This is a genomic window from Flavobacterium sp. W21_SRS_FM6 (assembly GCF_052119645.1).
In the GTDB taxonomy this organism is placed as follows: Bacteria; Pseudomonadota; Gammaproteobacteria; order Enterobacterales; family Alteromonadaceae; genus Paraglaciecola.
This window is the reverse complement of the sequence record NZ_JBGQOM010000010.1, coordinates 115,343-173,013: the sequence shown is the minus strand read 5'-3', so window position 1 is coordinate 173,013 and position 57,671 is coordinate 115,343. Positions and strand designations below refer to the sequence as shown.

General features: G+C 42.3%; 55 protein-coding genes (2 of these 55 running past the window's edge). 27 read left to right on the top strand and 28 right to left on the bottom strand.

What is annotated here, in order from left to right:
- The 6 genes from lpdA to ampD form a co-directional block, all read right to left on the bottom strand.
- On the bottom strand, positions 1-1,328 hold the 5' portion of the coding sequence (gene lpdA / locus ACEN2L_RS16510; protein WP_306021528.1) for a dihydrolipoyl dehydrogenase. Its footprint begins 94 nt before the window's first position; 1,328 of the gene's 1,422 nt are visible here — the first part of the coding sequence; the start codon lies at positions 1,326-1,328; its stop codon lies off the left edge, out of view.
- A 118-nt stretch (positions 1,329-1,446) separates the two neighbouring features.
- A complete protein-coding gene (gene aceF, locus ACEN2L_RS16505; protein ID WP_441745256.1) occupies positions 1,447-3,420 on the bottom strand; it encodes a dihydrolipoyllysine-residue acetyltransferase in 1,974 nt (657 codons plus the stop codon).
- A gap of 20 nt (positions 3,421-3,440) precedes the next feature.
- Positions 3,441-6,113, bottom strand: a complete 2,673-nt coding sequence (gene aceE, locus ACEN2L_RS16500; protein ID WP_441745255.1) for a pyruvate dehydrogenase (acetyl-transferring), homodimeric type — start codon at positions 6,111-6,113, stop codon at positions 3,441-3,443.
- Positions 6,114-6,223: 110 nt separating this feature from the next.
- Positions 6,224-6,976 carry a pyruvate dehydrogenase complex transcriptional repressor PdhR gene (gene pdhR / locus ACEN2L_RS16495; RefSeq protein WP_306021531.1) on the bottom strand — a complete coding sequence of 251 codons (753 nt, stop codon included), beginning with the start codon at positions 6,974-6,976 and terminating at the stop codon, positions 6,224-6,226.
- Positions 6,977-7,182: 206 nt separating this feature from the next.
- Complete coding sequence (ampE, locus tag ACEN2L_RS16490; protein ID WP_441745254.1) at positions 7,183-8,004, bottom strand: beta-lactamase regulator AmpE; 822 nt, start codon at positions 8,002-8,004, stop codon at positions 7,183-7,185.
- A 52-nt stretch (positions 8,005-8,056) separates the two neighbouring features.
- Positions 8,057-8,611 (bottom strand): 1,6-anhydro-N-acetylmuramyl-L-alanine amidase AmpD, encoded by a 555-nt coding sequence (ampD, locus tag ACEN2L_RS16485; protein WP_441745262.1) that lies wholly within the window; start codon positions 8,609-8,611, stop codon positions 8,057-8,059.
- Positions 8,612-8,707: 96 nt separating this feature from the next.
- Between ampD and ACEN2L_RS16480 the strand changes: the two genes are divergently transcribed.
- The 11 genes from ACEN2L_RS16480 to ACEN2L_RS16430 all read left to right on the top strand — a co-directional run bounded on the left by ACEN2L_RS16480 (position 8,708) and on the right by ACEN2L_RS16430 (position 17,469).
- The gene (locus ACEN2L_RS16480; RefSeq protein ID WP_441745253.1) at positions 8,708-9,217 is read left to right on the top strand and encodes a retropepsin-like aspartic protease family protein; all 510 of its coding nucleotides are present in this window, start codon (positions 8,708-8,710) and stop codon (positions 9,215-9,217) included.
- A gap of 122 nt (positions 9,218-9,339) precedes the next feature.
- Complete coding sequence (gene nadC, locus ACEN2L_RS16475) at positions 9,340-10,188, top strand: carboxylating nicotinate-nucleotide diphosphorylase (protein ID WP_441745252.1); 849 nt, start codon at positions 9,340-9,342, stop codon at positions 10,186-10,188.
- Between the two features lie 169 nt (positions 10,189-10,357).
- Entirely contained in the window at positions 10,358-10,786 is a 429-nt protein-coding gene (locus tag ACEN2L_RS16470; protein WP_441745251.1) for a pilin, read from the top strand.
- Between the two features lie 81 nt (positions 10,787-10,867).
- Positions 10,868-12,079 carry a type II secretion system F family protein gene (locus ACEN2L_RS16465; protein WP_441745250.1) on the top strand — a complete coding sequence of 404 codons (1,212 nt, stop codon included), beginning with the start codon at positions 10,868-10,870 and terminating at the stop codon, positions 12,077-12,079.
- 197 nt (positions 12,080-12,276) lie between these two features.
- Positions 12,277-13,137: a prepilin peptidase gene (locus tag ACEN2L_RS16460; RefSeq protein ID WP_441745249.1), complete on the top strand. Its 861-nt coding sequence runs from the start codon at positions 12,277-12,279 to the stop codon at positions 13,135-13,137.
- On the top strand, positions 13,134-13,739 hold the full coding sequence (gene coaE / locus ACEN2L_RS16455; protein WP_441745248.1) for a dephospho-CoA kinase: 606 nt from the start codon (positions 13,134-13,136) through the stop codon (positions 13,737-13,739). Before ACEN2L_RS16460 ends, coaE begins: the two co-directional genes overlap by 4 nt.
- Positions 13,740-13,880: 141 nt before the next feature.
- Positions 13,881-14,633, top strand: coding sequence for a cell division protein ZapD (zapD, locus tag ACEN2L_RS16450; RefSeq protein WP_306020381.1), 753 nt, complete (start codon positions 13,881-13,883; stop codon positions 14,631-14,633).
- A gap of 3 nt (positions 14,634-14,636) precedes the next feature.
- Positions 14,637-14,864 carry a DNA gyrase inhibitor YacG gene (gene yacG, locus ACEN2L_RS16445; RefSeq protein ID WP_441745247.1) on the top strand — a complete coding sequence of 76 codons (228 nt, stop codon included), beginning with the start codon at positions 14,637-14,639 and terminating at the stop codon, positions 14,862-14,864.
- A gap of 156 nt (positions 14,865-15,020) precedes the next feature.
- Entirely contained in the window at positions 15,021-15,761 is a 741-nt protein-coding gene (locus ACEN2L_RS16440; RefSeq protein ID WP_306020383.1) for a glutathione peroxidase, read from the top strand.
- 138 nt (positions 15,762-15,899) lie between these two features.
- Positions 15,900-16,931 carry an alpha/beta hydrolase gene (locus tag ACEN2L_RS16435; protein ID WP_441745246.1) on the top strand — a complete coding sequence of 344 codons (1,032 nt, stop codon included), beginning with the start codon at positions 15,900-15,902 and terminating at the stop codon, positions 16,929-16,931.
- Position 16,932: 1 nt separating this feature from the next.
- Positions 16,933-17,469 (top strand): DUF1697 domain-containing protein, encoded by a 537-nt coding sequence (locus tag ACEN2L_RS16430; protein WP_441745245.1) that lies wholly within the window; start codon positions 16,933-16,935, stop codon positions 17,467-17,469.
- 27 nt (positions 17,470-17,496) lie between these two features.
- On the opposite strand, the gene ACEN2L_RS16425 is transcribed toward ACEN2L_RS16430, so the two are convergent.
- Both ACEN2L_RS16425 and ACEN2L_RS16420 read right to left on the bottom strand, forming a co-directional pair.
- A complete protein-coding gene (locus tag ACEN2L_RS16425) occupies positions 17,497-18,399 on the bottom strand; it encodes a diguanylate cyclase (RefSeq protein ID WP_441745244.1) in 903 nt (300 codons plus the stop codon).
- Positions 18,392-19,213 carry an alpha/beta fold hydrolase gene (locus ACEN2L_RS16420; protein WP_441745243.1) on the bottom strand — a complete coding sequence of 274 codons (822 nt, stop codon included), beginning with the start codon at positions 19,211-19,213 and terminating at the stop codon, positions 18,392-18,394. The genes ACEN2L_RS16425 and ACEN2L_RS16420 overlap by 8 nt, the downstream gene beginning before the upstream one ends.
- A 142-nt stretch (positions 19,214-19,355) precedes the next feature.
- Between ACEN2L_RS16420 and trxC the strand changes: the two genes are divergently transcribed.
- A complete protein-coding gene (trxC, locus tag ACEN2L_RS16415) occupies positions 19,356-19,775 on the top strand; it encodes a thioredoxin TrxC (protein WP_441745242.1) in 420 nt (139 codons plus the stop codon).
- 16 nt (positions 19,776-19,791) lie between these two features.
- Here the strand turns inward: trxC and ACEN2L_RS16410 are convergent, their stop codons facing one another.
- The 6 genes from ACEN2L_RS16410 to ACEN2L_RS16385 all read right to left on the bottom strand — a co-directional run bounded on the left by ACEN2L_RS16410 (position 19,792) and on the right by ACEN2L_RS16385 (position 26,105).
- Entirely contained in the window at positions 19,792-20,466 is a 675-nt protein-coding gene (locus ACEN2L_RS16410; protein ID WP_441745241.1) for a YceH family protein, read from the bottom strand.
- A gap of 89 nt (positions 20,467-20,555) precedes the next feature.
- Positions 20,556-21,740, bottom strand: coding sequence for a HupE/UreJ family protein (locus ACEN2L_RS16405; RefSeq protein WP_441745240.1), 1,185 nt, complete (start codon positions 21,738-21,740; stop codon positions 20,556-20,558).
- A gap of 66 nt (positions 21,741-21,806) precedes the next feature.
- Positions 21,807-22,922, bottom strand: coding sequence for a tetratricopeptide repeat protein (locus ACEN2L_RS16400; protein WP_441745239.1), 1,116 nt, complete (start codon positions 22,920-22,922; stop codon positions 21,807-21,809).
- A gap of 92 nt (positions 22,923-23,014) precedes the next feature.
- Positions 23,015-23,518 carry an Ig-like domain-containing protein gene (locus ACEN2L_RS16395; RefSeq protein WP_441745238.1) on the bottom strand — a complete coding sequence of 168 codons (504 nt, stop codon included), beginning with the start codon at positions 23,516-23,518 and terminating at the stop codon, positions 23,015-23,017.
- A 7-nt stretch (positions 23,519-23,525) separates the two neighbouring features.
- On the bottom strand, positions 23,526-25,118 hold the full coding sequence (locus tag ACEN2L_RS16390; RefSeq protein WP_441745237.1) for a DUF4331 domain-containing protein: 1,593 nt from the start codon (positions 25,116-25,118) through the stop codon (positions 23,526-23,528).
- A 117-nt stretch (positions 25,119-25,235) separates the two neighbouring features.
- Complete coding sequence (locus tag ACEN2L_RS16385; protein WP_441745236.1) at positions 25,236-26,105, bottom strand: LysR family transcriptional regulator; 870 nt, start codon at positions 26,103-26,105, stop codon at positions 25,236-25,238.
- A 92-nt stretch (positions 26,106-26,197) separates the two neighbouring features.
- On the opposite strand from ACEN2L_RS16385, the gene ACEN2L_RS16380 reads away from it, so the two are divergent.
- Entirely contained in the window at positions 26,198-26,698 is a 501-nt protein-coding gene (locus ACEN2L_RS16380) for a lactoylglutathione lyase family protein (RefSeq protein ID WP_306022070.1), read from the top strand.
- A gap of 54 nt (positions 26,699-26,752) precedes the next feature.
- Here ACEN2L_RS16380 and ACEN2L_RS16375 read toward each other — a convergent pair whose 3' ends face one another.
- From ACEN2L_RS16375 to ACEN2L_RS16360, 4 genes are all read right to left on the bottom strand, one after another.
- Positions 26,753-27,454 (bottom strand): anti-sigma factor, encoded by a 702-nt coding sequence (locus tag ACEN2L_RS16375; protein ID WP_441745235.1) that lies wholly within the window; start codon positions 27,452-27,454, stop codon positions 26,753-26,755.
- Positions 27,451-27,981, bottom strand: coding sequence for a sigma-70 family RNA polymerase sigma factor (locus ACEN2L_RS16370; protein ID WP_441745234.1), 531 nt, complete (start codon positions 27,979-27,981; stop codon positions 27,451-27,453). The genes ACEN2L_RS16375 and ACEN2L_RS16370 overlap by 4 nt, the downstream gene beginning before the upstream one ends.
- A gap of 216 nt (positions 27,982-28,197) precedes the next feature.
- Positions 28,198-29,517, bottom strand: coding sequence for an ABC1 kinase family protein (locus ACEN2L_RS16365; protein ID WP_441745233.1), 1,320 nt, complete (start codon positions 29,515-29,517; stop codon positions 28,198-28,200).
- Positions 29,518-29,608: 91 nt separating this feature from the next.
- Positions 29,609-30,994, bottom strand: a complete 1,386-nt coding sequence (locus ACEN2L_RS16360) for a M28 family metallopeptidase (protein ID WP_441745232.1) — start codon at positions 30,992-30,994, stop codon at positions 29,609-29,611.
- A 101-nt stretch (positions 30,995-31,095) separates the two neighbouring features.
- Here ACEN2L_RS16360 and ACEN2L_RS16355 point away from each other — a divergent pair, with 101 nt between their 5' ends.
- Together ACEN2L_RS16355 and ACEN2L_RS16350 are read left to right on the top strand one after the other, a co-directional pair.
- The gene (locus ACEN2L_RS16355) at positions 31,096-32,007 is read left to right on the top strand and encodes a histone deacetylase family protein (RefSeq protein WP_441745231.1); all 912 of its coding nucleotides are present in this window, start codon (positions 31,096-31,098) and stop codon (positions 32,005-32,007) included.
- Positions 32,008-32,208: 201 nt separating this feature from the next.
- Positions 32,209-32,469 carry a hypothetical protein gene (locus ACEN2L_RS16350; RefSeq protein WP_441745230.1) on the top strand — a complete coding sequence of 87 codons (261 nt, stop codon included), beginning with the start codon at positions 32,209-32,211 and terminating at the stop codon, positions 32,467-32,469.
- Positions 32,470-32,607: 138 nt separating this feature from the next.
- Here ACEN2L_RS16350 and ACEN2L_RS16345 read toward each other — a convergent pair whose 3' ends face one another.
- Together ACEN2L_RS16345 and ACEN2L_RS16340 are read right to left on the bottom strand one after the other, a co-directional pair.
- A complete protein-coding gene (locus ACEN2L_RS16345) occupies positions 32,608-32,829 on the bottom strand; it encodes a penicillin-binding protein (RefSeq protein WP_306021625.1) in 222 nt (73 codons plus the stop codon).
- Positions 32,830-33,309: 480 nt separating this feature from the next.
- Positions 33,310-34,320 (bottom strand): zinc-binding alcohol dehydrogenase family protein, encoded by a 1,011-nt coding sequence (locus ACEN2L_RS16340; RefSeq protein WP_441745229.1) that lies wholly within the window; start codon positions 34,318-34,320, stop codon positions 33,310-33,312.
- A gap of 231 nt (positions 34,321-34,551) precedes the next feature.
- Here ACEN2L_RS16340 and ACEN2L_RS16335 point away from each other — a divergent pair, with 231 nt between their 5' ends.
- From ACEN2L_RS16335 to ACEN2L_RS16325, 3 genes are all read left to right on the top strand, one after another.
- On the top strand, positions 34,552-34,926 hold the full coding sequence (locus tag ACEN2L_RS16335; RefSeq protein ID WP_306021627.1) for an MbcA/ParS/Xre antitoxin family protein: 375 nt from the start codon (positions 34,552-34,554) through the stop codon (positions 34,924-34,926).
- A 6-nt stretch (positions 34,927-34,932) separates the two neighbouring features.
- Positions 34,933-35,694 (top strand): RES family NAD+ phosphorylase, encoded by a 762-nt coding sequence (locus tag ACEN2L_RS16330; RefSeq protein WP_441745228.1) that lies wholly within the window; start codon positions 34,933-34,935, stop codon positions 35,692-35,694.
- A gap of 88 nt (positions 35,695-35,782) precedes the next feature.
- Positions 35,783-36,685: a WYL domain-containing protein gene (locus ACEN2L_RS16325; protein WP_441745227.1), complete on the top strand. Its 903-nt coding sequence runs from the start codon at positions 35,783-35,785 to the stop codon at positions 36,683-36,685.
- Positions 36,686-36,704: 19 nt separating this feature from the next.
- On the opposite strand, the gene ACEN2L_RS16320 is transcribed toward ACEN2L_RS16325, so the two are convergent.
- Positions 36,705-37,262: an AAA family ATPase gene (locus ACEN2L_RS16320; RefSeq protein ID WP_441745226.1), complete on the bottom strand. Its 558-nt coding sequence runs from the start codon at positions 37,260-37,262 to the stop codon at positions 36,705-36,707.
- Between the two features lie 70 nt (positions 37,263-37,332).
- On the bottom strand, positions 37,333-37,512 hold the full coding sequence (locus ACEN2L_RS16315) for a DUF6435 family protein (protein ID WP_306021631.1): 180 nt from the start codon (positions 37,510-37,512) through the stop codon (positions 37,333-37,335).
- Positions 37,513-37,836: 324 nt separating this feature from the next.
- Here ACEN2L_RS16315 and ACEN2L_RS16310 point away from each other — a divergent pair, with 324 nt between their 5' ends.
- On the top strand, positions 37,837-38,640 hold the full coding sequence (locus ACEN2L_RS16310; protein WP_441745225.1) for a hypothetical protein: 804 nt from the start codon (positions 37,837-37,839) through the stop codon (positions 38,638-38,640).
- A gap of 68 nt (positions 38,641-38,708) precedes the next feature.
- Here ACEN2L_RS16310 and ACEN2L_RS16305 read toward each other — a convergent pair whose 3' ends face one another.
- Entirely contained in the window at positions 38,709-40,853 is a 2,145-nt protein-coding gene (locus ACEN2L_RS16305; protein ID WP_441745224.1) for a hypothetical protein, read from the bottom strand.
- 394 nt (positions 40,854-41,247) lie between these two features.
- Between ACEN2L_RS16305 and ACEN2L_RS16300 the strand changes: the two genes are divergently transcribed.
- Genes ACEN2L_RS16300 through ACEN2L_RS16285 form a run of 4 tightly spaced genes read left to right on the top strand, consistent with a single transcriptional unit; the run spans position 41,248 to position 47,696 of the window.
- Entirely contained in the window at positions 41,248-44,955 is a 3,708-nt protein-coding gene (locus ACEN2L_RS16300) for an ATP-binding protein (protein WP_441745223.1), read from the top strand.
- Positions 44,952-45,587 (top strand): condensin complex protein MksE, encoded by a 636-nt coding sequence (locus ACEN2L_RS16295; RefSeq protein ID WP_441745222.1) that lies wholly within the window; start codon positions 44,952-44,954, stop codon positions 45,585-45,587. The genes ACEN2L_RS16300 and ACEN2L_RS16295 overlap by 4 nt, the downstream gene beginning before the upstream one ends.
- A 34-nt stretch (positions 45,588-45,621) precedes the next feature.
- Positions 45,622-46,842, top strand: coding sequence for a hypothetical protein (locus ACEN2L_RS16290; protein ID WP_441745220.1), 1,221 nt, complete (start codon positions 45,622-45,624; stop codon positions 46,840-46,842).
- Between the two features lie 5 nt (positions 46,843-46,847).
- Positions 46,848-47,696, top strand: coding sequence for a DUF7281 domain-containing protein (locus ACEN2L_RS16285; protein ID WP_441745218.1), 849 nt, complete (start codon positions 46,848-46,850; stop codon positions 47,694-47,696).
- A gap of 8 nt (positions 47,697-47,704) precedes the next feature.
- Here the strand turns inward: ACEN2L_RS16285 and ACEN2L_RS16280 are convergent, their stop codons facing one another.
- Positions 47,705-48,454: a LysE family translocator gene (locus ACEN2L_RS16280; protein ID WP_441745216.1), complete on the bottom strand. Its 750-nt coding sequence runs from the start codon at positions 48,452-48,454 to the stop codon at positions 47,705-47,707.
- A gap of 24 nt (positions 48,455-48,478) precedes the next feature.
- On the opposite strand from ACEN2L_RS16280, the gene ACEN2L_RS16275 reads away from it, so the two are divergent.
- Positions 48,479-50,245 (top strand): monovalent cation:proton antiporter-2 (CPA2) family protein, encoded by a 1,767-nt coding sequence (locus tag ACEN2L_RS16275; protein ID WP_441745214.1) that lies wholly within the window; start codon positions 48,479-48,481, stop codon positions 50,243-50,245.
- Between the two features lie 7 nt (positions 50,246-50,252).
- Here ACEN2L_RS16275 and ACEN2L_RS16270 read toward each other — a convergent pair whose 3' ends face one another.
- Genes ACEN2L_RS16270 through ACEN2L_RS16255 form a run of 4 tightly spaced genes read right to left on the bottom strand, consistent with a single transcriptional unit; the run spans position 50,253 to position 54,980 of the window.
- Positions 50,253-51,818 carry a TIGR03016 family PEP-CTERM system-associated outer membrane protein gene (locus ACEN2L_RS16270; protein WP_441745212.1) on the bottom strand — a complete coding sequence of 522 codons (1,566 nt, stop codon included), beginning with the start codon at positions 51,816-51,818 and terminating at the stop codon, positions 50,253-50,255.
- Positions 51,819-51,850: 32 nt separating this feature from the next.
- Complete coding sequence (locus ACEN2L_RS16265; protein WP_441745210.1) at positions 51,851-52,747, bottom strand: XrtA-associated tyrosine autokinase; 897 nt, start codon at positions 52,745-52,747, stop codon at positions 51,851-51,853.
- Positions 52,744-54,324 (bottom strand): XrtA system polysaccharide chain length determinant, encoded by a 1,581-nt coding sequence (locus ACEN2L_RS16260; RefSeq protein WP_441745208.1) that lies wholly within the window; start codon positions 54,322-54,324, stop codon positions 52,744-52,746. Before ACEN2L_RS16260 ends, ACEN2L_RS16265 begins: the two co-directional genes overlap by 4 nt.
- 20 nt (positions 54,325-54,344) lie before the next feature.
- Complete coding sequence (locus ACEN2L_RS16255) at positions 54,345-54,980, bottom strand: XrtA/PEP-CTERM system exopolysaccharide export protein (RefSeq protein WP_441745207.1); 636 nt, start codon at positions 54,978-54,980, stop codon at positions 54,345-54,347.
- A gap of 173 nt (positions 54,981-55,153) precedes the next feature.
- On the opposite strand from ACEN2L_RS16255, the gene ACEN2L_RS16250 reads away from it, so the two are divergent.
- The 3 genes in view from ACEN2L_RS16250 to ACEN2L_RS16240 are tightly spaced (at most 35 nt apart) and all read left to right on the top strand, a layout consistent with a single transcriptional unit that may run on beyond the window.
- Complete coding sequence (locus ACEN2L_RS16250) at positions 55,154-56,566, top strand: TIGR03013 family XrtA/PEP-CTERM system glycosyltransferase (protein WP_441745205.1); 1,413 nt, start codon at positions 55,154-55,156, stop codon at positions 56,564-56,566.
- A gap of 35 nt (positions 56,567-56,601) precedes the next feature.
- On the top strand, positions 56,602-57,465 hold the full coding sequence (locus ACEN2L_RS16245; protein WP_441745203.1) for an XrtA system polysaccharide deacetylase: 864 nt from the start codon (positions 56,602-56,604) through the stop codon (positions 57,463-57,465).
- A gap of 26 nt (positions 57,466-57,491) precedes the next feature.
- On the top strand, positions 57,492-57,671 hold the 5' end (the start) of the coding sequence (locus tag ACEN2L_RS16240; protein WP_441745201.1) for a FemAB family XrtA/PEP-CTERM system-associated protein. It continues 813 nt past the right edge of the window; only the first 180 of its 993 coding nucleotides appear in the window; the start codon lies at positions 57,492-57,494; the stop codon falls past the right edge of the window.

Sequence of the window (57,671 nt, the reverse complement as noted above, 5' to 3'; positions counted from 1 at the left end):
GCATGAATGGTTAATGCGATATCTTCTGCATCAGCGCCCATTTCGATCGCTAAACCTATTTCACCTAACATCTCACCCGCGTTAATACCAACAATGGCACCACCAACGATACGGTGAGTATCTTTATCGAAAATAAGCTTAGTCATGCCTTCAGTGCGGCCAGAAGCAATTGCTCGGCCAGAAGCAGCCCAAGGGAAGGTCGCACTTTCAACCTTTAAACCTTGCTCTTTGGCTTCTTTTTCAGTGACACCTACCCATGCCATTTCAGGATCGGTGTAAGCAACTGAAGGAATGCATTTAGGATCAAAGTAATGCTTGAGGCCTGAAATAACTTCAGCAGCAACATGACCTTCATGCACCGCTTTGTGAGCAAGCATTGGCTGACCAATTAAATCACCAATTGCAAAAATATGGTTTACGTTAGTACGTAACTGCTTGTCTACACTAATAAAACCGCGGTCGTCAACAGCAACGCCGGCTTTATCGGCATCCAGTAATTTACCATTTGGACGACGACCAACAGCAACCAATACTTTGTCGTAGCGTACTGCTTCGCTAGGGGCCTGCTTACCTTCAAAGCTCACATATAAACCATCATCTTTGGCTTCTACACCCGTGACCTTGGTTTCTAACATGACATTGAATTTGTCTTTAACAAATTTTTGGTAAACCTTAACGACGTCTTTATCTGCGGCAGGTACAAGTTGATCTAAAAATTCAACAACATCAATTTGAGAACCCAAAGCACGGTATACCGTACCCATTTCTAAACCAATGATACCACCACCCAACACTAACATTTTTTCAGGGATGTCAGCCATTTCAAGGGCGCCGGTCGAGTCAATTACGCGAGGATCATCTTTAGGGATAAACGGTAAGCTAACCGGTTCAGAACCTGCTGCAATGATGGCGTTGTCAAACGTAATGACTGTTTTACCGTCTTTACCTTCTACTTCTAAAGTATTACTACCAGTAAACTTTCCATAACCTTGCACGTGTTTCACTTTGCGCATTTTTGACATACCAGATAGACCTTTGGTCAACTGGCTTACTACGCTGTCTTTCCAACCGCGTACTTTATCTAAATCGATTTTTGGCTCACCAAATACTACACCGTGGGAGGCCATTTCTTTGGCATCGTCGATAACTTTTGCTACGTGAAGTAGGGCTTTTGAAGGGATACAACCTACGTTTAAACAAACACCACCTAGTGTCTCTCGGGCGTCGACGATTACAGCTTCAATTCCTAAATCAGCAGCACGAAATGCCGCAGAATATCCACCAGGACCTGCGCCTAATACTACTAACTGGGTTTTAATTTCGCTCATTGTGACCTCAATCTCTTTAAAATTTTTTATTTGCTTTGTATGGGCGACGAAATTCTACCTAGTCGCCCGTGAGTTAGCAAAGAAAAGGCGTGAAAACACGCCATTTCTTTTATATTTGTTATAACAACATTTGACGAATATCACCCAGCACATTGCTCAAGTGAACGACAAATCTTGCGCCAACGGCACCATCAATAACGCGATGGTCATAAGACAATGATAAAGGCAGCATCAAACGTGGTTCGAAGTCCTTACCATTCCACTTAGGTTTCATCTCACTCTTAGATACTCCTAAAATGGCAACATCTGGCGCATTCACAATTGGAGTAAATGCCGTACCACCAATTCCACCTAAACTTGAAATCGTAAAACAACTGCCTTGCATATCAGCGGCTTTGAGTTTTCCGTCTCGCGCTTTAATACTGATTTCAGTTAACTCACGAGATAACTCATAGATGCCTTTTTTATCAACATCGCGCACCACTGGAACCACTAATCCGCCGGGCGTTTCTACCGCAATACCAATATGGTAATACTTTTTCTGAATTAAGCTTTCACCTGATTCGGATAAAGACGTATTAAATACAGGGTAGGCTTTCATTGCATCGGCTACGGCTTTCATCATAAACACCAAAGGCGTTATTTTTACCCCTAACTTACGTTTCTCAGCGACGGCATTTTGCTCTTTACGGAAGTCTTCAAGTGCTGTGATATCTGCCTCATCAAACTGAGTAACGTGAGGGATCGTGACCCAGTTTCTGTGTAAATTAGGACCAGAAATCTTCTGAATGCGGGTTAATGGTACTTCTTCGATTTCCCCAAACTTACTAAAGTCAACTTTAGGCGCTGCAAGAACTTGTAAACCGCCTGAACCGCCGGCAGACACTGAGTTATTGGTTGCTTTGGGACGAGATAATTCATATTTAACAAAGGATTGAACGTCTTCTTTAAGAACCCGCTTTTTAGGGCCGGTACCGCTAACCTGAATTAAATCTACGCCAAACTCACGCGCTAAACGACGCACTGATGGTGATGCATGCACTTTACCGCCTTTACCCATATCACCAGCAGAAGGATGGTGAGGTACAGGGGGCGCTTTCGGCGCAGATGATGCAGGAGCAACAGCAGGTTTAGCTGGGGCCGCATCAGCCTTAGCCGCAGGGGCCGGAGCAGGACTACTACCTGCAACCTCTAGCAATAATACTAAGCTGCCCTGCGATACTTTGTCGCCCACTTTCACTTTCACTTCTTTGACCGTACCCGCTTTAGGCGCAGGTACGTCCATGGTTGCTTTGTCGGTTTCTAAGGTAATTAAGCCTGTTTCAGCGTCAATTTTGTCGCCAGCTTTCACCAATACTTCGATAACATCGACGTCTGTGTCACCACCGATATCAGGAACGCTAACTTCGATGACTTCATTCGCTGAACTTGTTTGTGCCGGAGCTGCTTCTGCTTTTGGCGCTTCGGCCTCAGCTGCGGGTGTGGCCGGTGCACTGCCTGCTACTTCAAGCAAAAGCACTAAGCTGCCTTGAGACACCTTGTCGCCAACCTTAATTTTAAGTTCTTTAACCACACCAGCTTTTGGCGCAGGCACATCCATGGTTGCTTTATCGGTTTCAAGGGTAATTAAACCTGTTTCTGCATCGATTTTGTCACCGACAGAAACCAGTACTTCAATTACGTCCACGTCGGTGTCGCCACCAATGTCTGGTACGGTTACTTCAATAACTTCAGCCTCAGCAGAACCTTGCGAAGCGGGAGCACTAGCAGGCTCTTCCTTAGCTTCACTTTTGCTTGGTTCAACCGCATCTTTCGTCGGGGCAGGTTCTGATTTTTGAGAGCTGGCTTGTGCAGCCGCAGCAGTCATCTTCATGATCAATGAATCCTGACTGACTTTGTCTCCCACTTTCACCAAGATATCACTTATCTTGCCACCAAAAGGAGCAGGGATATCCATGCTGGCTTTGTCACTTTCAACGGTGATAAGTGATGCTTCTGCGTCTACGTCGTCACCAACAGCGACACATATTTCTATTACTTCAACTTCATCGCCACCGACATCTGGTACCAATACATCTCTTAACTCTGACATTTTGATCGTCTCCAATTCGGTTATGCGTAAAGCGGGTTAATCTTGTTGCCGTCAATGGCAAATTCTTTCAAAGCGTCAACCAAGACTTTTTTGTCGAGGTCACCGGCTTTCACAAGCTCACGTATTGATGCGATAGCAATGAAGGCAGGATCCACTTCAAAGTGACGACGCAAGTTTTCGCGACTGTCCGAACGGCCGTAACCGTCAGTACCTAACACTTTATATTGGCCTGGTACAAATGCTCTAATCTGATCGGTGTAAGCTTTTACATAATCAGTCGCCGCAATCGTTGGACCTTTACTGCCTTTGTTCAATACTTGTGTCACGTAAGGAACGCGCTCTGTCCCTTCTGGATTCAGCATGTTGTAATGCTCACAATCTAAGCCGTCACGGCCTAATTCGTTGAACGAGGTCACGCTGTAAACTTCAGAACTAATACCAAATTTCTCGTCAAGTAAAGTCGCCGCAGCGCGTACTTGTTGCAAAATGGTGCCAGAACCCAAGAGTTTGACAGACAGTTTATTTTTGCTATTGCCCACTGAATCCAGTAGATAAATACCTTTAACGATACCCTCTGCTGAGCCTTCAGGCATAGCAGGTTGTACGTAGTTTTCATTCATGACTGTAAGGTAATAAAAGACGTTTTCTTGCTCTTCAAACATACGGCGCATACCGTCTTGCACAATAACCGCCACCTCATACCCATACGTTGGATCATATGTAATGCAATTAGGAATGAGCGATGCTTGAGTATGTGACTGACCATCTTGGTGCTGAAGACCTTCACCATTGAGTGTGGTTCGCCCTGCAGTACCACCAATTAAAAAACCTCTGGTTTGGCTGTCACCAGCGGCCCATGCCATATCGCCGACTCGTTGGAAACCAAACATTGAGTAGTAGATATACACCGGTATCATGGGTAAATCATTGGTTGAATAGGATGTACCTGCAGCCACCCAAGATGCCATAGCACCGAGCTCGTTGATGCCTTCTTGTAATACTTGACCCTTAGTATCTTCACGATAATAAGCAACTTGGTCAGCATCTTGTGGCACGTATTTTTGCCCTTGGTTAGCGTAAATACCCACCTGACGGAATAGACCTTCCATACCAAATGTACGAGCTTCGTCAGGGATAATAGGTACAACTCGTGACCCAACTTTTTTGTCTTTCAACATCACAGTAAGTACACGTACAAAGGCCATGGTCGTAGAAATTTCACGATCACCTGAGCCTTTGGTAATGGCATCAAAGGCAGACAATGGTGGAGCTGGAAGGTTTTCAGCGCTTTTTGCTAAACGACGTGGCATATAGCCATGCAAGGCTTCACGACGACTGCGCATATACTTCATTTCTGCGCTGTCTTCGTCAAACTTGTAATAAGGAAATTCTGACAACTCTTCGTTATTTAATGGAATATTAAAACGATCGCGAATGTGTTGTATCGCTTCCATATCCATTTTCTTCACGTTATGTGCAATGTTTTTACCTTCGCCTGCAGAGCCCATGCCGTAACCTTTAACCGTTTTGGCAAGAATAACTTGTGGACGGCCCTTGGTTTCAGTTGCGCGTTTATAAGCGGCATAAACTTTAACTGGATCATGGCCACCACGATTTAAACGCCAAATGTCATCGTCAGACATGTTAGCTACCATGTCTTTGGTTTCAGGGTATTTGCCAAAGAAATGCTCACGGGTATAGGCGCCGCCTTTGGCTTTGTAGTTTTGATACTCACCGTCTACGGTGTTGTTCATAATATCAAGTAGTTTACCGGAGGTATCACGGGCCAATAACGGATCCCAATAGCGACCCCAAATGACTTTAAATACTTCCCAGCCAGCGCCGCGGAAGGTACCTTCGAGTTCTTGGATAATTTTACCGTTACCACGCACTGGGCCATCTAAACGCTGTAAATTACAGTTAACCACAAACGTTAAGTTGTCTAAACCTTCGCGAGTTGCAAGGCCGATAGCGCCCAAGCTTTCTGGCTCATCAACTTCACCGTCACCCATAAAACACCACACGCGCTGTTCAGAACAGTCTTTTAAACCACGGTTAGTTAAGTATTTTAAGAAGCGCGCTAAGTAGATAGCTTGCATTGGTCCCAAGCCCATTGATACGGTCGGGAACTGCCAAAAATCAGGCATTAATTTAGGGTGGGGGTAGCTTGATAAACCTTTACCGTCGACTTCTTGTCTAAAGCCATCAAGTTGGTCTGCGCTTAAACGGCCTTCAATAAAGGCTCGCGAATAAATACCAGGAGATACATGGCCTTGAACAAACAAAAAGTCGCCGCCATCTTTTTCGTTTGGTGCGCGGAAAAAGTGGTTGAAACCAACATCATACAACATGGCAGAAGAAGCAAAACTAGAAATGTGGCCACCAAGGTCAAGGTCTTTTTTGGAGCCGCGAACTACCATCATCATCGCATTCCACCGGATCGCGTTACGGATCTTGGTTTCGATAGTCTGGTCACCAGGCATAGTCGGTTCTTGACCTGCAGGGATAGTGTTCAAATAAGCAGTTGTTGCATCGTAAGGTAAATGTGCTCCATTGCGACGCGCTTTTTCAATCAAACTCTCTAGGAGAAAATGCGCACGTTCAACGCCTTCTTCTTCTAATACAGTTTCTAGCGAGTCTAACCACTCTTGGGTTTCTTGTGGATCCACATCCGAATGCATCATATCAGCCATGGTGCTTTCCTATTTTAGTTTGTTAATGGTGAACTTATTAAAGCCTACAAGGATAGTTTAATTTCCTATATTGGCATCTATTTTCAATAAGTTGTTTAGTATTCGTACCTTTACTTCACTTCTATACGACGCAAAGCACGTTGCATACGCATATCTTGTCGATTAATGTTCAACAAGGTTTCTTCTATAAAAGCTAAATGTTCATTACTAGCCTGACGAGCTTGCTCTGGATCACCAGACAAAATTGCCTGAACAATTTTCTCTCGTTGTCGATTGATCATCAGTTGTGCATCAGAATGAGCAGATAGTACCTCTAAGTTTCGTTGAATGTTGTCTTGCAACATTGTTTGTAAGCTGCGCATAACGTGCAATAAAACAAGGTTATGCGCTGCCCCGGCCATTGTCAGATAAAAACTAACAAGTGCCTTTGCTTCAATACTTTTGTCCGCAGAGTTAGCACCGAGAGGCAAATCGACTAAGGCTTTTTTCAGAGCCGTGTAATCGTCAGGTTGTCCGCGTAAAGCGGCATAATATGCTGCCATACCCTCTAGAGCATGACGAAACTCTAATAAATCAAATTGCATCTCTGGTCTGTCAGACAGCAGCAATAATAACGGGTCGGTGATTAACTCATTTAATTTGGGTTTAACAAATGTGCCACCACCTTGTTTACGCTCAACCAGATTTTTTGCTTCTAATTTTTGAATGGCCTCACGCACAGAGGGCCGTGATACCGCAAATTTCTCAGCAAGTTCTCGTTCAGGGGGGAGTTTTTGCCCAGCCAAAAACGTACCTTCGAGTATCATGGACTCAATCTGCTCCATAATATCGTCGGATAATTTTCTTGATTGAACTTTGCGCATTGCCACCCTAGAGGTTACCTTTATCAGTATAAAGGCTGACGTAGTAACCTTGGTAAATTGGTAAGACCATTTAGCCCACTAGCTTATTAGACATTTTAAGTCGAGTAAATAGTGGTTTATAAATCTAGATGATGTTTAGCTGATATTCAGTTGCATCACCTTGATTTATATCCAATTTAGTTGAGGTTTGGCAGTGGTCTGATCAGCTAATTTATCCAGCCCGTTAAGGTTAAAAGGGCAATCGCAACTAAAATAAACTTGACGTTTCGCTTGGCTAATCGAACCAAGGTACACGGTTCTTCTGTACAATCATTTTCATCTAGTTCAATTTCTTCGGCTTGTCTTGCGACATCAAGTAGTAAGTTTTTAGCGCTGATATGAGGATTTAGTACATAACTGAGCCACGTTGGAAATGCTCGAGAAAAATGGCCCACTAACAAAAAGCCTAAAGCCGTGATCCTCACTGGCAGCCAATCCAAAATATGCATTACCTGTTGGATCACTGATGCACCGGGCTGTTGAGTGGATTGAAGTTGTTTGTTGACTTCTCTTGCCAATACATAAAGTAGAGCGCCAGCAGCGCCAAGAGCAGTAAACCATAAAATAACGGCGGCATAATGCAGGTAGTTTTGCCACACCAAGTTACGACCAAAAGATTCCATGCCTTCGTCGTCATTGCTCAATTGTTCGGCGTAAAGGCTACATGCTTCTAAGTCGCCGCGATTTGCTGCTTGTAAAAAACATTTATAGGTTGCACGAACAGCAGGACACCCTACGCAAACCATTAGTATTGCTGTACTGATGATAAATGCTATGAGACCTGCGGCCAGATATTGCACCAACACAAAAACAACGATGGGCGGAACGAGTATTAAGGCTAAGCCGCCATAAGTGTTAGTAGAATCGGCATTTTGTTTTGTCGTTAAAGACGAAAACAAGTGATTAAAATAGAACTCAAATTGCCAATAACGCGATTTTGTTGTTACACGCTCAACCAGTAAGACCAAAAGCAAACTGATTATTGTCATAAGACATTTTCTCCAAATTAAATAAGGGCTTCAATATAACACTTATCATTGATTAAAGGGCACTAAGACCTTGGCGAAACAAAGGCCAATCAAAGGCAACTCCTGGATCGCTTTTGCGTAGTGGGGCAATGTCACAATGTCCGACGATGCGGGCTAAGGTTATATGAGGAAAAAGAGCCATTATGTAGTGGCTTAATTTAAGCAAACTTGCATATTGCGCATTGGTATAGGCAATATGATCAGCCCCTTCTAATTCAATACCAATCGAATAATCATTACAGATACTGCGCCCCTGAAAACTCGACTTGCCTGCATGCCAAGCACGATGGTTAAAGGGCACAAACTGCACAACTTCGCCACTGCGTTTTATTAGACAATGGGCAGAAACTCGCATGTCAGCAATAAGTTCAAAATACGGATGTCGACTTTTATCCAATTTTCCGCAAAAAAACGCTTCGATTTCCTTGCCGCCAAATTGCTCAGGCGGCAAGGAAATATTATGAATAACCAACAAAGAGACATCCTGAGGGTCGGGTCTGTCATCATAATGACTCGTCACGCACTGTAAAGCAGAGGGGTAAAAATTCGAGTGAGATGAATGATTGATAAGCTGGCTTCTTCTAAAAGTATCTTCAGGCAGCTATCATAGCAAACAGCACGAAGTTTAAGTCAAGCGACACGCAATTTTTGCATAGGAGCCCCCTTGTCTGAGCAACAAAGTAGTATGGGAAAGTGGATGATGGTTTTTGCTTGGATATCTGGTTTAGCCTTGCTGGTCTTGGTATTCGATGAGCAATTAGAAGCGCAGTTTAATCCAAATCGTCAACCAATATCAGCTAACGATAAAGGCGTAATAGAAGTTAAACTGCAGCAAAACCGCAGTGGCCATTACGTGACAAATGGTACAGTTAACCATGAGCCGGTGGTGTTTTTACTCGATACCGGTGCTACCCATGTCTCTGTACCTCAACACTTAGCCAATCGATTACAACTAAAGGCGGGGGCCTTTTATCCTGTGCAAACAGCTAATGGCGTGATAAATGTTGCCCAAACGTCTATCGCTCAGCTTGCTATCGGTGATATTCAGTTGTTTGATGTTAAAGCCAGTATCAATCCATCGGATCAAAGTGATGAGATTTTGTTAGGCATGAGCGCACTTCGGCAGCTAGAGTTTACCCAAAAAGGGCAGTGGTTAATTTTGCGTTCTTTGTAGAAGCGGCCTTAGCCGCTAAAAAGCGTTAACATAGAACGTGTCATTGCTTGATACCACCTCATTTACCAGCATCAGATGTTAGGAGCAGGTAGTAACGAGTCCCACATTTAAAAAGAGAAAACATGTTACAAGATCATATTAAACAAACGGTGAGTTTTGCCTTATTCGAAGATTTAGGTGGCAAGTCAATTGAGACGGGTGACATTACCGCTAACTTAATTCCAAGTACTCAAATGATAAAGGCCGAAGTGATTACAAGGGAGCCCTGCGTGCTCGCTGGCGCGCAGTGGGTAAACGAAACCTTTTTGCAAGTCGACCCCAATATAAAGGTGACATGGTTTGCCAAAGATGGTGAGCAGCTCAAGCCTAATCAAGCCATCTTTCAAGTCAGTGGCGCCGCACGGGCGATTTTGACCGCAGAACGAACGGCCTTAAACTTTTTACAAACCCTAAGCGCCACTGCCACACAAGTAGCGGCCTGCGTAGCTGAACTCGCGGGCTCGAAAACGAAGTTATTAGACACCCGTAAAACCTTACCTGGTCTGCGACTCGCACAAAAATATGCCGTTACGTGCGGTGGCGGTTTTAATCATCGTATCGGTTTATACGATGCATTTTTAATTAAAGAAAATCACATAATGGCCTGTGGCTCAATTAAGCAAGCGGTGACGCAGGCTAAACTGCAACACGCTGAGCTACCTGTTGAGGTGGAAGTAGAAAACTTAGATGAGTTGACTCAAGCCATTGATGCAGGGGCCGATATTGTCATGTTAGATAATTTCAGTATCGAATTGATTAAACAAGCGGTTAACTTTAATCAAGGTCGCAGCAAACTTGAAGTATCTGGAAATGTAACTAAAGAACGCTTACACGCCTTGTCAGCCACTGGGGTAGATTATATTTCGTCAGGTGCGCTCACTAAAAACGTGGCGGCTATTGACTTATCGTTGCGGGTTATTGCATCGCAGTAAATTGAGTTCATTTTCATACTTTAGACTTGAGTATATTTTTGCATACTTGTCAGAATGTTAAGTCGTTCTATACTGAACAGGAATTTAAAGAACGCCATTAAGCAGGGCACTGTGATTGGCACAAACTTGTAAAACCCTAATGCACTAATAAAGTGTTGGAGAAAACACCATGAACATGACTCAAATGAACAACGTAAAAAAACAAGGCGGCTTCACGTTAATCGAATTAATGATTGTTGTTGCCATCATCGGTATCTTGGCCATGATCGCATTGCCTGCTTATCAATCTTATACTGAAAAAGCGCGTTTCACTGAAGTGACTAATGCGACGTCTGCAGCTAAAACTGCTGTTGAAATATGTAAACAGATGGGGGCAGCTCTAGCTGATTGTGATGCTGGTGTAAATGGAGTACCCGCTACTATCGCAGCTGGAGCTGGAATTGTTGGTGTAACTACTGCTGATGGTGTTATCACTGCCACTAAAGCTACTGACGCAACTAATATCACTGGTAACGGTACTTATACTTTGACTCCAACGTTAACTGCCAGCGGAAACCTTACTTGGGCTTCTGTATGTGACCCAGCTACCTTGTGTTAGTCTGATTTTGTATTGCAAACAGGCCCGGATTCTCCGGGCTTTTTTGATTATTAATGACTAATTTAGTGAGTGAAATAAATCATGGCTACAGCTCCCATTACGTATGAATATTCAGGCGCTAATAAACGTGGTCAGGCGGTTAAAGGTGAGATATCAGCTACCTCGATATTAGAAGCCAAAAATCAATTGCGCCGGCAAGGTATCTCTGCCAAAAAAGTTAAAAAGCTCAGCACACCTTTATTTGGTAAAGGGGCTGAAAAAATTAAGCCCATGGATATTGCCGTGGTATCGCGCCAGTTAGCTACCATGCTCAGTGCGGGTGTGACGTTGATCCAATCCATTGATATGATCGCCCAAGGTCATAACAATGTAAAAATGCGCAAAATGTTGGCTGAGATCAGCAACGAAGTAAAAGCCGGTAACCCCTTATCTAACTCATTACGCAAACACCCTGAGCAATTTGATGATTTGTACTGTGATTTAGTTGAAACCGGTGAGCAGTCTGGCGCCCTTGAAACCATTTACGACCGTATTGCCATTTACAAAGAAAAGGCCGAAGCCTTAAAGTCTAAAATTAAAAAAGCCATGTTTTACCCCATTGCGGTTATTACCGTGGCTTTTATCGTTACTACGATATTGCTTATTTTTGTAGTGCCACAGTTTGAAGAAATTTTCAGTAGCTTTGGCGCTGAATTACCTGCCTTTACCCAATTTGTTTTAGTGATTTCCCGTTTTATGCAAGACAACGGTTTGTTTGTTGGTGCGGGGCTATTTGTAGCAGGCTATTTATTTAAACGGGCCCATAAAAAATCAAAAAAATTACGTGATTCAGTGGATGCGAAACTGCTTAAAATTCCGGTGATTGGCGAAATACTCAAAAAAGCCTCCGTGGCTCGATTTACCCGTACTTTGTCAACCACCTTTGCCGCGGGTGTTCCACTAATCAGCGCCTTAGATTCTGCTGCAGGTGCTGCGGGTAATGCGATTTTTCGCGATGCCATTTTATTTGTGAAAAAAGAAGTGGCTGGCGGTATTCAAATGAATGTTGCTATGCGCTCAACGGGTGTCTTTCCAGAAATGGTGGTGCAAATGATCGCCATCGGTGAAGAGGCGGGGGCAGTTGATGAAATGCTAAGTAAAATTGCCTTTATCTATGAGGCAGAGGTAGATGACTTAGTTGATGGTTTAACCAGCTTGTTAGAGCCGATGATTATGGCTGTTTTAGGTGTAGTTATTGGAGGCTTAATTGTTGCGATGTATTTACCAATATTTGAAATGGGCAATGTAATATAAAAAGTGCAGAGCCACTTATGTTCATACTCAGTAGGGGCCGCGATATAGCCGCAATACTTTTTTATTCGCTCCCTGTAGGGCCTTCAACAACATACAAATAATAACGACCCATGGCTTGGGGCAAGTATTTCTGGCAAGCTATGGCGTTTTTCTCTCACTGATATAAGTTTTCAACGATGAATGCAATGATACAACTCATGAGCGAATCACCCGCCTATTTTATTGGCACGGTGTTTGTGGTCAGTTTGTTGGTAGGTAGTTTTCTGAATGTGGTGATATATCGCCTACCTATTATGATGGAGCGCGCATGGCGCCAAGAATGTGAAAGTTATTTACACCCTGATCAAGCCTCTCATACCAGCCAAACTCAAGCTTTTAATCTGGTCAAGCCCGATTCAACTTGCCCCAGCTGCCAACACAAAATCAGAGCTTGGGAAAATATCCCCGTATTAAGCTGGTTATGGCTCAGAGGCAAATGTAGTCAGTGCCAAAATAGTATCTCTATTCGTTATCCCTTCGTTGAGTTGCTTAGCGCTGTTCTGAGCGCGGTTGCTGCGTGGCATTTCGGCTTTGGGCCAGCCGCTTTACTGGCCGTGCTTGCCACTTGGTTGTTAATTGCGATGAGTTTCATTGACTTAGACAAGATGTTATTGCCCGACCAATTAACCCTAAGTCTGTTGTGGATTGGTTTACTGGCCAGTATCAGTGGTGTGTATGTTGGTAGTGCAGATGCCATCATTGGCGCTGCCGTGGGGTATGTGTGTTTATGGTCGCTGTATTGGGCTTTTAAGTTGCTCACTGGCAAAGAAGGCATGGGCTATGGTGATTTTAAACTGTTAGCGGCTTTAGGCGCTTTTGTAGGGTGGCAACAATTACCTGTGGTGATTTTATTATCGTCCTTAGTTGGCGCCATTGTCGGTATCAGTTTGATTTTAATTCAAGGCCGCGACAAAAGTCAGCCTATACCCTTTGGGCCTTATTTAGCTGCTGCAGGCTGGTTAACCTTACTTAACGGTGATTGGTTTGTAAGCCAATACCTTGCCTGGATAGTGCGATGAGCACTTATGTAGTGGGGGTGAGCGGAGGAATTGGCAGCGGTAAAACTACCGTTACAAATCTATTCGCCGAACTAGGTATCGATATTATCGATGCCGATGTGATAGCTCGAGAGGTCGTTGCGCCTCAAACTCTTGGTCTAAATGCGATTGTGGCTAAATTGGGTCAAGATATTTTAGACAATCATGGCCACCTCAATCGCGCTTTACTAAGACAGCTGGTTTTCACTCAGCCAGATCTGAAAGAATGGCTTAATCAGCTGCTCCACCCGCTAATTCGAGAGCAAATGCAAAAACAAACCCAAGGGGCCAGTTCGCCTTATTGTATTTTGAGTGTGCCCTTATTGGTCGAAAATCAGGGATATAAAACGGTGGACAGGGTACTGATAGTCGATGTGAGTGAAGCCACTCAGTTACAGCGCACCGTGCTTAGAGATAACAGCAATGTTGAACAGATATCTGCTATCATGCGGGCTCAAGCCAGTCGTGAACAACGTTTAGCCGTGGCCGATGATGTGATAGAAAATGAAGGCTCTGAACAAGAATTAATCGAAAAAGTGGCACAGCTACACCAACTGTATTTATCATTAGCCGAGTCCGCATAGGCAACAATGTTAGTGAATAGGCGTGGTATTCGTTATATCGGCCTATTGATTTGCTTAAAAATTCTTTACAATGTTAGCTTGTCTCGACTCTGAGACCATAAAATTCCACTTATTTTCGATAAAAACAACTAAAGAGTCTTTATGTCACAAGCGATATACGAATTTCCGCTCAATGAAAAGGTCAGAACGTATCTGCGCCTAGAGCAGCTTTTTAAGCAGCTTGTACATGCCAATGTAGCCACTGAAAATTGGCAATTTATCAATTTTTTTAGCTCACTATTTACCATGCTCGACCTACTAGAGCGCCTTGATTTGCGCAACGACGTATTAAAAGATATTGAGCAACATGAAAAAAACTTAGTGATTTGGTCGCAGCACCCCAATATTGATAATGATGCACTGCAAGCCTCACTGAAAAAGATCTTACGTTTGAGAGAATCCCTCAAAGGCAATAAAAAAATTGGGGCTGATTTAAAAGAAGAACGTTTTCTGTCGTCTATTCGTCAGCGGTTTAGCATCCCTGGTGGTACCTGTAGTTTTGACCTACCAAATTTGCACTACTGGTTGCAGCAAGCTAATGCTGAGAAACTTAAAAACGTAAATACTTGGATGCAAGAGTTAAATCCGATTAAAGAAGCCATTGAAATAACGCTATCCTTCTTGCGTGAGCGAGGGCGTTTTGTGCAACACAATGCCGAGAAAGGTTTTTATCAAGGCCTTGCTGAAGACAAAAATGAATTAATTCGCGTAGTGAGTTTCACGGACCAAGGTTATTATCCTATGCTTAGCGGCAACAAATATCGGTATGCAATACGATTTACCCTTTTTACCCCAACGATTCAGGGGAGTAGTGGGGTTGATGCCACCGTTCCTTTTCAATTAGCGTGTTGTTAAATCATGAATGTAGCGTGTCCAATGTGTAAGAAAGCAGTCGAGTGGTCATCGGCGAGTGTTTTCAGGCCGTTTTGTTCAAAACAATGCCAGCTCATCGATTTAGGCGAGTGGGCTAATGAAGAAAAGGCGATACCCAGTGGGGGAAATAAAGACCATGAGACCATCGCTTTACCCGATATAGAAGATATTGAGGCCATGTTAGCGGAAAAAGGAGATGACTTTTTTCAGTAGATTTGTTCATTAAATTTGATTAATTTTTTATTTTAAATCTATTTTTTCTATTACAAGCATCGTTTTTATCCCTTATCTTTTGTCACATTGAATCGTTATTCTAGCCTCACTGATTTAATGTTAAATACTGATTAACCTAACTAAACGAGGAAAACCATGTCTAATCCAAATTTTCAAGATAAAGCTGGTCAAGCTGTACCCGAAGTCACTTTTGCTATGCGCGTGAATGATGAGTGGGTAAAACGTACTTCAGCTGAGTTATTTAAAGGTAAAACCGTTGTGGTGTTTTCATTACCCGGTGCTTTTACCCCAACTTGTTCTTCAACCCATCTTCCCCGTTATAACGAATTGGCAAGCACCTTCAAAGCCAACGGAGTCGATGACATTATTTGTATGTCGGTAAACGATACGTTTGTAATGAACGCCTGGGCTGCTGATCAAGAAGCTGAAAATGTGACTTTGATCCCAGACGGTAACGGCGAATTTACTGAAGGTATGGGCTTATTAGTTGATAAAGCAGATCTTGGTTTCGGTAAACGTAGCTGGCGCTATTCGATGTTGGTGAAAGATGGCGTAGTCGAAAAAATGTTTGTCGAACCCAACAAGCCTGGCGACCCCTTTGAAGTGTCTGACGCTGACACCATGCTTGACTACATTGCACCAAATGCAGTGAAGAAATTGCCGGTGACTATTTTGTCAAAACCTGGGTGTCCATTTTGTGCAAAAGCAAAAAACCTACTAGATGAGAAAGGTTACCCCTACGAAGAGCTTGTTATGGGTAAAGAAGTCTCCTTTACCTCATTAAAAGCGTTATCAGGTAAAGAAACATGGCCACAAGTATTCATTGGTGGTAAACACATTGGCGGCAGTGACGACTTAGCGGCTTACTTCGCTTAATCGTTTATATCAACAATGAAAAAGGGCGCCTTATAAGGCGCCCTTTTTTTTGCACAAGGAAAAGCCGATTGATAGCCATAGCGAAATCAGTAAAGCCTCGTTATAGTAAGGCAATATTTATCTGTTAAGACACCAAGTATGAAATTAGTTTTCTCTTTAGTAAGCCTTATGCTTTTTCTAAGTGGCTTTACCACTGTCTCCCATGCTCAAGAATTACAACCCGTTTTTAATCGTTTTGAACAACTTTACCAAACCGAGTTAGGCAGTACTCAAGGATGCAGTCAAGCCTCTAGCACGCGATTTTCAGTCTGTTCCAGTGCCCTTAGAAATGACGGCAATGCGCCGTATATATTGCATCATGGCAAGCCCACTGGAAAAGTCATTGTTTTGTTTCACGGTTTGAGCGATTCACCGTTTTTTTTACGCTCTGTGGCAGAAGCATTCTACGGTGAGGGGTATAACGTAGTCGTTGCCTTACTCCCTGGTCATGGTTTACTTGATGCAGATAAAATCATGGAAGATCCAGAATTAGCCAATCGCTGGCGTAAACATGTCGCCGACGTGGTTGCCCTTGCTGATGGCTTAGCTGAAAACACCTTTATTGGTGGTTTTTCTACAGGTGGAGCCCTCGCGACTGAATATACTCTGCTACATCCAGAAAAATTGCAGGGATTAATGCTATTTAGTGGCGCGTTGCGATTAGAATCAAAGGCGGAAATGTTGGCTGATGTGTGGGGCATGAGGTGGATTGCTAAAAAATTAGACGGTGATTACCTAACCCAAGGGCGCAATCCTGTTAAATATCCCTCGGTCTCTACCTTCGCTGCGTTTCAGTTAGTGGATGTCATCATGTCAGTGCGTGAGCTGATAGAAGCTAAACATCCCCTCAACCTGCCGCTTTTTGTTGCTCACTCGCAAGCTGACGCCACCACTTTAATTCGAGGGGTCACTGATCTGATGGCGTACAATCAAGGTGATAATCAATTTTTCGACATTCCGCAAACGGAAAATGTGTGTCACGCCGACCTTGTTATCAGTGAACAGCAACTCATTGATATGCATTACGATATGAATGGCGTTGAACCAAGCGATGCTTGCTCTATTCCTAAGGCCAATCCGTTACACCCGCAAATGCTGCAAGCAGCTTTACGTTACTTGCGGGCACATTAAGATGCAAACGTGGGTGGCTTTGTTACGTGGTATTAATGTTGGCGGCAACAACCTAGTGGCGATGAAAACCTTATGTCACATTATGACGGAGGCAGGCTACCAAGACGTAAAAACCTACATTCAAAGTGGCAATGTGATTTTTAAACATATTGCTACGGAGGGAGACAAGCTTGCCGCTGATTTGTCAGCTCTCATTCAACAGCACTGCGGTTTTTATGCAAAGGTGATGGTGTTTTTGGCAAAAGACTTTAGCCAAATCGTCGCCAGTAACCCTTATTCCAGCCTAATGACAGAAGCCAAACAAGTGCATTTTTTCTTTGTCGATGAAGCATTGACGAGCGCTGACTTAAGCAAGTTGGCGCCGCTTAAATCACCCACTGAGGCCTATGAACTGACTTCTCACGGACTGTATTTGTTTGCTCCCCAAGGTATTGGGCGCTCAAAATTGGTGGCAAAAATAGACAAATGTTTAGGGATAGATACCACAGCGAGGAACTTAAATACCTTGCATAAGCTCGCTGCTATGTTGGCAAACTAGCAGGCCTTTAACTATGAGCACTTATATCTAATTGATGTTTTTTGTATACATTACTGACTGGTTTCGACCAGCGCTTTTTGCTTGGTATAAGGCGGTGTCTGCTGCGACGAAAAGCTCATGAAAGGTTTTGTTTTGGGTATCATCCAAGGCCGCGATCCCAATGCTTACCGTAATAACCTGCTCAGCCATCACTTTAGTACTGATTACTTCGTGGATTCGCTGTGAAAAAATAAAGGCTTGTTCAGTGCTGGTGTCTGGAGCCAAAATAGCAAATTCTTCACCGCCAAAACGGGCGACGGTGTCTAATTCGCGCGATAGAGATGTTAAGGTTTTTGATAATTCAACTAAGACTAAGTCGCCTTGATCGTGACCTAATTTATCGTTTACTTTTTTAAAGTGATCAACGTCAATAATGAGCAAGGCCAAGGGGGATACAAAGCGTTTGCTGCGGGCAATATTGTGGTTTGCTCGGGTTTGTAACTCTCGTCGATTAAACAGCCCAGTAAGCTCATCTGTAATCGCTAATTTTTTCAGCGTTTCTGTTTGTGCGTAGAGATCTTTTCTGGTTTCAATGAGCTCTTGGTATAATTTAATGCGATTCGAGGCAGAAAAAAAGCTCCAGTAAACCAACTCACTTTGTTGCTGAATAACTCGCGTATTAACCAGAACTGGCATTCTCTCACCGCTTGCGGTCAGCACACTTAATTGAATTTCTTGAAAGCGTTTCTCAACCATCAATAGCGGCACCACATAACTTTCGTAAAAAATCATTGAAGACTTGGTGAGTAAGGTTTCGAGTTTTTTACCGATTAAGCTACCGTTTTGCCAATGAAGCTCATCAGAAAAATAATCATTAGCAAAAACAATGTGTTTATTTTCATCTGTGATCAACAGACCCGCAGGGAAATGGTTATAGTCAAAGTCATTCAAGATGATTGTCTCGCAGATAATGCTCAATGTGCTGTGCCACGATAGCGGGATGGGTCATGTGTAAGCAGTGCCCATACGCCTCAACAACAATTTTCTGGCAATCGGCGATGTTTTCTTGCATGTACTCACCTACGGCCAAACTTGCTAGGGTGTCTTGCTGACTTTGTAGTAATAAAACTGGCAGGCTTATTTTAGGTAGTAGAGAGCGATAATCAGAGAAAAAGGTGGCATTGGCAAAGTTTTTGGCAATAACGGGGTCAGTAGAACAAAAGCTATCGGCAAGTTCTTGGGTCAACACTTCAGAATTATTTGTACCCATCACCAGTGGCGCTAAATGATTCGCCCAGCCAAGGTAGTTTTGGTCCATTAAATTCATTAACTCTTGTAAATCCTCTTTTTCAAATCCGCCAAAATAATCAGGTGGATCATTTAAAAAACAAGGAGAGGGACAAATCATCACAATATTAGTAAAAAGTTCGGGCCTTTGTACCGCAGCGATAGAGGAGATAATACTGCTTACCGAGTGGCCAACTAGGGTAATATTTTGCAACGCTAAAGTTTCACAAATATAGATAATATCTTGGGCAAAACCTTCTAACAGACTGTATTTTGACGCGTCGTAAGCTGATTTTAAAGAATTGCCAGAACCAACGTAGTCAAACAACACGATCTTATATTCTTGAGTGAGAAAGGGCACTAAGTAACGCCACATGTTTTGGTCGCAACCAAATCCATGGGCCAACACTAAGGTTTGCTCCCCCTGCCCGATAATCTGAACGTGGTTTCGTTCTATTATTTCACTTTCAAATAACATAAAGATCCCTATTTAAGTAGTTAAGCCGGTAATGTGGTTAAACTAATCTTACCGTATTGTTTTATAATACTGTGGTAATGGTTTTTCATCGGCACCTAGTATGTGCTATTGATTTTAAATATTGAAGAGAAAATGTATTGTTATGCACCTAGTTTGTTGTCATTGCTTTGCTATAAATCGCATCCCACAAGATAAAACCTACACAGACGCAAAATGCGGAAAGTGCCGGTCTTTGGTCTACGCTGCTCAGCCAGTAGAGTTAAATGATGCTCACTTTTACAAATACATAGAGCGCAATGACTTGCCCGTGGTCGTCGATTTTTGGGCGAGTTGGTGTGGTCCGTGTAAAGTGATGGCACCTGTGTTTAGTCAAGTGGCTGCCCAATCTCCTGGTCTCTTGTTTGCGAAAGTGAATACCGAAGTTGCACAGCAGATTTCAGCAACAGCGGGTATTCGTAGCATTCCTACTTTGATTATGTTTAAACAGGGTAAAGAGGTAAATCGTATTTCTGGCGCGTTAAGCGAGGTGCAGCTAAAACAGTGGATAATGCAATCACTGTAGTACCTGCGCAAATTGACTAGTTGCTTAATAATTCGATAAGTTCTCGTAGTTCACGCAACTCATTTTTCATTTCACTTACTTCATTTTCAAGTTCAGCTACTCTGGTTGATAATTCCGCATCTCGGCTTGGAGGAAAGGGCTTGTCATTAGGTGAATCTGAAATTTGTAGTTGCACGCCCTCAGCCCCGCAAAACAGGTGCGCATAACGTGACTCCCGTTTGCCCGGCTCCCTCTCCAGTTTAGCCACTAGCTGCTCCCCATTGAGCTCTTGCAAGCTAAACAAACAATGCTCAACCGCATCCACATTGGTGAAATCAGCTAAACGCTGCGTGCGAGTGCGCAATTCTCCGGGTGTTTGAGGCCCCCTAAGCAGTAACACGCAGATAAGCGCGCGTTGCTGTTCAGTAAATTGCAAGGAACTAAACTCGGTATTACAAAAACGGTGCTTGTATTTAGCCACGCGGCTACCACTGGTGGTGATAGTAAAGATACATTTTTTATCATTGAGTTCATCTAAACCTTGTTGAACATCTTGTTCAGAGAGGTTCATCACCGGCTCACGATTACTTTTTTGATTACAACCCAACGTTAACGCATTTAACGACAAGGGATATTGGTCTGGCGTGGTGCTTTCTTTTTCAAGTAATACACCAATAATTCGGGCTTGAAGCGGCGTTAACTGAATTAACATACAATTTCCTTAAACAACTTGGCGGTTTTACTATCATAACTGGTTTTAAGTAAGGGTGGCTAAAATACTACAGCCTAAAACTAGTCACTTTAAAACCGTGTTATACACCACTGTAGGGCGATTAAAGCAATAATCGCTGAACTGGCTTGCAGTCCATATTTTTGATACCAATGACGTTTGCCGACATATAGTAAAATCGGTAGTAGCGCAGCCAAAATCAGTAATTGGCCTAGTTCAACCCCCAAATTGAAGGCGATAACCGACAGCAGTTTTTGGTCTTTATCTATCCCTAACTCACCTAATACGCCGGCAAAGCCCATACCGTGTAACAGGCCAAAAGCAAAGGTGATCCAGCCAAGACGTAAAACCACAGGCCAAATATTATTGAGAGCGGTTAACATGACCGACAAGGCAATACCAAATTCAACCCAGCGGCTACTCGGCACAATAATATCCATGGCAGTGGCCGTAAGCGTTAGCGAATGGGCAACGGTAAACGCCGTAATAATCCATGCGGTATCTTTTAAAACGCGCTTTACTTGCGGCTTGGCTTGCCATTGATGGTTAACACGTTGTAATACACAAGTGAGTAATAGGGCGCATAAAAACAGGATGTGATCGGTGCCCTTAAAAATATGTAAGACGCCTTGATAGATGTAAGTGGAAATGATACTCAAAAGCGGATTACTTTCTGGCTCAATTAAATAGCGCTGATTTTGCGCATCGATGACACCGGAGTATTTGCGTTGAAAGAGGTCCGCGTTGACTAACAACTTGTGATCAGCGTCTTGGGTAAAAATAGCCGAGTATTGCACCGTCAGTGCTGCAACTTGGCTATCTTCAACGCTCAAGCCACAATTGCTGCTAAAATATAAAACCAGATAACCTTCATCAAAATGCATGTCGGTCTGAATGTCATTTTCTAACAGTAAATCACAATTATTGCCCGCGCTTAAAATAGCTAAATGTTGCTTTACAAAGCCTTTGATTTCACTTGAACGAGCATCTACTTCAGCCCACGATAACTCTCCATCCGTATTTGCATCTAAGCCAATGACTAACTCTAAGTCAAACCATCTTAATTGCAGCTCACCATACAAACGGGGCGTTGTAGCGCTCACTTCAGCCGAAGTTTCAAAAGGCGATACGTGCAAGGGACTTTGCGACAGTTGCAAATACGCGGTACTCATTTGATGAGCGTTCGCGACGGGCCAATACAGCATCAAACACAAGCAAATTAGGCCAGCATGGCAACGTTCGAACAAGTACTTCATGGTGGATATTCCAAAACAGGTTAGGATTAATGTCAGTGCTGATGCGATAGCAGTGATTATTCAGATCTAGTCAGCGTTATTTTGCATTAATAGTGCTCTGTGCAAAAGATGTTTGTCGTCAAACAGTTTTGCTTGTTGCCAATTTACTTCGGCCCAATACAGTGCCTGCTCGGGGTCTGGCGCAATATCTAGATAAAAACGCGCAATGTCAGCGCTATGAAAAGTATCTTGTCTCGCTAATCTCAGCGCCATGCGCTCGGCTAACAAATTTTGCCAGTCAAGTTGGCCAGTTGTTTTTTCGGCTAAACTGAGCCGGGTCAATAAGGCGTCATCTTTAAATCCCGCGTGTTCAACAATGCTGGCAAGTTGCTGTAATACCCTTTGTTCATGACCCAAGCTAAGTTGAATATCGGCCCACAGTACAATAAAACTAAGAGGCTTTTGCGCTAAATCTTGCTGGTGGTTTAAGCCTTTCGCTAACCAGCTTTGCGCTTCACTTGCCTTATTTAATTTAAGGGCCATTTCAGCAACGAGCTGAAGCAACCAGTCTTGTGCTTGTTGATTACTGTGTAAGGTTTTTGGCTTTAACAACTGCGTTAGCCGTGCATAGCTGGTGGCCAACTGATCTTGATTGGCCCCCACCTCTAAAACACAGGCTGAGGTTAAGAGTAGGTCAGCTTTACCTACCAATTGCGCGCAGGTTTGTTTACTTTGAGCAAATTGTCCTTGAGTGAGCAAAACATTCGCTTTGAGTAAAATAGCGGCGCTGTTATTTGGATTTAATGCGATGCTGTGTTCGAGGTGCTCAATCGCTTGGCTAAATTGGTGTTGATGTTGTAATACTCGCGCCCATAAATACAGTAGGTAGCTGTGTGTAAACTGGTTTTTTATCACATCATTTTGGAATGGTTGTGAGGTAAGCAAAGGCGATAACAAGGCTCTGGCGCGTCCGTAATGTTTATTGGCTTGTCCAGCATATTGGCCTTGCTCGATATGCCATGCCGCTTTTTCTAAACGCTGCTGCAAAGGAAGCGTGGTTTCTTTATTGGCAGAGTCAGCATCCCAGCGAGCAACAATCGCGTTTCTATCTGTTGGTTTAACAGGACTCGCTAACGCACCTAAGGTAATAAATAAAAGGAGCAAAATGAGTAACACCATTAAGCTGCGTTCTTGGCCGCGCATATCGCTATCTCCCAATGTAGTAAAATTAACAGTAAAAAAGCCATCCATGGCAGCAGTAGTAAGTACGTATCATCCTGATTAATCGGTGAAACTTAGTTGTTGATTAAATCATCGTAAGCCGCCGCGTCAGTCACATCTTGCGTAAAGCTTCTACCGTTTATCGGCAGAGGTGAGTCCGACGATGCTTGTGCGTAAGCTGCACGACTATAGTCAGAAAAGCTCAGCTGCAAGGTTTCAATTGTGATATTCACCGTCGCTTGGTCAGCAGCGTTAATGCCATCTGATACGCTAAATGCAAAACTGTCTGAACCAACAAAATTAGCAGCAGGTGTGTAAGTAAATGCGCCATTGTTCATCACTGTTACAGTGCCTGACATCGGCTCTGTTGCAAGACTAAAGTACAAGGCGTCATTCTCGGGATCGCTGGCTGCTAAGTTGTCCATGATGGGTGTATCTGTTTGGGTTAACAAATCAGCGCCGACTGCAACGGGTGGTTTATTTTGCTTGGGTGACTCATCATCTGAAAAATTACACCCAGCCAATCCCATCGAGCAGAGCAAGGCTAACGCGATTTTGCTGTTATTTGCTTTCATCATTTACTCCTTATTCTGAGCCAGATTTAGGGGTGGCTAAGTAAGGAAATGTGTTCATCATCATCGATGAATCCACCGGTGCGCCATCGGTAAAGGACACATTGCCTACACTTGCATCATCAGGTGTACATAATCCTAAGTCAGTTTCAACACCACCAACGGGGATGGGATAACATAAGCGACCCATAACAACTCGTAGGGCAATATCTACCACATCATCGCCAGGTCTACGTCCATTTGGGAAACCAGCTAAATCGTCACCTGCTACGCCAAAGGGAGATTGCATAGCACCTGGGGTTGCAGCAATTTCAGTATTCAAACGCAGCATCTCAGACGGGGTAACTGTTGAGAGCTGATTGACTCCTTCAAAACCTGTTAAAAACGCAGTCACCAAATCCGTACGTGGAAAATTCGTGGGAGCAAGGGTTTCGATATTGGCGCCCAATGTTGTATTCACCGCGTCTTTAAACAGAATATTTAATAACTCTGGTAGGGTGGGGTGAGTCACAAAATCTGCAAACTGAGTGTCATCCTTAGGTTGCGAGCTAGAAAATTTATCTTTATCGGCTAAACCGATAACCAGTTCATTCACTAGCGGATTACCGAGTCGTGATACTTGAGTTAAGGCGCCACCATTAACTTCTGTTGAAGCGAAGCTTGCGTCAGGGTTGAGAATACGTGCCTGAGGTAAGCTCGCCGTCGTCCAAGCACCAATGGTGCCGTTGCCCATGCCGGTTGCACAGACTTTTGGAATTTCGATGGCAATCGAGGTAACGTTTTTATCAATAAGATCATCGTTAGTGGCTGATTGTGTAATACCGCCCGGGAATCCGCCGCCATCTCCTGCACCCGGTGCACTGTCACCTTCAACTGGCACATAATTGACTAAATCAAAGGTGTTACCTAGGTTAACAACGAAGGGGTCTTTACGTTGTCCTACAAACACTTTACCCATTGCGTCACAGCCGGGTAGGGCGAACGAATAGACAAAACTGTCTGCATAAGCTTGGTATCCGGCCGCATCAGTAAAGGTTTTGTTTCCAATAAAATCTAATGGTTTTTGAAAGCTATCCATTGCGCTAGTGGCATTTTGTAAAACCGTTGCCGTACCGCTAGATTGCGGGCCGTTAACCAAGGTTAGGGAATAAGACTCGCTAAAATTAGCTGCGCTTTGGTCAGCGGCGCTAACACCACCAATGTTTTTCAAGGGCACACCGACCGTACGTTGATTTCCCTCAGGGCCAACCGTCAGTGCAATGCCGCTATTATTGTTTGCCAACATCGACTGGAAGCGCAATTGAAAAGTCATATCTTCAACGGCATCTCCGTCGTTATCAATGTGGATGCTGTAAACTGCAGCCGGATCCATTGCAAAATAGTTAGGACCGCCGTAGGCGTCCTGCAAAGGGATGTAGTTTGCGATCATGGTTAGGTAATCCCCGCGACCTTCCTCATAACTGTTGAATGCATAAAAATCAGTTGAATCAAGGGTGGGAAAACGAGTGATATTTGGCGCTTCTCTGTGGCTAGATGCGTGAGCAAACTGGCCAATAATAGCGCTTGCTAAAATACTCAGTACGAGTGTTGATGAAGACTTGTTCATGACATATTCCTCTATTGTTTTGTTTTGTCATCAAGCCAAACGATCCACCTCACCAAGTAGATGCAAATAAATGCATTTATTTTTCATTTATTTTTTGCTGCACGAAAAAGCCCTCAGTTATAGACATCTCAGTGCTGCATTCTTTACGGTTTTGACTCGCTCAGGCATAACTTTACGCCGAGGACTGCACAAATAAATTGTTTCGCTTGCAGGTTTAGGTAAACGAAAAGACTTGATTAAATGTGCTTGATGAAAAGCATCAACCGCATAAGCGGGCAATACCGTAAAACCTAGCCCCAAACTGACAGGCTCTAGAATTAAACTAATTTGATTAGAAAAGCCTGACTGTTTTACTTCGTCAATGTGGTTAAATTCAGCAAAATTATTTTTCAATAATTGATTGGCATGGTGGGCGCCATCAGGATGATTAATAAAACCTAATGTTGCTAAAACAGCCCAACTGACTTGTTCTATTTCCGCAGGGGTCACCAACAGCAGCGGTTCGCTCGTCAAGGCTTGCGAAACCACTTCAGCAGAGGTGGGTAAAGCCGTCATAAAGCCCAAGTCTATCGTATTGGTGCTAAGTGATTGCTCTATTTCACGGTTAGGAGCAAAGCGATAATCAATCACCAGTTTAGGATGCTGTTGTTGCAGCGCTAATAAGTGCTTATACAACTTTAAACCAATACTACCCGGTGATTTTATTCTAACAAGACCTTCAAATGCAGGATCTGCGGCCACCAATTGCTCAATCTTTGCCATTGAAACAAGTAATGCCTTAGCCTCTCCATGCAAACGTTCGCCGGCATCGCTAAGATAAAATTGTTTTCCTTCGCGAATTAATAAGGGGGTATTAAAAAATTCCTCTAATTTGTGGATATGCTGACTTACTCCCGATTGCGTCATATGAAGCCGCTCAGCAGTTCGCGTGAAATGCCCTTCTGCAACCAACGTAGAAAAGGTGCGTAACCAAATGGGATTAATCATTAGTAAATATACTCAAAATAATAAAAATTGATAATTTCACATAATGATATCTGCTAGGTAAGCTGAAGGCTATCCATCTTTAAAGGACACTTATGAATACTACTTATCCCCGCAGTTTTTCTCATATTGGTATTTCTGTACCAGATTTAGAACAAGCCGTGAAATTTTACACCGACGTACTGGGTTGGTATCAAATCATGCCACCCAGCGATGTTATCGAAGATCAAAGTGCGATAGGTGAGATGTGCACCGATGTATTTGGCGCTGGATGGGGTAAATTTCGCATTGCGCATTTATCTACCGGTGATCGAATTGGTGTTGAATTATTTCAATTCCCCCATCAGCAAGCGCCTGACAATAATTTTGAATACTGGAAAACCGGTATCTTTCATTTTTGTGTGCAAGATCCGAACGTTGAAGACCTAGCAGAAAAAATAGTGGCTGCAGGCGGCAAAAAACGTATGGCTGCACCGCGTTACTATTATCCGGGAGAAAAGCCCTACCGTATGATTTATATGGAAGACCCTTTTGGCAATATATTAGAAATTTATAGCCACAGTTACGAGTTGATTTACAGTGCCGGTGCTTACTAAAAACCATTTTTGCGCCCAAGTTTGAACTTGGGCGCAAAAGTAATTTACTCGTACTTACAGTAAAGCAAGCTCGGCGACATACAGCACTTCAGTTGGGGAGCCGTTTGGCGAGCCACCTAAGGGCTCTAAACTGACTGCCAATGCCGCAATATCTAACTGATCAAACTGCGGGTGTTTTGACAAAGACACTAAGCCAGATTGTGGTAAAAGACCCAGAGAAATCGGTGGTCTACCGTCTTCGGCAATCATCCATAATTGGTAATCATTTTGTTGGCGCTGACTGACGTTTTTAGTTGCATAGGCCTCAATGGTTTTGGTGGTTATTTCAATTAACCACAAAGATTCTTTAGCCTCATTTTGCATCACCGTGAATTGTTGGGCAGGCTCAGGTTCAATAGGTTGTAGTTGCACTAACAATACCGCTAGCACAACGGCTGCAGCGCTCGCTAGCAATGACAAGGCTTTCCAGCGTGATACTACTTTACTGGGGAAGGCCACTACATTTGACTCTGGCACTTGAGCATCGGCAAAGGCGAGCCGTTGTTTAATCTTTTCCCATACGGCGGGATCCGGAGCAACTGGTTGAATTTGCCCGCCCAATGCGTTGATGTGCTGTTCCCATTGTTCAACCGATGAACGGATGGCTGGGTATTGCAAGATCAAGCGTTGAAAACGTAAGCGAGCTGCACCTCTTAAGGTGCCCAATACATACTCTGCTGCTAATGCATCTCGCCTTGGTTGGATTAAATAATTCATATTCCTAAACACCTCTTTAATAACTGTAAACCCCGCCTGATCATACTTTTGGTAGAGCCCAATGGTGCATCGATGTGGGTAGTCACTTCTTGATGACTTAAGCCACAATAAAAAGCTAAATGAATCGCTTGTTTTTGCGTTTCTTCCAACTCGTCTAAACAAAAATTCAGTTGTTTTTTGTCATGTTCAGATAAATCAAGCAAGTCATCGTCATTCAACATAATCGAATCATCAATATCTTGCTCATTACGCACTTTATAAAAACGCAATAAATCTAAGGCGCGATACCGAGCAATACTCACCATCCACGTTAATACGGTGCCTAAACCCGTGCGGTATTCACCGGCGTTATGCCAAATTTTTACATAGGCATCTTGCACAGCGTCCTCTGCCCACTCTTTACGCCTAAGCATTTTTAAGCAAATTGCGTACAGCTGTGGACTAGTGGCTTCATACAACTGAGCGAAAGCCTGCTGATCACCAGCTGCTATTTTGCCTAGCAAACGAAGATGCTCTTCATGTTCCATGGTTATTACCTAGTTATATTGCAATATAGTGGGTACCTTACCTTGATAAACGATCGAAAAGCCAAACTGGATGCAAAAAATGTCACTTTGTCTTTTGCGACCGTACAAAAGTGCAGGTGCGAGAGTGTAAACATAGAAGTTTAATGAGGCCTTGCAAGCTTCTCCTTACAAATTAATGACTCCATGATAGTGGATAGTAAGCAGTACGCTCACCCATCATTGGTAGGGCTTAAACAGGGCTGCCATATCAACTTTGGCTTTGAGTTTTATGGCCAGCAAAAATAAGCCACCTAATTTTCTATGCAAAAATATCGCATCCGCGGGCGGCGTATGGATATAATCTTTGTCTAATCCTATTTGCATGCCTTGTTTTTGCAAACGCGCAGATAAACCGCTGTTAGCAAAATCGTAAGGCTGCTGAGCATATAAAGGTTCACAGGCAATATAAGCAATGTCAGTTATGATTTGCTTGATATGGTCGGGCACATGAGAGCCCATTAACCCAATCTCAATAGTGGCCTGTTGAATAGTGGGCTTATCCTTTGCAATAGCTGCCTGCATCAGGCGGCGGTAAGCTTGGGCAAAGCCAGCTGAAAACTCTCGAGTTGCGCCAAAATCCAATAATACAATCTTTTGTTCATCATGGTTGAACAGGTAATTGGCAAAATTAGGGTCGGTTTGCACTAAGTTAAATTCAAATAGTTCTTTAAACAACAAACGCATTAAATCAGTAATGACTTTGTCTTTAAGGACTTGCGGGGCGGTCTGTAAGTCTTCTATTGGTTTACCTTCGATATACGTCATGGCTAATACCACATCTGAACTGAGCGCCGGTGCTAAGCGGGGCATTAAAAACGCATCATCATTGGCTACAATTTGGGCATACTGCGCAAGGCGTTGGCCTTCAAGCACATAGTTGGCTTCGTCATGGAGTTGCTTTTTGGCCTCGATTAATAGGGGCGTAAGATTCAATTTTTTGGGTAGCAAGCCGGTCATGTTGATTAACGTCGCCACGTTGTCTACGTCACTGTCGATGCTTTGTTTTATCCCAGGATACTGAATTTTAATGGCTAATAGATTCAGATCATCGTCAATCACTTTATGCACCTGACCAATGGATGCTGCGGCAATCGGCTTTAGCGGAAACTGTATAAATCGTTTGCGCCAATCGACTCCCCATTGTTGGGTGAGTAACTTTACCAATTCTTTTTCTGGCATGGCATGGGCATCAGAACGCAATTTGACAAGTAAGGTACTCAGTTCTGGGGGCAGTAAATCTCCAGCATCCATAGACAATAATTGACCCACTTTCATTGCTGCACCTCGCATTTGCGCGAGTTGGTCAGCGACTCTAGTTACATTACCCGGAGTAAGTAACAAGTCTTTGAATTTTGGACGATTACCTCGAGCAAATTCGCTAACACCATCGGCCAGCATATTCCCTGCTACTCGTGTAGCCAACGAGCCCAATTTTGTAAAACGACTCAGCCGACTACTTGGTAGGGCTAAGGCGGGTTTATTATCTTTAGTGCTCACGTTGACCTCAAAGCTCTTTATGGTTGATAGAAATGCCAAGGGTGTTTGAGCTGCAATAAAATGCCCCCTGACTTTTTCTATTTGTTAAGGTTTATTCGCCAAATGAGCCAGCGGAACCCGGAAATACCACAGGGCTTTCAAAGCCATCTTTACTGACACTGGCCACACCGAAGAAATAGTTATCGATGACCACATTCTCCAGAGTGTATTCGGTGACATCGCCCACATATTTGCTGTATTGCCACTGCGGCGCGTCGGTGTAGCGCCAATAGATTTTGTATCCGGCTAACTGCGGATTTTGTTGTTTGTTTGAGGCTTGCCAACCCAAGGTAGTGCTTGCTTGTACTGCGCCCGATATTTGTACTTTAGCGGGTGGTGAAGGCGCCCACGCCATGCTGGCCAAAGATGCAGCGTTAAGCGAGGTTAACTTTGCGACATAAGGAAAATTAACCCCGGCAAGCGTATCGCCATATTCAATACCATTCTCGCTGCGTAAATCTTGATGTTGGCGATTGTAGTTTTCGTTAGTTTCCATAATGCGTACCGCTGGATAACCCAAGTCATTGAATGGACGGTGATGACCGCCACGACCAAAGCGGTCTAGTCGATAAATTACCATCGTATCTAAATTAGGAATATATCTGTCGGCAATCCAATCAATGTAACGTGCTAAGTTGCGGCTCGGAGAATCGACTTCGCCACCAGTAAAACGGCGAGTTGTGGCTTCTTTTTCGGTTTCAGTTACGCGTGTGCCTTCAGCAAATACCCGAGCGCTACTATTGTTGATCACGCCATTGATGCCAGCGATGTTGCCAATCATATCGTTGTTCAATACGGCTTTAAGTCGCCATCCATCCTTTTGGGCATTTTCAGCGAGAATTTTACCACCGAATAAACCTTGCTCTTCTCCTGCTAACGCAGCATAAACGATACTGCCATTAAACTTATATTGGCTTAGCACTCTTGCCGCTTCTAAGGTACCTGCTACGCCAGTGGCGTTATCATTCGCACCGGGTGAGTTGGAGGTAAAATCCATCACGTCAGAAACCCGTGAATCAATATCACCTGACATCAACACATAACGATTCGGATCGCTAACACCGCGCTGAATGGCAATTACACTGACAACTTCGGTAGCATTAGGTATGCGTTTTTCACCTTCTATCACTTGGCTTTGATAATACACTTCCAAGCAGTCACCGCATTGTTTAGAAATCGCGTCAAACTCGCTTTTTATCCAACGTCTGGCCGCGCCAATTCCACGGGTCTCAGACTGGGTGTCAGATAGGGTGTGACGAGTACCAAAGCCCACTAATTTGGTAATATCTTGCTCGATATTTTGTGTCGATATGGACTGCACTATTTGATGCAATTTTGTTTGATCTTGGTAGGTGGTTTGTGCACTCGCCATGATATAGGTGCTAGGGGCAAGCCAAAACGTTAAGAACAAGGAATTTAAATATATTAGATTTTTCACAGTAGGGTAGTATCCATTTATTGTTGTTTTTCGTATCGATGTGGCTAGTACGCTAATTCTTATCTTATGGTTTGTAAATGGTTTAAAAAATGGTTTGTGAAATGCCTTATACAATGCGCCCATTAGTGTTTCATCCAATATACAGTCAGCTTGACCTGCCTTTTCGACATCGTTTTCCTATCGAAAAGTATCAGGGGATTCGTGATTGTTTAGCCTCATTAGGCGTGCCTAATAGTCAGTTTTACCAACCAGACGCTATGTCAGTATCTGAATTATGCCAAGTTTTTAATCCGCTCTATGTGCAGCAACTCGTGAGTGGAAGCCTAGACCCTCAGGCAATGCGCCGAATCGGTTTTCCGTGGTCAGAACAATTGATAAGGCGCTCGCTAACAGCGGTGGGCGGCACTGTGCTTACGGCAAAATTAGCCCTTGAGCACGGTAAAGCATTAAACCTAACGGGAGGCTATCATCATGCGTTTGCCAACTATGGTTCGGGTTTTTGTTTATTTAACGACTTGTACTTAGCCGCCATAAGCATGCTGCAGACCAAAGGGATAGATAAAGTACTCATTTTTGACTGTGATGTGCATCAAGGAGATGGCACCGCAAAATTAGCCTCCCATAACCCAATGATTTACACCGTATCAATTCATGGTGAAAAGAATTTTCCGACACGTAAACAAGTTTCCGATCTTGATTTTAACCTTGCTAAAGGCACTCAAGATGATGAGTATCTTAGCACCGTCGATGAAGCCCTAAGTCTTGCTTTGACTGTTTTTGGTCCAGATGCCGTTATTTATGATGCGGGTGTGGATGTGCATATTAATGACGACCTTGGGCATTTGCACATTACCACCGAAGGGGTGTATCAACGTGACAAGTTGGTTTTTGATACCTGCCGACAAAAGGGTTTACCAGTTGCCGCCGTTATCGGCGGCGGTTATCAGCGTGACATAAGCGCCCTAGTCAATGTGCATTTACAGCTATATCGGGCTGCAGGTATTGTTCCCTAAGTCTTGTAAGAAGTGAAGCGAGCTTAATTAAGAACAACGAGTTTGTCGTGACTTAAGTCATTTGAGACTTAACACATAGGGCAACTACGTTCTGGCAAGCGATTGTTTAACTGCACTGACTATCCACATAAACCTCAAAATTTCTGAACATATGTTTGTTATCTTTTTACCATCGATTGAGTTGTTACTGTGAGCGGCAAGATGAATAAAAAAGTAACATTAACCTGGTTGGGATTCTTTGTTGCTATAGAATCCAGCGTGACGTCCTATGTCAAAATGGCCCCAGGTAACATCGATGACTTTGTGGGCACTTATACTTTACGTGTCGCTAATAGCCCCAGCAAAGCGTCATCAAGCTCTGCCCCAGGCATTGGCGCCATTGGTTTGACTGTCAGTGGGGCAGTGATTAAAAACGATGAAGAGGGCTCGGTATTGCACTTGAGGGAGCCATTGGCAATTTAGATTGTAACAGCGCTCACACCGGCCCGAAGAGCTATGATTTAGAGCCCATCTCGTTTCTTGGCTTTTTAACGTTTATCAATGATATCGCTGTGTTATTGACAGAAGGTCAGCGCGAGGGGCAATAAAAGCCGACAGAGCCTAGTAACAAGAGTTAGGTGTACTGTCTGGATTAATTTCACCGTACACTTCTTCAGGATCCACATCATTGGCAATGAGTTCTTCGCGGACCGTGTCAATATGTTCTAGCACCAGCTTGTAACGCTCACCGTATTCGTATTTGTTTACTTCAATCGCTTTAGGCATGTAGCTAAAGGCGATTTTTAAGGCCATTAAGGCGTCTTCATTCAATTTCTCAGCCATGGATCAGCTCCTTAGGTAGAACAGGCACTGACATATTAGCGTAGTTTGTTGTCCTCAAACAGCGATTAAGCAATTGATTTTTGCAATGTAATACTTTCATAACAGTCGGTAATTAGGTGCACAATGCACCGAAATAGTTATTTTTGCTGATTATTTAAATAACCCAATTTTTTCATAAGCCGCTGAAAATATTATAAATTTTTTATATCCATATGATTGGCACATAATTTGCTGTATGGTGGGGTAAGAATTGCTCAATTTTGAGTAAAGGATTCTATTTCAAAAAGGAAACAAGATGATTACCGTTTTAGTTGCAGTTGGCGTAATGTTAATGATGCTTTTAGTCGCGGCCGAGTGGTGCAGCCGTAAAGATCAAGATCTTATTGATAAAGCTGAGAAAAATTAAGCCCTAGCGCTATCCAACAAATCACAGCAACACAGGGGCTTCTAAGCTTATTGTTGCTGCAGGTTCTGTTGAATTTAAAAACCTTCTAATACAATTTTCCCAATCGCTTTGTTACTCTCGCTAAGCTCATGTGCACAGCGCAAGTTCGTTGCATTGATCCGTCCTAAATGATGGCCAAGCGTTGTTTGAATTGTGCCTTCATCGATAAGAGCACCTATGCGGTTAAGCAAGTGATGTTGTTTTATCATATCCTCGGTATGAAATTTAGCGCGGGTGAACATAAACTCCCAGTGTAAAGAAATACTCTTATCTTTTAGTAAGTTAAGGTCGACAGAAGAATTGGCAAACTCAATAATACCCAATTTACCTTGCGGTTTTAACACTTCAATAAGGGTACCAAAGTGTTGGTCGGCATGAGTGGTACAGGCAACATGAGTGACTTCTCCTAAGCCTAGAGCGTCAATTTGAGCTTTAAGTGGCTGTCTGTGATTGACGACATAATCAGCCCCAAGTTGATTTACCCAATCTTGACTCTCCTGACGTGATGCTGTTGCAATCACTGTTGCCTGAGTAAGGTGCTTGGCCAATTGAATTAGGATGGAACCAACACCACCAGAACCGCCTACAACTAACAATACTGGTTTGCTATGGGCAGGTTTATTGATGTCCAAGCGGTCAAACAGCATTTCCCACGCGGTAATCGACGTTAAGGGCAAAGCCGCTGCCTCGGCGTTAGTTAAGGTATTTGGTTTAAAGCCGACGATGCGTTCATCTATTAACTGATACTCGGCATTACTGCCGCTGCGAGTAATATCGCCGGCATAATAAACAGCATCACCTACTTTAAAAAGACTCACCTCAGCGCCAATGCTTTCTACAATACCGACGGCATCCCAACCCAGTACTTTCGCCTGGCCTTGAGGGTCTACATTTTTGCGAATTTTACAATCAACGGGGTTGACAGAAATCGCCTCTATTTTGACTAATAAGTCTCGTCCTGCTGGAACGGGTTTATCCATTTCAACATCGACTAAGGCCTCAGGTTGACTAATAGGCAAAGAGGAAAAATAAGCAACGGCTTTCATTAGGTTCACTTTTTCTTGGGATGAGGTGTCGCTTTATAATGAGCTTACATACGCTAAATTCAATGTTTTTCCCTCATACTTAACATCCTTTGTTTACTGATTAAAATAAAAATATGTCGCATATGCATCAAAATCAATAAATATGTGACATTTGCGTATTTTGGAGCTAGGATAGGTTTGAATACACAGATTCTTATCTAACCCGTTTTGTCCCTAACAAAGGAGTTAACGATGTCAGCGCTTGCTAATATCAAAGAGTCAAAAGACCGGTCCAGTGTGTTACTAAAAGCATTCAACAATGCCTGTGCTGAGTTAGGCGTGAATAAAGCCACCGCGGGTAAAATTATCGGGGTAAACCGCTCAACGTTGTCCCGTAAAGAAGGTATTGGCTTGGGGGCTGAATCAAAGTCATCTGAATTATCTTTACATTTTATTCGGCTTTATCGATCTTTATTTGCCATATCAGGCGGCGATCAAGGTTTTATGCGTCATTGGTTCATAACACCTAACAGCGCCTTAGGGGGCAAGCCAGCTGAACTGGTGCAAACAGTGCAGGGATTAATGCAAACCAATGATTATCTTGACGCAATGCGCGGCAAAATATAGCTGGCCATGATGTCGCTAACTAATTTTACTGAGTGCTATAAACAAAGTCCGTGTCCTATTTCATATTCGGGTAGGGTAAAACGCTTAGTTGAAACGCAAGAAGTAGCGGCGACCATGAAATTGGTAGACGACCTAGACGAACAATATTTATTAGAGCAAATGTTGGATGAGGTGAAACCGCGTTACAGGTCAAATACAGAACACATGCATTATTTGCTTAAAACCCCTTTTCGATACCCTCCATTGAAATATGGCTCACGTTTCGGTAGCCGTTTATTACCGAGTTTTTTTTACGCCAGCGAAAACGAAAAAACAGTACTAGCTGAAGTGGCTTATTATCGTTTTGTGTTTTTACATCACATGCAAGATCCTTACGAAAAGCCCATTCACTCACAACATATGATGTTTAGTTTGCAGGTCAACAGTAATCTATGTGCCGACTTAAGCCTACAGCACTTCAACTCGTTTGAAAGTGCGTTAGTCAGTGTTGATAATTATCATTTTTGTCAAACTGTGGGTGAGTATTTGCAGATAAACCAACAGATTGAAGTGATCCGTTATCAATCAGCGAGGGCGCAGGATGGTATGAATATCGCCATTGCCAAACCCACTGCCATTGTGTCTAAAGAGCCTGAGTCTTGCCAAAATTGGCTCTGCTTAACTCAGAGTAATAAGGTCAGTTTCACGCAAGCAGGCCAAGGTCAGCCTTTGACATTTAATTTGCATGATTTTATTCACAAAGGGGTATTGCCCGTTCCTGCCGAGTAAGGCAATCAAAAAGGTGTCATCAAAATGATTGCTTGTTGAATAAATTGCGGGTAATCTGACTACATGTAATCAAAATGAGTTTATGTTAATGTCTCAACACGTTCTAGATATTCAGCAGCAAATTGCCGCTCTGAGCCATGCTCAACAAGACCGATTAGCTTTTATTGATTTTAGCTTGCAGTATTTTGGCCACGTGGCACGCACAGAACTTATTCAACGATTTCAGACCGGTTTAGCGGCTAGTACGCGCGATTTTACTACCTACAAAGAACTGGCTCCGGACAACTTGCACCTCATACATCAAACTAAACGCTACCATCGTGGTGAGCATTTTAACCCCCTGTTTAAGCACAATCCCGAAGTGATCTTAACCTCTCTCAGTCGAGGTTTTGGAAATGGTATTTCAAGTGGGGTACAACCATCCGAACAGTGTTTTGATGCGGTGCGGCTAATCCATCCCGATGCCAATATCATTGCCAGTATCATGCGCGCCATTCATAACCGATTAGCGATTAAATGTCGTTACGTTTCTGTATCATCGGGCGAGAGTGAGCGGGCAATTGTGCCGCATTCAATTGTAAATAATGGTCATCGCTGGCACGTGCGTGCTTATGACCGCAAGAGCAACACATTTCGCGACTTTGTCTGTACCCGTTTTACTCAGGTTGATGTGATGTCCAGCGCTATTCGTGTGCATGAGGCAAGTGCCTACGACGAACAATGGCAGGGTATGGTTACTTTGCGCTTAATTCCTCATCCAAGCTTGTCTAGCAGTCTTGCTATAGAGCTGGATTATGCGATGGAAGAGGGACATTTAATCTTGCACTTACGCGCTGCCATCGCAGCCTATGTATTGCGCCAGTGGCAGGTGGATTGTTCCGCCGAGCATAACTTAGTCGGGCAGGGGTGTCAGTTGGCACTTGCTAACCATGATGTCCTTGAAAAAATTGAAAATGTAGGACTAACATTGGGGGCTACGCTGAGTCGATAATAGTCGCCATAAAGAGGGCTTAGATTTGATTAGCGCGGATGTGATAGTTCACTCGTTTATATAATAATTCACCCAAGCGCGGCTCATCACTTGCTAACACATACAAGCCCGCTTGCTGGCTGCACAATTTAAATACGTAGCTGACTTCCTGATTAGCATAGCTGCCGATGATATGGTCAGTGTTGTCGTCCAAACCAAAGAGAGCCTCTGCTTCATCAAAAAATAAGATGGCTTTGGTGCTTTGTGCTTCGGCAATGATGCGCGCCACATTTTTCTCAGTTTCGCCAATATACTTTTTTCTCAGTTCAGCAACATCAAGTCGATAAACCGGTGCGTTAGCGAGGTGGGCAAGTTGATTGAGTATGAGTGCTTTGTTGCTGCTGCTGTGGTCAGATAATAAAAGTGTGACAATTTCACCTTTAGCCGCTTTGGTCACGGCATCATGTAAACTGGCTTTGTTTTCATCACTTAGCAATGCATCACGTTTTTGATCATTCGGATGTGAGAATATCGCAAGTGCAGAAACAAAGGTGCGCTGGTGCTTTAAAAATACTTTTCTATAAGCCTCTGTACTCACTTTAAGACTCCTTCAAACAGTAAATGTTAGAGTGTGGAGTATGTTGTGAATTTTCGCCAGTGAGGGAAAACTAAGGCTTTTTTTTCGTTTCAATGTCTAAAATTTGTTGCCACAACTTTTCAGCCTCAGCGGTAAGCTCTGAATATTTTCGAATGTCGCCTTTACGTTGTGCGAGCATCGCTTCAGTAGACAGTTGATCGTAGGTCTTTCGAAGTTTTTTGCTTGGATCAGATTTGAAAAAAGAAAACATGGATAATCCCTTAATAAAATTTCGATTTTGTACGCTTTGCAAAAGTAATGTGATCACTCAAACCGCGCGCTTTTTTTCAAATTGTAACAGCTTTGCACAATACTTGTCCCTGTTTGTATTTAAGACCATCTCAGCCCTCATCACGACTTTAGGTAGGTAGAAAACCTTCTAGCTTGCATTCATTGAATTAATTAATCGCTTTCGTTGTAATAACGAAGTGTCAGTGCCAAACTTGATTGGTTAATAATTGACCAATTATGATTATTCCCTTGATTTACTGTCTCAATGCGATTTTACAAATAAGGAATATTGAAAGGAGGTACTATGTACAAAATATGTAAAGGACTTATTCTCAGCAGTTTGTTAATCAGCTTCATTGCAGATGCAGGACTGATTCGAGGTGCTGGTAGAGGTGGAATAACAGTGAGTTTTGGTACCATTGATTTACTAGTGCCAACCTCAGAGATTAATGAGTTTGGCTTGTTAAATTGGGATTATTATTCAAACATCAATCCTGCTGTTCCCTACGACAGCGTGTATGTCCCGCCTGGTTATCCTATGGCAATGGCGGTACCCGATTTCTGTTTTGTTTCCTTGGGCTCAGGTCAGCCATTTGAAGATGATCCCTGTTACTGGCAATTCAATGAAGGTGAGCGACTTGAAGTCATCGGATCGACAGTCTCATTTTTTTCACTCGCCATTCAAAACATTACTTGGCGAATATTTGAAAGTGATGCAGACCCCTTCATAGATGCCCCTCTTTTTGAATTTGATAATCGCTTCTCATCAGTTGAAAATACGGGGGATAGAAGCCAGCGACGTCAACTCTATTTAGATGCTGCAATGCCAAGAGATTTAGCGCCAGGAGAATACCAGGTTCAGGTATCAGTGACTCAAACTGCGCCGGTTGGCTATACGTTTTACGCGGCGGATGCAATATTTTATGATGAAGCCTGCTTTGGTGAGCCAGAAAACATAATATGCTCTCGCTTGGGCAGTGTATCAGGTAATACGTTTGTGAGAAGCGGCATAGATCGAATGGTTGTGGTGAGTGAGCCTAGTATAGTGCTTATCATACTTACAGCCCTATGTTGCCTACTTGTTAGAAGAAAAGTTCAAACCAAATAGTTGTTTTATTGGCCAAGGAAACATTAAGGCTGCCACATCAGTCTGATAATTGCACTTTTCTAAGCTAACTAAAAAATGTTGAGTTGCTTTACTTCTTCTCTTTCTTTTTGCAGATGATCATCAATTTTTATCATTATGTCTTTACCAGTATCGGTTTCTAACAGCGGTGCGATAATGGGGTCATATTTTGTCCACCATTGTCGCCAGCCATTTTCAAAAGCGTTGCTTAGTTCTTGTGATGCAAGTTTTTCGTTATTATTTAAGGCAGCTAAGCGAGCCCCTAGGTAATCTGCAAATGCATCTTTAATATTTTCTTGCCGAGCATTGTCTAGTTGACGTTCGCACTCTCTCAGTATTGGTTGCGATTCTTTGTTGTTATCCTGCTCAACAAGTGCCCAAGCTATTTCGATGGCGGGGCTGCATAGCGGCATATTGTATAACTCGCCATCGGAAAACTCTGTCAACAAGGGAACAAGTAATTTTTCTGCGGCGCTATTGTTACCAATAAGCATCTGATAAAAGGCGGTTTCAAATCGTACCCATGGGTCATCTGGGTTAGCTAATATTCTTGTGTTCATTTCATCGATTAACTCTGAGTGTTTTTTCTCTATCAATAAAAAAGTCGGAATATAAAAAGAGTCTGAAGTAAGTTTTCGCGCTTCATTGACCAAACCGAGCTCGAGCAGCAAACCGATATAACTTTTTTCATATCGATCGTTATCAGGCGATATTGAATGAGCTTGTTTCCAATAAAGAATACTCTCAGAGTAATTTGCTCTGTTATATTCAATACTAGCCATTCCAGCATAACCCAGCGGTGAATTTGGAAATTCTGAAATGAGTAAGTTATATTGGTTTTCAGCTTCTTGAATAAGGCCTTGTTGAGATAAATAAAACCCTCGATTAGATTGATTAGCTATGGAAATAGGATCAAGTAAGTAGGCTTTCTCTAAGGCCTGCCATGCTTCTGAATATCTCCCTAGTTTGTCTAAGACCGCAAATTTCCACATATAAGATTTTGCGGAGCTTGGACTCAATTTAATCGCTTTATCAAGAAAGGATAATGCTTCGTCACTTTGTTTACTCAAATAAGCTAAAGTTAGTCCTCGAATAGCATAGGCTTCAGATAACTCGGGATTTCTAAGCAAGGCCTTTTCGATATTTTGTTCTGATAATTGACGAGCAATATCACCATCAAGCACACCAAAAAAAGCATCATGCCCGATGCCGTTTGTTCCTTTCGCCAGCATTGCAATCGTATCAGCCAACGCCACATAAGCCTGTGCATATTCAGGATCAAGGCCAATGGCTTGTTCAAATAATTTACGTGCGGCTTTCATCGATTCTGGGGTTTGTTTGCGATATTGCTCACGGCCTTTGAGATAAATCACATAGGCATCAGTGCTTTTGGTGGAGGCGCTGTTGGTTAACGAGCCCGTTTCGATATAGGTGTCTTGCAGCATATTAACCGTAGAACGGGCTATCTCACTTTCGACGATAAATATATCACTGAATTTACGGGCGAAGGTTTCGCTCCACAATACCTTGGCATCGGCAGCGTCTACTAACTCTACTCGTATTTTGAGCTGATCGCCTATGACTCTGACACTGCCCGTTAACGCCGTATCTACCTGCAAACGCCTCGCGATAGTGACAGGGTCAAGGCCTTTTTCTGCCAATGCACTCGTTGAACTAGATGCTGCGACTTTAAGGCCATCGGTGCGACCTAATAAACTGGTGATTTCCTCGGCTAAGCCTTGCGCCAAAAAGGCTTGATCTTGGTCGGCACTGGCATCTTTAAAAGGTAGAACGGCTATGGAGTCAGCGATGAAGGTTTGTTTGATGCCATCGCTCGCTTTGGCAAACTCTATTTGAACATTCGAAAAATAGCGGTATGCCACGAAACCTGAGCCTAAAGTGATAAGTAGTAGAATGGTCCAGCGAGATAAACCAAAAGGGGATACTTTACCTGTTTCATTATCAGCAATAGCCACCAAGCCGTCCATGGTGAAATCGAAATACCATGACAAATACAGCATCACTGGCATTCCAGCGAACAAGGTAACAGCCACTAGAGTATTAAATAAAGGAGAGAGGTTAACCATGGGGGTAACAACACTGACGATTTGCAATATCAGCCATACAAACCCTAAATACGGCACAAAGGTTTGAAATACTTTACGGCGACGAATTTCTGCAAATAAACTAGGCAAAGTGATTCTCATCTTAATTATTCAAAGGCTAAAAAAGTGTAAAATTCACCATTGCACCCCATAAATCGAGAAAGCAGCAAACGTCTGGCTATAACGATGATATTACGCAGTTTATTCAGAAAGTTAAGTGTGATGGCGAAATAATCTACTTAATTTTTACAATGGGTAAATATTCGTCTCACATTGGATTTAGGGGATTATTTAGCCACTTCAAAGCCAAGATTTTAAACCCGCTTAGTATTTAGGCATAAGCGCCCTAGTTCAGCTGAAAAGCCCATATTCTAGGGTATGAATAAGGACTAAAACTCGGTAATATTCGCCCCATTCTTTTTGCTTGCCAGTGCTTATTTTGCAGCGGCTGGAAGCGCCAAATTTAGCTAGTAGTAGGTCATTTATGCCTGGTTTACATCGCATTATTCTTATTGATACTCATTTGCCCGGAGTGGTTGAGTTAAAGCTCAAAGGCCACACCAATATATGTGGCACAAACGCCTCAGGTAAAACCACCTTACAGCGATTGATTCCGGTATTTTACGGCGAGTATCCAAGCCGCGTAGTACCCGCAACTCGCGACAGTTTTGAACGTTGGTATTTACCCCGAGAATCCAGTTTTATCATTTACGAATATGAACGTAACGAGCTCGATCTGTGTCAGGTTGTACTAGCCTCTGGTGGTAATGGGGTGAATTATCGTTTTGTAGGTAAACCATTTGAGTTGAGTGACTACCTCTATAAAAACAATGCGGGTGAGCATGTCAGCGTTTCGATGAATGAATTGGCGCGCAGTTTGAAACGCTCAAACATATTGGTCACTAACCTTCTCAATACCAAAGACTATCGCGCCATATTACAAAACGATCGTGGCGTGTTAAACGGCACCGCCAATAGCCGAGAATTACTGGGTTATGCACGCATTTTTAGTTTGTGTGATGGTAGCCACCATTTACGCCATATCGAAAAATTAGCGAAGGCGGTGCATTCTAAAGAAGGCAAAATGGAAACCATTAAAGCCATGATTGCCGCCATTTTAGAAGAAGATGGTGTACAGCCACCTACATCCAGCTTGAGCCGGAATCGGGTTGAAGATTGGATCCGCGAATGTCACTTGATCAAAGAGTTCGATGAAATTCGCCCAGAGTTTGCCAAGTTGGAGCGCGCGGATCATGAACTGAGCCAAACAGAAGGTCGATTGGCTGAATTGAAATTACAATTTGATTTTGACCTGAGTAAATTAGCTGCCAGTATTATTCAATTGCAAGGCCAGTTTGATGAAACCTTACTGGAGGTAAAAAAACAAGAAGGCGAGTGGGCGAACAAGCGTGATGGACTAAACCAGCAATTGTCTGCAGCTAAGGCGGATAGCCGTAAACTTGAAAAAGATCTCGAGCAAGTTGAAAAAGAATTTGATGATTGGCAAAACCAAGATATCGAAACCTTGCAAGCCAACCTGCAATTGCTTCCGCAATGGACCAGCGAATTAGATACCGCTAATACCCGCTATCAACTACTCACTGAAAAACACCAAGATGTTGAGTCTGCTTTTAACAAACGAATTGCTGAGTTAACCGAAAAATTGAACATAGAGCTTGAAGGCTTTGGTGAGCAAAAACAAAACTTGCAAGATAAGTTGTCTGAACAAAAGTCGCAGGAACACCAGCACCTGCAAGAAATTAAACAAGACTTTGCTGAGCAACAAAGTCAATTAAGCAGTGAATTTCAGGAGCGTTTTGGTGAGCTTAAAATACAACATGCTACCTTAAGTGCCAGCATTAAAAATGCAGGTTTTAGTGAGTTTGAGCAAAGCCAAATTGATTTACTTGATGCGAGCATTAAAGAGCTAAGCCACATTGAAGATGAAACTCGCGATAAATTTCGTGCGGCTCAGCAGGGCCATCAAGGCGCACAGCAGCAACGTAGCAAAGCGAATGATGCCTTAGAGCAAGCTAGAAAACAGTATTTGCAGCAACAACAGCAGGTCAATAAAGTTGAAGCGCTGCTGTATCCAGGTCACAACAGTTTATTAGAAGTGTTACGCAAAGAGCAGCCGGGCTGGGAACAAAAACTGGGTAAGGTGATCCACCCAGAACTATTAAAACGCAGTGATTTAAAGCCAAGTTTTAGCCCAAGCAATGACAATCTGTTTGGTTTACAACTTGAACTGAGTAATGTGTCGGTGCCTGAATATGCGCAATCTGAGCAAATATTGCAGCAGCGCTTACAAGAAGCTCAGGCGACCTTAGCGACCTTGCTAGATGAGCAAAATGAAGCAGAGTTATTGCTGGCGAAAGCCAGTGAAGACGTGCGTAACAAAGAGCTGCAATGTGCGAAATGTGAAAGCGATACCCGTACTGCTGAAGCTAAGCGTAAACGGGTGCAGCAAGATAAAGAATTATTGCAACAAGAGTATAGCCAAGCCTTAAGTGAGCGTAAGCTGCATAACAAAAACGCCTTGAAGAAAAATGAAACGCAGCAAGGAAAAGAACAAGCCTTGTTTGCTGAATCTAAACAGGCCCTGCAAGACCAATTACGTGAAGCGCAAACTGAACATCAATTTCACTGGCAGCAATTATTAGGTGATACCCAACAGCAAGTCAGTCAAGTTGAGCAGTACATGCAAAAGGCCAGGCAAACTGCCGCGCTTGATAAGAAAAAATCCGAACAATGGTTGGCTGATGAATTAGCCAATCGTGGCGTTGATGTGGATGAAATAGGCAGCTTACAAAAGCTGATCAAACAGCTTAAACACGATATCCAGCATACCGAAACCCATAGGCATAAAGTTAAAGACTATGAGCACTGGTATAAAACCATCTTCACTGGTCATAAGTTAAGTTGGCAACAACAGTTGGCTAAAGCAAAAAAAGTCGCGAGCAGTGCTGAACGCGAATTAAGCCAAGAGCAAGCCAACTTTAAAGCCTTAATAAGTCAGTTAAAACAACAACAAACTGAGTTTGAGCACAACTTAAAAACGGCCAAGGAACAAGAGTTGGATGTGCAAAATATCAAACGCTTGTTAGCTAAAATTAGTTTGGCTGCGGCTGAATTCACCGCGCAGCAAGGGAGCTCTGAAACCTTAAATATTGCCCAGCGTATTTCCGAGGGGCAGGGGCTTTTACAAAATCGTGAAACCTTACTGGGCGATATTAAAGTGTATGTGGAGCATTTTGATCAACTCATCGCTGCACAAGCTGGTACGGGGTTATCGGATACCTGGGAGCGTTCACGTGAAGAATGCGCCTATGTTAATGACAAAGGTATTCGTGGAGTTGACCACCGCCGTTTAGTGAGTCATCTCGCTCGTTTGTTAAATGAAATTGTACCGCAAAAAATGCAAGGTCTACGGGAGCAAGGACGAATTTTCGGCGCTGATTTAACGCAGTATTACAACGTACTGGAAGACATCGACAAACGTATTGCTAGCCAAAGTAAACGGATCAGCAAAGAAGTGGACGAAGAGCTGTTTTTAGAAGGGGTGTCTGAGTCTGCAGTGAAAATACGGTCACGCATTAGTGAGCTTGAATTTTGGCCTGAATTAGCGCAATTTCAAAAACTCTATCATGAGTGGATGAGTGAGGGCGCCAATGAACTACCTGACGATGATTACGCGCAAAGTATGCGAAAAGTGTTAGACATTCTTGGCCGTGCAGCCTTAAGCGGTGGTATCAGCAAGTTACTCGACATTGAATTACATTTGCGAGAGGGAAACAGTGATTTGGTTATTCGTACCGACCGTCAGTTAAACGAGTCTTCCAGTCACGGTATGGCGTATTTGATCTTGTGTAAGTTTTTATTAGCCTTTACCCGTTTATTACGTGGCAGTGCTAACGCAACCATCCATTGGCCAATTGATGAACTGGGCACATTGCATCAAAGTAACGTGAAAAAGATTTTTGATGCCTGTCAAAACAACGATATCTGTGTGGTGGGGGCCTTTCCAAACCCTGAGTCAGAAGTACTGACCTTATTCGAAAATCGCTATTTGATTGACAAAGGCACGCGCAAATTACAGGTAGTGGAGCCCAAAATAAGCGCGATCACCGAACGCCTAAAGCAAGCTAAAGCACGCCAAACACAGCACAACGACACGGAGGCACAAGCATGATCACTGAACAAGGTCGAATCCTAGAGTTATTGTTGTCTGGTGCTTTTATTTGTCAAATTAGTGATGAAGAGGCATGGCGCTTTCTTAAAACCTCAGGCAACAGTGACAAAATCGAAACACAACTAAATGTGCTCAATCGTACCTTAGCTAGCGCAGCTGAGGGGGATGTGTTTTTTGCAGCGTATCAAAGTTTGTATGATAACGAACGCAAACAATTAGGCGGTCAGTTTCAAGAAATCTCCAGTCAATTAATGCCTTTAGTTGAATGGCTATTGTTAGTGCAACAAGCCAATGGCTCAGATGTGCCTGTGACTCAAGGTACGGCAATTCGTCTAAATGAGTTGCAAACCACCATCGAAGACACACCAGCCTTTGCTGAGCAATTGGAAAAAATATCCCGTAATCGTTTGTTTGGCTCTACGAGTACCCAGTTAGATGGGCAACTTAAATTGGTATTTAACCGCTTAACTCAGTTGGGTTATTTACTTAAACCTAATGTCGAAAAACAAATATTTATTGCCACTGGCAAAGTTGAATATTTATATGACGTGCTCAAATTTATTGATGAAACTGAAGCCTTATCGTTAACTGAACAAGCTGAAAATGCGGTGCAACAAGGTAGTTTACTATGAGTTTGGCCTTAACTAAGCTTTGGAGTGTTGGCCGATGAACCAGCATTTACAACAGGCAGGCGTTAGGCTTCTTAATGCGCTGAGCCGCCATGCGGACTTAATCATGCAGGTGTATTTATCGGGGACCTTAGACGAAAGTAAATACAGCCCAAAAGTGATCGAAAGTTTATGTCAGCTAGGTATATTGTGGCGACCGGAGTCTGACACTCAGCTGCGTTTAAAAAGTGCCGTGCGTAATTTGCTTGAAGGCAGTTTGCATGATGAGCGTAATCGTCAAATCGATGCCAATATTGGTTCGGCCTTAGCCAGCTTAAAAACATTGGCCCAACATTATAAAGAGGCCCTATATCACAGCCGCTACGCCGAAGCTGACGCCCATTTGTCCGATTTAACTGAGCATGTGTATGCGTTGACTGAGTCATTGGCGAATAGTGTGCGAGTGCTGTTTAGTCGTATTAATAATGAGTTTGGTTATGTGGCATCAATTGATGCCAAAATTCGTGAAAACGAGTTAGCGCAAAGCCAAGTCAGTGAATTGCTTAAACAATTAGAGATGTTTCGCTTTGATGAGTTAAGTGAGCTTGCTGGAAGTAACCGCGAGCTACGCCATTTACTTGTCGTCACGCTACAACATAGTTTCTCGAAAGTGATTCAGGAGCTTTCAATTGTTCAAGCTCGTTTACTGGAATTAATTGGCCGTTTTCGTGAATTTAAAGGCCGTACTCAGCTGCTGAAAGGCTTTTTACTCCACATGGAGCAAAAGCCAGATTTTAGCCCAGTAAATTACAGCCAGTTAAGCCAAGTGCCTATGTTGTTTAATCAAGCAGCTGCGTTAATTAAACCTGCAGCCGTAGATGTGCATCGCATTGAACATGAGCAAGATTTACAGCAACTGGTTGGCGCGATTAAAGCCTTTAATCGTTCGAATACCTCTCATCAACCTGAGCGAGCGGCACAAAAAATTAATGTGGAAGAACAAAGTTCGGCGCAGTTTGCTGAAGATAAACTTAGGTTAGCGGTAGAAGCCTATTTTTGTCAGGTTATTGATAGCGGTGAGCGTTTAACGGCACTTGATTATCATCAACAGCATGCTCTTGAGTTTGATCCAGAAGTGTGGATTTACCAAGTGGTTGGCGGATATCAAGGCTTGACCATGGAAGAGCAAAGCTATTTTGCATTAGATACCAATGGCGAAGCTCATCCCATTTATTCGGGTAATTACATTATTCGTGATGTTGAACTGGGTTTAAGATAATAACAATGGAATTGGGCAAGTCAGAAATTGCAACCTTAAGTCGCTTTTTTCGCGATGAGAATAAGTTGTTACTGGCCAGCAAAGGTAAGTTAAAACAGTGGTTAGAGCAGCATTTTGATTTGTATCACAACGGCAAACACTTTGTGTTTAACCCTGTCAGTAAAGAAACGCTACGCCGCGAAATAGAGCGCAGTTATCCCAGATTGAACCTACTTGCCGGTTTAGCCAGTGACCAAGACCGAGTGGCCATTATTGCACAAAGCAATAATGACAAGTTGGCTGATAGTAAGCCAAACGATAAGTATGTGCTAGCAAAGTGCCTAGCCAAGTTTGAACTCGACGGGCATCGGTTAATGCTACCTCTTGGAACAAGTGTTCGTTTGCTGGTTGAACGTATCGATTTGAGTCAGTTTTCTAGTATTGTTGTGGTAGAAAATTTAGATGTGTTTGACAAATGGCACCACGTTACAATGCAAGACAACAAACACAGTTTAGTGGTTTACCGTGGGCACGACCAAGCAACTGCAAAAGGGCTGAAATATCTGTTGAGTCAATTACCGCTGGATATTGAGGTCATAATGTTTCCAGATCTTGACCCCAAAGGTTTAGAAATAAGTTTTACCACTCCCAGAATAAACAGGGTTTTAGCGCCCAAAATAAGCGATATTCACAATGTGTTGCGCCCTTATTCTCAACCTGAGGTATTTTTGCAGCAACACAGTGCTGTAGCATTTTTAAGTCAGCAACACAGCCCAAGATGGCAAGAGTTAGTGACTATCGTAAAAACCCATAAATTGGCGGTAATGCAGCAAGTATTTATCGCACTAAATATTCCTTTAGTTTGCTATAAATAAACAGCTGCTCAGGGAATCGCCATTGTAAACAATTCAAGGATCACCGGTAATAGCGAGAGCATTAATAAACTGGCCATCACAATATTGAAGATCTTTAGATGGCGGGAATTGGCTAAATACCGTTTTAATGCAGTACCAAAACCCAACCACATAAAAGTACAAGGCGTGCCTAAACAGAGGAAAAATAAGGCGATAATACCGACTTGTAAGGTGTAATCGAGACTCGAATTGGTATAAGTGACTATCGCACCAACAATCATTATCCACGCTTTAGGATTAACCCACTGAAATAGCGCTGCTTGTAAAAAACTCAGAGGTTTACGTTGCATCTCATCTACAACATCGGCCACCAAAGGAGTCGTTGGGCTGGTGGCAATTCGATAAGCTAAATAACCAAGGTACATAATCCCCGCAATTTTGAGCCAAATTAACAGTTCAGGTATTTGAGCAAACAACTGGCTGATACCTAACCCCACGCCGATGATCATCAAGACAAAGCCAATATCAATGCCTAATAAATGAGGCAAACTGCGGCGAAAACCATAATTGACACCTGATGTCATGATCATCAAGTTATTAGGGCCAGGGGTGATGCTACTGGCTATCGTAAATAATATTAAAGCGCTGTATTCCACGGTAAAAGCACGTTGATTGAGACTGCCATTAGTGTGCGATAGCTTGAGGTCATTGCAAAGATGAGTTAGTTCTATATAAGGTTTGTTATGGGTTTTAACTAAATCTGATATGCTTAATTTCATTCAAGAACGCTCAGAGTAAAAAGCATGACAGGCTTAGCCACCGTACTTATTTTTTTGGTCGCCACCGTTGTGGCTGTCCCTATTTTTAAAAAATTAAAATTAGGCGCTATCTTGGGCTATTTGGTCGCAGGCTTGGTGATTGGCCCACAAGTGTTCGATTGGGTAAACGATCCGCAGACTATTTTACATGTGGCCGAGCTGGGTGTGGTTTTACTGTTGTTTTTAATAGGACTTGAACTTGCACCCGACAAGCTTTGGAAGATGCGAACCCAAATCGTGTTTACTGGGGGCGGTCAGCTACTTATCAGCGCCTTAGCAATTGGTGCTATCTTACACTTCGTATTGGGCTTCAGTGTTGTTATCTCCAGCATTATTGGCTTGTCGCTAGGTTTATCGTCTACTGCCTTTGCAGTGCAATTGATGAGCGAGCATAAAATTCTTAAAACACCGCCGGGTCAGCAAGGTTTTTCAATTTTATTAATGCAAGATTTGGCTGTCATCCCTATTTTATTATTGGTTGAAAGTGTCTCGAGTGCTAATACAACATCAGGCCCGCAATGGTGGATAAGTGTGCTAGCGGTTGTTGGCGTGCTCATTATAGGCCGCTTTTTGGTTAACCCCTTTTTACGACTCATTTCATCTTATGGCAGTGCAGAAGTCATGACGGCGTCAGCCCTGCTAATTGTTATCGCGACGGCATTAGGTATGGAAGCTGCTGGTTTATCTATGGGAATGGGCGCTTTTATTGCAGGTATTCTGCTTGCAAATTCCAGCTTTAGGCATCAATTGGAAACCGAAATTGAACCCTTTAAAGGGTTACTTTTGGGCTTATTTTTTATTGCTATAGGTATGAATTTAGATTTAAGCCTACTGGTTTTAGAACCGCTATTTATTATCAGTGCCAGTATCATGTTGGTCGTGATTAAAACGCTGATTATTTTTCTTATTCTAAAAGCCAATAAACAACTGACCACCGATGCCATGAGGATAGGCTTGATGTTGTCACAAGGGGGAGAATTTGCTTTTGTAGTCATGACTCAGGCAGCAGGGAGTGGCATACTCGCACCTGATATCGCAGCTCAGGTAAGTTTGATCGTGGGTATCTCAATGGCCCTCACTGCGCCACTAGTAATACTTCATAGTATGTGGTTTACCAGTAAAAATTGCCCTGCTGTCTACGACAGTCACCGCGACGAGAGTGAGCCGCAAGTTATCATTGCTGGTTTTGGCCGCTTTGGTCAAGTGAGTGCTAGGATTTTAGCCGCCAATAACATTGCTTTTACCGCCTTAGACAAAGATGCAAAACATATCGAGTTTGTGAAACAGTTTGGCAATAAAGTGTTTTACGGCGATGCCAGTCGGTTAGACTTGTTAGATACCGCAGGAATCGCGCAAGCGAAGATACTCTTAATCGCAGTAGACAATGAAGAGGACGCACTGAAAATCGCTGAACTAGTTCAGCAAAACTTTCCTCATGTCAGCATTATTGCACGCGCCCGAAACCGTTTTACTGCAAAACGTTTAAGTGAACTTGGCGTAAAGCTCTACGTGCGCGAACTGTTTGCAGGAGGCTTGGAAGCCGCTGGAATATTACTCAAAGAATATGGCTTTAATAACGAACAAGTGAACGAGATGGTGTCTATATTTGCAGAGCATGACAAGACCTTACTCGACAAAACCGTCAATGAGAAAATGAACATGGATGAGTTAATAAAAACCAGCAAAAAGGGCAGGGAAGAACTGGCGACCCTGTTTAAACGTGATCGCCTAATACACGGAAAGAATAAATAATAGTGAGTTAGAAGGAGTAGGTAAAACCGAGTGTGAGGCGTTTGTCTGTGGCATCTCTGAGTTCATTTTCTGAGTTTCGATCCAACCAGCGAAAGGACAAGTCAACATCCGCATTGCGACTTAAACTGTGTTTACCTGACAAGGTTATTGAGTGAGTATCTTCGCCTTGTTCTGTGTCAGTGGTTTCTCTATTAATTAACTGGGTATTTAAAGATATATTGGTTTTTCTGCTTAAATCATAATTAAAAACGACACCGGCAGTCTTATATTTTTGTAGCCTGTTAGTCTCTAAATATTCAGTTTGTTGATAACCAAGATTAAAGGATATTTTAATTTTACGTTTATCGTAAGCGAGTTCGTATCTGGCAGACTTTGATAAAATAACTTCATCAGTTATGTCGCTAATAGTCTCATTATAGGTTATGAACTGTTCACCAGGTTGTAACTCATAATTCAACTCTTGTGGTTGAAAGCAGGTTGAAAAGTCGCTAGCGCCTAATTCACAAACAAAAAGCCCTAATGAATTTGTAGACTGGCTTAAACGGGCAAAGGTTGTAATATCTTCGCTGTAACGCAGACTACTTTTTAGATATTTCATTTTATAGTCAAATTGCAGCGCATAAGCATCGCCGTAAAAACGTTTGCCATAATTAGCACTTAAAGATGTACGCTGACTAAAGGCCCAGTCCATATCGAACCCTACAAAGTTATTGGTATTTTCACCTTCTTCGAGGGTATTGTAAGTTAGTTGAAAAAAACGATCGTCACGTGCATACCACCCCAAACCTACACCATAACTGGTAGTGTCTAAACTGGGGCGTGAGACTGGACTGTTTTCATCAAAATTGTATTGCTCGTCTCGACCAGTTAATACAAATCTTAACTTGTCAAAAATCTTGAATTTAACATTACCATTCAATGATGTTGATTCGAATTCACTTAGGTTAGTTCTGTCGCTTTTGTTGTAATTAGCACTGAAATCAAAGGTTACTATTTGCAATCTTCTACCGCTATATAAGCGTGATGACGCCAGAATATTACTGCTATCGAGTCCATTGTTACTGTCTAATGATTGCTCAGAGCTCGTTTCAGAATAACCAGTCGTCAGATTCAAGCCAAAATATTTTGGGTTGGGTAAAGTAAACATTAAATTCGATGAATAATTTTTGACTTTGCTCATATCTCCAGATGCCAAAAGCTTGTCGCTAAATAGATCTTGTCCTTGATTTAAAGCACGATAAGATTGATTTCCAACAACACTAAACAATAGCGTTTTATCGATTATATTGACCATCGAATTTATGCTAGCGTCGGTGAAATTTTTATCTCCCCCCTCGTCATTTTGCCGAACTAAGGTTTGTTCGAGACTAAAAGATACATCAACCTTTTTACTATCATAAACACTCACTAATTTGGGCTGAAAAGCAATAGCTACATTATTGTCTTTGCTTTCTTCGCCTAGTTGAGTTTGTGTCAAGTAACCCGTAGTACTGATTGAAGGTAAGACTGTCAATTCTCCTGAAAACGCAGAACAAGGAAAAATGATTAAACTGGCTATAGAAATTTTATTCATTGAAATGTTGGCACATCGCTTGATACAAACCACTAATTATTACCGGCATAGTAGTAACCATAACCAGTGCCATCTTTGTTTACGCTTTGTGCTTTATTGACTACAAAGCCGATAGCCATATCGGGGCTTAAGTGGGCAACCGCTTTTTGTACATCAATCAATTTTGACTTGTTTTCTTCAGTAACAACAATGGCTTGCCCTGCCAAATTAGCTAAAATAGCCGTTTCATTTATTCCTAAAAGAGGAGGGGTATCAACAATAACCACTCGATCAGGGTAACGATTGGCAAATTCTTCTACCGCTTGAGACATCTTTTCACTTGCCAATAATTCAGTGGATAAATGATGGGATTTACCTGCGGGTATTATTCTTAAGTTAGGTACATTGGTGTTGCACATTACCTCTGATATATCCGTTTTTTCACCCAATAGATATTCCATTAAACCTTCTTGGTTTTTTAGTTCCAAGGTACGCATTACGTTTGGCTTTAGAACGTCAGCATCAACTAGTAGTACTGTTTTATCTTTTTCTAATGCAATGCTTAACGCTAGATTAACAGCGGTAAAGGTTTTCCCTTCACTTGGTCTAGAGCTAGTAACCATAATAATATTGCTATTATTCAACGACTTAGACAATGGACCAAAAGCGTTATTCAATACTTTTCGTTTGATCGCTCGATATTCTTCGTTGATCAATTTGCGGCTACTAGTACTACTATTTGCTACAAAGCCTTTTGCCTCAAGTATTGCTAAGTCAATCTGAATAAAAGAGGGACTATTGATTTCACGCGATTCATTCAGAATTGTTGTTTGGCTACTTTCTGGTTGCACTTTTTCAATAGGATTCAATTCCTGTGCTTCAATATTTTTCAATTTATCCTTTTTCGAATCTGCTTGCTGTCTTAAAAGAGCTTTTTCAATTGAGTTCATGCGATGAACCTCGTATATAAGTTAATAGACATAACATCAGCAGCAACTAAAGCGCAATAAAACGCAACAATGAAACCTGAGGAAATAACAAAAATAACAAGTAACTTTCGATTTGTTTTTTCTATTTGACTCAGATTTAAATGGCTAACATTTCCCAATACAGGATAAGAGGTCATTGAGGTTAATTGACTACCTCTCGTTAAAATTGGGTTGATTTGGCTAACTAAAAACGCTATGCCTAAACCTGATCCAAACCCTAATATCAGCACCAATGTGTAACCTATCAAACGGTTTGGGCCGCTTGGCTTAGTAGGAGCTAGAGGTGGCGTTAACACTTTAAATTTAACATCGTCTGATGATACATCTGCTTTTTGTGATAACTCTGCTGATTCTCTTCTAGAAAGTAACTCTTCATATTTTGTTTTTGTTGTACCATAGTTGCGGTTTAATGCGGTGGCTTCTGCTTCAATTTGTGGGACTAAATCAATTTTCTGTTTCAGTACTTCAATCTTAGATTCGTAGTCGGTTTGACGAACTTTCAAAGAGGCTATAAGGCTTTCAAGTCTATTGGCCTCCAAGCGTAATTCGCTGGAAATTGAACCGACAAGTTCTGTACCTTCACCATCTCCTAAATTGGCATAATAGTCTTCCAATTCTTGGCTTCTTTGCTCTTTTAAATTGTTTAACAAGTCAGTAGTTTCGATAACATCAGGGTGGAATTTAGTGTACTTCAACATTAATTCATCGAGTTTACTTTCTAAAGTTTGAATTCTACTATCAAATCGCGTAGTTAAAGACGTGTTTGAGTTAGGATCTCTTACTGAAAAACTATCAGATTGAGTTTTCGAACCTTTAATTTGATCAGTTAACGTTTTCATTTGTTGTTCAGTTTCACGTATGGTGAGTTTAGTTTGTTCTAAGTTTTTCTCTAGTTGATTATAATTTTGATAAAACGAGCCTTGGTTAGGTAATATATCTGCATATTTTCTCTTAAAGTCAGCCAAACGTTGGTCTGCATCATTAAGGCGCGTCTCGTATTCACTTATTTGTTCGTCAAGAAATTGGCTTGCAGAATCAGAATCTTGTCTGCTATTGCCAAGGGTATCTTCCACAAATAAGTCAAGGGTAGTTTGCACTACTGTTTTTGCCATTTGAGGATTTTTGTGTGAATACGATATAGTGTATAAATTATCTCTCCCAGCTGTCTGCAATCGTATTTCTTTTCCCAACGACTTTATCAAGCTTTCATATTCAGCAGTATTTTTAGTAGTAATATCTAAATCGGAATCTCGAGCAATAGCTTCTAAGTTAGACCGGCTAAATAGTGTCTTTACGATCATCTCAATTTCTTGGTCTGGGTTAGATTGTATTGCTAAACCACGGAGTAGCGGTTGTAAGACTGAGCGAGTGTCAACGAATACTCTTGCTTCTGAGCTGTATACATCGGGTAAAGACGCGACATAAAAAAAACCAACTGGGCAGATCAACCAAGAACAAGCCAAAACATAACGCTTTTTTATCCAAACACCTTTAAGGTAATCGAAAATTAGATCTATCGATTGCTGTAAATCTTGCATTTAACTTCTCATCTTAATGTCTAAAACCAAGCTTCAGGTATTATTAGAATATCGCCGGGTAGAATATCTATGTTTTGTGCAATATCCCCTTCAGTAATCAAGTCATCGATTTTAAGTGTAAAAGTCTTTTGTACTCCATCCACAATTCTCACCAACTTGGCCCCGTTACCAGAAGCAAATTCAGTTAAACCACCGACTGCTATCATGAGGTCAAGCAGGGTCATTTTTTCAACATAGTTTATAGCTTGTGGATTTGCAGCTTCCCCTATCACTCTCACCTGCTCGCTAAGCGGACCATTAAAATTATTTACACTAACGGTAACTCGAGGATTGTTTATATATTTTGACAGTTTTTCCTCTATTTCTCGAGCTAACATTGTTGGTGTTTTACCTGAAACTTGAACGTCTTCCACCAACGATGTAGTCACTTTGCCATCGGGCCTTACAATAAAAGAACCTGATATATCTGGGTTCCGCCAGACAAAGATTGATACTGAATCTCCGGGGCCAATTAGGTATTGGTAATCGTCAACTGAGGTAGTTATTGACTGATAGGTTGTTGCAGTTGGCAAAGAGCCTGTTTTGCTGCTACATCCAGATAATATGAAAATAGGTAAAAAAATTAGATTCATGAATGTTATTTTGCTTTTCTTCATGTAAATTACACCACTTCTTGTTTGGATTAGTTACGAAACAATGTAACAAGGTTTGGACTGAATCGACAACAATAATATATTTTAAACAGTCAAAAAATAGTTACGAATTAAAGCCTGTAATAGTCATGAGGGCGATAGCTGCAACTTGATGTGGCGAAAAGAGGAAGAAGTAAATGGGTTTTGGTAATCGCAAAGAAGTGCGCCGCTCAAACATTTTAATGATGCTAGAGACTATTTTTATTAGTTACGTGGGATATCTCTCTTTTGAAGTAGTTAACCAGTTTTACAATTCACCTCCTCTTGGGCTCGTTAATTTGTTGACGACCATTGGGTTATTTACATTTTTAGTTATCGTATCAGCCCTCTCTGTTGGACTTTACGAAACAAAGCTCAGAGAAACGTTTCGAGGCATTATCAGACGAATCTTTGTTAGTGTCGCGCTAGCTTATTTTGTAATGGAGGTTTTTAGAAATACCTTCATCAGTAATTTAGAGATCCATCAATATTTTTTACCTTTCTTTGCTGGGTCAACCATTCTTGTTCTCGTTATCTTTAGATACTTCGTAAATCGCCTTGGAATATTAGGTCTAGGCCAAACAAAAATTATTATTATTGGTGCTGGAGAGCGCGCTTCAATTATTGAAAAACGCATGCGTCGTGAAGTCGACAGAGTAGGCTTTGAATTGATTGGTTTTATTCCTATTCCAGGCGACAACCGCGAAGAAGGCATTCAAAACGAAAAATTGATACACGTTAAAGTGGACGAAAACTTCAGAAATTTCATTTCTGATAACGATATTGATGAGGTTGTTATCGCGTGTGATCAACGCCGTGGTACCTTGCCCGTTGAAATATTGTTTGATTGTCGACTACGAGGTGTTGAAGTAACTGATTTGCTCGATTTTATGGAGCGGGAAACTGGGCAAATTGTCGTTAATCTTATGTACCCAAGCTGGGTTATTTATTCAAACGGCTTTAATTCACAAAACTATTTACGAGATGCCTTAGACTATGGCATTAACTGCTTTTTAGCCTTATTGGTCTTGTCGATTACCTGGCCCTTTATGTTGCTCACTGCCTTGATCATCTTCTTTGAAGATGTAAGAAACTCAAACGCCTCTATTTTTTACAAGCAAGAACGAGTGGGTTTAAACGGAAAATTGTTCAAAATTATAAAATTCAGAAGCATGCGTCCTGATGCGGAAAAAGATGGTGCTAAGTGGGCGACGACTAATGACTCAAGGGTAACTAAAATCGGGCATTTTATTAGAAAGTATCGTATAGATGAGCTTCCGCAGTTACTGAACATATTTAGGGGGGAGATGTCTTTTATCGGACCTAGACCTGAACGCCCTGAATTTGTTGAACAACTAATCCGTGAAATTCCTTACTATAATCAACGTCATAACGTGAAACCAGGACTTGCAGGCTGGGCGCAGCTTAACTATCCCTACGGCGCGAGTGTGGAGGATTCCATGGAAAAATTGAAGTTTGATCTTTATTACGTCAAACATCAAAGTTTAATGCTGGATATTTTAATTTTGATTCGTACTGTTGAAGTAGTTTTGTTTGGGAAGGGCAGATGATCAAAGCTAATGATTTTTTGAAGGATATATAAAAAGTGCAAGCAAGACTAACTAAAATGGTCAGTGCAATGACGGTAGACGTTGAAGATTATTTTCAAGTTTCAGCATTTGAGTCAAAAATATCTCCTGAAAATTGGGATTCGCTCTCTCTTCGAGTTGAAGACAACACCAATCGTTTAATTGATTTGTTCAATGAGCGTAATATTAAGTCGACCTTTTTTACCCTAGGCTGGGTTGCGCAAAGATGCCCTAACTTGATTAAAAGAATAGTGAGTGAGGGACACGAACTTGCCAGTCATGGGTTGAATCATCGACGTGCCACCACTATGAACGAAAAGGAATTTTTTCAGGATGTAAGTGATAGCAAAAATATTTTAGAAGATATTTCCGGCCAGCAAGTTTTAGGGTATAGGGCGCCTAGTTTTTCTATAGATGAGTCCAATACTTGGACGTATTCAATACTTGTAGATTTAGGCTTTAAGTACTCATCCAGTACCTATCCCATTTCTCATGACTTATATGGAGTACCTAGTTGGCCAAGATTTAAGTATCTCCGACCAGAAGGAATTCTTGAAGTACCAGTCTCGACTATTAGAAAAGGCAATAAAAACATTGGAATTGGAGGAGGAGGCTATTTTCGTTTGTATCCTTATTGGTATTCGAAAAGACGAATTGAGCATTATTTTTCTCATGAAAATCAGCCCTACAATTTTTATTTTCATCCTTGGGAAATTGACCCACAACAACCCAAGGTTAAGGGAGCTTCGTTAAAGTCAAAGTTGAGACACTATATAAATTTGAATGCAATGGAAAAAAAATTAATTAGACTAATTGATGAACACAACTGGGCTACTATGCAATCCGTATACTTAGATGGTAATGAAGTAAAAAGCTTATGATATTAAGGATAGCGTCCACTGTTGATATGGTTATTTGGGATGATTATGTTAATGGGCATTCTCAAGGGAGTTTTTGTCATCTTTTTGGTTGGTTAAACGTCATTGTCAAATCATGCGGTCATACTCCTCACTATATTATTGCTGAAAGCGATAGTTCTGTTGTTGGTGTGCTTCCTCTCTTTGAAGTGAAAAGTTTCATCTTTGGC

Bases quoted from the DNA above. Each gene is read 5' to 3' on its own strand.
- aceF (WP_441745256.1), bottom strand. From the start codon at position 3,420: ATGTCAGAGTTAAGAGATGTATTGGTACCAGATGTCGGTGGCGATGAA.
- aceE (WP_441745255.1), bottom strand. From the start codon at position 6,113: ATGGCTGATATGATGCATTCGGATGTGGATCCACAAGAAACCCAAGAG.
- pdhR (WP_306021531.1), bottom strand. From the start codon at position 6,976: ATGCGCAAAGTTCAATCAAGAAAATTATCCGACGATATTATGGAGCAG.
- ampE (WP_441745254.1), bottom strand. From the start codon at position 8,004: ATGACAATAATCAGTTTGCTTTTGGTCTTACTGGTTGAGCGTGTAACA.
- nadC (WP_441745252.1), top strand. From the start codon at position 9,340: ATGTTACAAGATCATATTAAACAAACGGTGAGTTTTGCCTTATTCGAA.
- ACEN2L_RS16470 (WP_441745251.1), top strand. From the start codon at position 10,358: ATGAACATGACTCAAATGAACAACGTAAAAAAACAAGGCGGCTTCACG.
- ACEN2L_RS16465 (WP_441745250.1), top strand. From the start codon at position 10,868: ATGGCTACAGCTCCCATTACGTATGAATATTCAGGCGCTAATAAACGT.
- ACEN2L_RS16460 (WP_441745249.1), top strand. From the start codon at position 12,277: ATGAGCGAATCACCCGCCTATTTTATTGGCACGGTGTTTGTGGTCAGT.
- coaE (WP_441745248.1), top strand. From the start codon at position 13,134: ATGAGCACTTATGTAGTGGGGGTGAGCGGAGGAATTGGCAGCGGTAAA.
- zapD (WP_306020381.1), top strand. From the start codon at position 13,881: ATGTCACAAGCGATATACGAATTTCCGCTCAATGAAAAGGTCAGAACG.
- yacG (WP_441745247.1), top strand. From the start codon at position 14,637: ATGAATGTAGCGTGTCCAATGTGTAAGAAAGCAGTCGAGTGGTCATCG.
- ACEN2L_RS16440 (WP_306020383.1), top strand. From the start codon at position 15,021: ATGTCTAATCCAAATTTTCAAGATAAAGCTGGTCAAGCTGTACCCGAA.
- ACEN2L_RS16435 (WP_441745246.1), top strand. From the start codon at position 15,900: ATGAAATTAGTTTTCTCTTTAGTAAGCCTTATGCTTTTTCTAAGTGGC.
- ACEN2L_RS16430 (WP_441745245.1), top strand. From the start codon at position 16,933: ATGCAAACGTGGGTGGCTTTGTTACGTGGTATTAATGTTGGCGGCAAC.
- ACEN2L_RS16420 (WP_441745243.1), bottom strand. From the start codon at position 19,213: ATGTTATTTGAAAGTGAAATAATAGAACGAAACCACGTTCAGATTATC.
- trxC (WP_441745242.1), top strand. From the start codon at position 19,356: ATGCACCTAGTTTGTTGTCATTGCTTTGCTATAAATCGCATCCCACAA.
- ACEN2L_RS16410 (WP_441745241.1), bottom strand. From the start codon at position 20,466: ATGTTAATTCAGTTAACGCCGCTTCAAGCCCGAATTATTGGTGTATTA.
- ACEN2L_RS16405 (WP_441745240.1), bottom strand. From the start codon at position 21,740: ATGAAGTACTTGTTCGAACGTTGCCATGCTGGCCTAATTTGCTTGTGT.
- ACEN2L_RS16400 (WP_441745239.1), bottom strand. From the start codon at position 22,922: ATGCGCGGCCAAGAACGCAGCTTAATGGTGTTACTCATTTTGCTCCTT.
- ACEN2L_RS16395 (WP_441745238.1), bottom strand. From the start codon at position 23,518: ATGATGAAAGCAAATAACAGCAAAATCGCGTTAGCCTTGCTCTGCTCG.
- ACEN2L_RS16390 (WP_441745237.1), bottom strand. From the start codon at position 25,118: ATGAACAAGTCTTCATCAACACTCGTACTGAGTATTTTAGCAAGCGCT.
- ACEN2L_RS16385 (WP_441745236.1), bottom strand. From the start codon at position 26,105: ATGATTAATCCCATTTGGTTACGCACCTTTTCTACGTTGGTTGCAGAA.
- ACEN2L_RS16380 (WP_306022070.1), top strand. From the start codon at position 26,198: ATGAATACTACTTATCCCCGCAGTTTTTCTCATATTGGTATTTCTGTA.
- ACEN2L_RS16375 (WP_441745235.1), bottom strand. From the start codon at position 27,454: ATGAATTATTTAATCCAACCAAGGCGAGATGCATTAGCAGCAGAGTAT.
- ACEN2L_RS16370 (WP_441745234.1), bottom strand. From the start codon at position 27,981: ATGGAACATGAAGAGCATCTTCGTTTGCTAGGCAAAATAGCAGCTGGT.
- ACEN2L_RS16355 (WP_441745231.1), top strand. From the start codon at position 31,096: ATGCCTTATACAATGCGCCCATTAGTGTTTCATCCAATATACAGTCAG.
- ACEN2L_RS16350 (WP_441745230.1), top strand. From the start codon at position 32,209: ATGAATAAAAAAGTAACATTAACCTGGTTGGGATTCTTTGTTGCTATA.
- ACEN2L_RS16345 (WP_306021625.1), bottom strand. From the start codon at position 32,829: ATGGCTGAGAAATTGAATGAAGACGCCTTAATGGCCTTAAAAATCGCC.
- ACEN2L_RS16340 (WP_441745229.1), bottom strand. From the start codon at position 34,320: ATGAAAGCCGTTGCTTATTTTTCCTCTTTGCCTATTAGTCAACCTGAG.
- ACEN2L_RS16335 (WP_306021627.1), top strand. From the start codon at position 34,552: ATGTCAGCGCTTGCTAATATCAAAGAGTCAAAAGACCGGTCCAGTGTG.
- ACEN2L_RS16330 (WP_441745228.1), top strand. From the start codon at position 34,933: ATGATGTCGCTAACTAATTTTACTGAGTGCTATAAACAAAGTCCGTGT.
- ACEN2L_RS16325 (WP_441745227.1), top strand. From the start codon at position 35,783: ATGTCTCAACACGTTCTAGATATTCAGCAGCAAATTGCCGCTCTGAGC.
- ACEN2L_RS16315 (WP_306021631.1), bottom strand. From the start codon at position 37,512: ATGTTTTCTTTTTTCAAATCTGATCCAAGCAAAAAACTTCGAAAGACC.
- ACEN2L_RS16310 (WP_441745225.1), top strand. From the start codon at position 37,837: ATGTACAAAATATGTAAAGGACTTATTCTCAGCAGTTTGTTAATCAGC.
- ACEN2L_RS16300 (WP_441745223.1), top strand. From the start codon at position 41,248: ATGCCTGGTTTACATCGCATTATTCTTATTGATACTCATTTGCCCGGA.
- ACEN2L_RS16295 (WP_441745222.1), top strand. From the start codon at position 44,952: ATGATCACTGAACAAGGTCGAATCCTAGAGTTATTGTTGTCTGGTGCT.
- ACEN2L_RS16290 (WP_441745220.1), top strand. From the start codon at position 45,622: ATGAACCAGCATTTACAACAGGCAGGCGTTAGGCTTCTTAATGCGCTG.
- ACEN2L_RS16285 (WP_441745218.1), top strand. From the start codon at position 46,848: ATGGAATTGGGCAAGTCAGAAATTGCAACCTTAAGTCGCTTTTTTCGC.
- ACEN2L_RS16280 (WP_441745216.1), bottom strand. From the start codon at position 48,454: ATGAAATTAAGCATATCAGATTTAGTTAAAACCCATAACAAACCTTAT.
- ACEN2L_RS16275 (WP_441745214.1), top strand. From the start codon at position 48,479: ATGACAGGCTTAGCCACCGTACTTATTTTTTTGGTCGCCACCGTTGTG.
- ACEN2L_RS16270 (WP_441745212.1), bottom strand. From the start codon at position 51,818: ATGAATAAAATTTCTATAGCCAGTTTAATCATTTTTCCTTGTTCTGCG.
- ACEN2L_RS16265 (WP_441745210.1), bottom strand. From the start codon at position 52,747: ATGAACTCAATTGAAAAAGCTCTTTTAAGACAGCAAGCAGATTCGAAA.
- ACEN2L_RS16260 (WP_441745208.1), bottom strand. From the start codon at position 54,324: ATGCAAGATTTACAGCAATCGATAGATCTAATTTTCGATTACCTTAAA.
- ACEN2L_RS16255 (WP_441745207.1), bottom strand. From the start codon at position 54,980: ATGAAGAAAAGCAAAATAACATTCATGAATCTAATTTTTTTACCTATT.
- ACEN2L_RS16250 (WP_441745205.1), top strand. From the start codon at position 55,154: ATGGGTTTTGGTAATCGCAAAGAAGTGCGCCGCTCAAACATTTTAATG.